This window comes from Cryobacterium sp. Y57, from assembly GCF_002929505.1.
Lineage (GTDB): Bacteria > Actinomycetota > Actinomycetes > Actinomycetales > Microbacteriaceae > Cryobacterium.
The window spans coordinates 230,685-288,355 of sequence record NZ_PJJL01000071.1 but is presented as its reverse complement, the minus strand read 5'-3'; the positions used below and the strand labels follow the sequence as shown (position 1 = coordinate 288,355).

The 57,671-nt window shown below is 64.3% G+C and carries 47 protein-coding genes (2 of these 47 cut by a window edge); 23 read left to right on the top strand and 24 right to left on the bottom strand.

Annotation, left to right across the window (positions count from 1 at the left end; genetic code table 11):
* A protein-coding gene (locus CXY72_RS15440; RefSeq protein ID WP_104128541.1) for an LLM class flavin-dependent oxidoreductase crosses the window boundary here: on the top strand, nt 1-288 show its final stretch. It extends 711 nt beyond the left edge of the window; only the last 288 of its 999 coding nucleotides appear in the window; its start codon lies off the left edge, out of view; the stop codon is at nt 286-288.
* A 20-nt stretch (nt 289-308) separates the two neighbouring features.
* On the top strand, nt 309-659 hold the full coding sequence (locus tag CXY72_RS15435) for an MmcQ/YjbR family DNA-binding protein (protein ID WP_104128540.1): 351 nt from the start codon (nt 309-311) through the stop codon (nt 657-659).
* Between the two features lie 67 nt (nt 660-726).
* Here the strand turns inward: CXY72_RS15435 and CXY72_RS15430 are convergent, their stop codons facing one another.
* The gene (locus CXY72_RS15430; protein WP_104128539.1) at nt 727-1,389 is read right to left on the bottom strand and encodes a histidine phosphatase family protein; all 663 of its coding nucleotides are present in this window, start codon (nt 1,387-1,389) and stop codon (nt 727-729) included.
* A gap of 97 nt (nt 1,390-1,486) precedes the next feature.
* Nucleotides 1,487-1,780 (bottom strand): putative quinol monooxygenase, encoded by a 294-nt coding sequence (locus tag CXY72_RS15425; protein WP_104128538.1) that lies wholly within the window; start codon nt 1,778-1,780, stop codon nt 1,487-1,489.
* A 253-nt stretch (nt 1,781-2,033) separates the two neighbouring features.
* Between CXY72_RS15425 and CXY72_RS15420 the strand changes: the two genes are divergently transcribed.
* Nucleotides 2,034-2,360, top strand: a complete 327-nt coding sequence (locus CXY72_RS15420) for an antibiotic biosynthesis monooxygenase (RefSeq protein WP_104128537.1) — start codon at nt 2,034-2,036, stop codon at nt 2,358-2,360.
* Between the two features lie 26 nt (nt 2,361-2,386).
* Here CXY72_RS15420 and CXY72_RS15415 read toward each other — a convergent pair whose 3' ends face one another.
* The 3 genes from CXY72_RS15415 to CXY72_RS15405 all read right to left on the bottom strand — a co-directional run bounded on the left by CXY72_RS15415 (nt 2,387) and on the right by CXY72_RS15405 (nt 4,737).
* Nucleotides 2,387-3,163, bottom strand: a complete 777-nt coding sequence (locus CXY72_RS15415; RefSeq protein WP_158252600.1) for an oxygenase MpaB family protein — start codon at nt 3,161-3,163, stop codon at nt 2,387-2,389.
* A 67-nt stretch (nt 3,164-3,230) separates the two neighbouring features.
* A complete protein-coding gene (locus tag CXY72_RS15410; RefSeq protein ID WP_233197868.1) occupies nt 3,231-3,725 on the bottom strand; it encodes a hypothetical protein in 495 nt (164 codons plus the stop codon).
* Nucleotides 3,718-4,737 carry a DUF6545 domain-containing protein gene (locus CXY72_RS15405; protein ID WP_104128535.1) on the bottom strand — a complete coding sequence of 340 codons (1,020 nt, stop codon included), beginning with the start codon at nt 4,735-4,737 and terminating at the stop codon, nt 3,718-3,720. Before CXY72_RS15405 ends, CXY72_RS15410 begins: the two co-directional genes overlap by 8 nt.
* A gap of 84 nt (nt 4,738-4,821) precedes the next feature.
* Here CXY72_RS15405 and CXY72_RS19635 point away from each other — a divergent pair, with 84 nt between their 5' ends.
* The 3 genes from CXY72_RS19635 (at nt 4,822) to metH (ending at nt 9,711) form a co-directional block, all read left to right on the top strand.
* Nucleotides 4,822-5,223, top strand: a complete 402-nt coding sequence (locus CXY72_RS19635) for a hypothetical protein (RefSeq protein ID WP_158252599.1) — start codon at nt 4,822-4,824, stop codon at nt 5,221-5,223.
* A gap of 402 nt (nt 5,224-5,625) precedes the next feature.
* Complete coding sequence (locus tag CXY72_RS19325; RefSeq protein ID WP_146071201.1) at nt 5,626-6,003, top strand: hypothetical protein; 378 nt, start codon at nt 5,626-5,628, stop codon at nt 6,001-6,003.
* A 90-nt stretch (nt 6,004-6,093) separates the two neighbouring features.
* Nucleotides 6,094-9,711 (top strand): methionine synthase, encoded by a 3,618-nt coding sequence (metH, locus tag CXY72_RS15390; RefSeq protein ID WP_233197867.1) that lies wholly within the window; start codon nt 6,094-6,096, stop codon nt 9,709-9,711.
* A gap of 235 nt (nt 9,712-9,946) precedes the next feature.
* Here the strand turns inward: metH and CXY72_RS15380 are convergent, their stop codons facing one another.
* Nucleotides 9,947-10,576 carry a PadR family transcriptional regulator gene (locus CXY72_RS15380; RefSeq protein ID WP_104128531.1) on the bottom strand — a complete coding sequence of 210 codons (630 nt, stop codon included), beginning with the start codon at nt 10,574-10,576 and terminating at the stop codon, nt 9,947-9,949.
* Between the two features lie 303 nt (nt 10,577-10,879).
* Between CXY72_RS15380 and CXY72_RS15375 the strand changes: the two genes are divergently transcribed.
* On the top strand, nt 10,880-11,428 hold the full coding sequence (locus CXY72_RS15375; RefSeq protein ID WP_104128530.1) for a helix-turn-helix domain-containing protein: 549 nt from the start codon (nt 10,880-10,882) through the stop codon (nt 11,426-11,428).
* Complete coding sequence (locus tag CXY72_RS15370; RefSeq protein WP_104128529.1) at nt 11,421-12,659, top strand: MFS transporter; 1,239 nt, start codon at nt 11,421-11,423, stop codon at nt 12,657-12,659. The genes CXY72_RS15375 and CXY72_RS15370 overlap by 8 nt, the downstream gene beginning before the upstream one ends.
* A gap of 17 nt (nt 12,660-12,676) precedes the next feature.
* Here CXY72_RS15370 and CXY72_RS15365 read toward each other — a convergent pair whose 3' ends face one another.
* Genes CXY72_RS15365 through CXY72_RS15345 form a run of 5 tightly spaced genes read right to left on the bottom strand, consistent with a single transcriptional unit; the run spans nt 12,677 to nt 19,017 of the window.
* Nucleotides 12,677-13,702, bottom strand: coding sequence for an ECF transporter S component (locus tag CXY72_RS15365; protein WP_104128528.1), 1,026 nt, complete (start codon nt 13,700-13,702; stop codon nt 12,677-12,679).
* Complete coding sequence (locus tag CXY72_RS15360; RefSeq protein WP_104128527.1) at nt 13,699-15,798, bottom strand: ATP-binding cassette domain-containing protein; 2,100 nt, start codon at nt 15,796-15,798, stop codon at nt 13,699-13,701. Before CXY72_RS15360 ends, CXY72_RS15365 begins: the two co-directional genes overlap by 4 nt.
* Entirely contained in the window at nt 15,798-16,385 is a 588-nt protein-coding gene (locus CXY72_RS15355; protein ID WP_104128526.1) for a hypothetical protein, read from the bottom strand. The genes CXY72_RS15360 and CXY72_RS15355 overlap by 1 nt, the downstream gene beginning before the upstream one ends.
* A gap of 20 nt (nt 16,386-16,405) precedes the next feature.
* Nucleotides 16,406-17,824, bottom strand: coding sequence for an O-acetylhomoserine aminocarboxypropyltransferase/cysteine synthase family protein (locus CXY72_RS15350; RefSeq protein ID WP_370446269.1), 1,419 nt, complete (start codon nt 17,822-17,824; stop codon nt 16,406-16,408).
* Nucleotides 17,821-19,017: a MalY/PatB family protein gene (locus tag CXY72_RS15345; RefSeq protein ID WP_104128610.1), complete on the bottom strand. Its 1,197-nt coding sequence runs from the start codon at nt 19,015-19,017 to the stop codon at nt 17,821-17,823. Before CXY72_RS15345 ends, CXY72_RS15350 begins: the two co-directional genes overlap by 4 nt.
* A 188-nt stretch (nt 19,018-19,205) precedes the next feature.
* Here CXY72_RS15345 and CXY72_RS15340 point away from each other — a divergent pair, with 188 nt between their 5' ends.
* The 7 genes from CXY72_RS15340 (at nt 19,206) to CXY72_RS15310 (ending at nt 31,856) form a co-directional block, all read left to right on the top strand.
* On the top strand, nt 19,206-21,431 hold the full coding sequence (locus CXY72_RS15340; RefSeq protein WP_104128525.1) for a UvrD-helicase domain-containing protein: 2,226 nt from the start codon (nt 19,206-19,208) through the stop codon (nt 21,429-21,431).
* A gap of 206 nt (nt 21,432-21,637) precedes the next feature.
* Nucleotides 21,638-23,176: an HNH endonuclease signature motif containing protein gene (locus CXY72_RS15335; protein WP_104128524.1), complete on the top strand. Its 1,539-nt coding sequence runs from the start codon at nt 21,638-21,640 to the stop codon at nt 23,174-23,176.
* 62 nt (nt 23,177-23,238) lie between these two features.
* Nucleotides 23,239-25,371, top strand: coding sequence for a prolyl oligopeptidase family serine peptidase (locus CXY72_RS15330; protein ID WP_104128523.1), 2,133 nt, complete (start codon nt 23,239-23,241; stop codon nt 25,369-25,371).
* A 59-nt stretch (nt 25,372-25,430) separates the two neighbouring features.
* A complete protein-coding gene (locus CXY72_RS15325; RefSeq protein WP_158252598.1) occupies nt 25,431-26,978 on the top strand; it encodes a DUF3375 family protein in 1,548 nt (515 codons plus the stop codon).
* Nucleotides 26,971-27,654, top strand: coding sequence for a DUF4194 domain-containing protein (locus tag CXY72_RS15320; RefSeq protein WP_104128521.1), 684 nt, complete (start codon nt 26,971-26,973; stop codon nt 27,652-27,654). The genes CXY72_RS15325 and CXY72_RS15320 overlap by 8 nt, the downstream gene beginning before the upstream one ends.
* Nucleotides 27,651-31,037 (top strand): ATP-binding protein, encoded by a 3,387-nt coding sequence (locus CXY72_RS15315; RefSeq protein WP_104128520.1) that lies wholly within the window; start codon nt 27,651-27,653, stop codon nt 31,035-31,037. The genes CXY72_RS15320 and CXY72_RS15315 overlap by 4 nt, the downstream gene beginning before the upstream one ends.
* Nucleotides 31,038-31,238: 201 nt before the next feature.
* Nucleotides 31,239-31,856 carry a hypothetical protein gene (locus CXY72_RS15310; RefSeq protein WP_146071200.1) on the top strand — a complete coding sequence of 206 codons (618 nt, stop codon included), beginning with the start codon at nt 31,239-31,241 and terminating at the stop codon, nt 31,854-31,856.
* An 83-nt stretch (nt 31,857-31,939) separates the two neighbouring features.
* Here CXY72_RS15310 and CXY72_RS15305 read toward each other — a convergent pair whose 3' ends face one another.
* The 3 genes from CXY72_RS15305 to CXY72_RS19850 all read right to left on the bottom strand — a co-directional run bounded on the left by CXY72_RS15305 (nt 31,940) and on the right by CXY72_RS19850 (nt 33,272).
* Nucleotides 31,940-32,473 (bottom strand): GNAT family N-acetyltransferase, encoded by a 534-nt coding sequence (locus CXY72_RS15305; protein ID WP_104128518.1) that lies wholly within the window; start codon nt 32,471-32,473, stop codon nt 31,940-31,942.
* 34 nt (nt 32,474-32,507) lie between these two features.
* The gene (locus CXY72_RS15300) at nt 32,508-32,975 is read right to left on the bottom strand and encodes a DoxX family membrane protein (RefSeq protein ID WP_104128517.1); all 468 of its coding nucleotides are present in this window, start codon (nt 32,973-32,975) and stop codon (nt 32,508-32,510) included.
* Between the two features lie 132 nt (nt 32,976-33,107).
* Entirely contained in the window at nt 33,108-33,272 is a 165-nt protein-coding gene (locus tag CXY72_RS19850) for a hypothetical protein (protein WP_199184058.1), read from the bottom strand.
* Between the two features lie 158 nt (nt 33,273-33,430).
* Between CXY72_RS19850 and CXY72_RS15295 the strand changes: the two genes are divergently transcribed.
* Entirely contained in the window at nt 33,431-35,722 is a 2,292-nt protein-coding gene (locus CXY72_RS15295; protein ID WP_104128516.1) for an FdhF/YdeP family oxidoreductase, read from the top strand.
* Between the two features lie 9 nt (nt 35,723-35,731).
* On the opposite strand, the gene CXY72_RS15290 is transcribed toward CXY72_RS15295, so the two are convergent.
* Together CXY72_RS15290 and CXY72_RS15285 are read right to left on the bottom strand one after the other, a co-directional pair.
* Nucleotides 35,732-36,049, bottom strand: a complete 318-nt coding sequence (locus tag CXY72_RS15290; RefSeq protein WP_104128515.1) for a DUF6457 domain-containing protein — start codon at nt 36,047-36,049, stop codon at nt 35,732-35,734.
* A 98-nt stretch (nt 36,050-36,147) separates the two neighbouring features.
* A complete protein-coding gene (locus CXY72_RS15285; protein WP_104128514.1) occupies nt 36,148-36,636 on the bottom strand; it encodes a DUF427 domain-containing protein in 489 nt (162 codons plus the stop codon).
* Nucleotides 36,637-37,035: 399 nt separating this feature from the next.
* Between CXY72_RS15285 and CXY72_RS15280 the strand changes: the two genes are divergently transcribed.
* Nucleotides 37,036-37,869 carry an aldo/keto reductase gene (locus CXY72_RS15280; RefSeq protein ID WP_104128513.1) on the top strand — a complete coding sequence of 278 codons (834 nt, stop codon included), beginning with the start codon at nt 37,036-37,038 and terminating at the stop codon, nt 37,867-37,869.
* 213 nt (nt 37,870-38,082) lie between these two features.
* Here the strand turns inward: CXY72_RS15280 and CXY72_RS15270 are convergent, their stop codons facing one another.
* Nucleotides 38,083-39,084: a glutathione S-transferase family protein gene (locus tag CXY72_RS15270; RefSeq protein WP_104128512.1), complete on the bottom strand. Its 1,002-nt coding sequence runs from the start codon at nt 39,082-39,084 to the stop codon at nt 38,083-38,085.
* A 42-nt stretch (nt 39,085-39,126) separates the two neighbouring features.
* Nucleotides 39,127-39,441 carry a hypothetical protein gene (locus CXY72_RS15265; protein ID WP_146071199.1) on the bottom strand — a complete coding sequence of 105 codons (315 nt, stop codon included), beginning with the start codon at nt 39,439-39,441 and terminating at the stop codon, nt 39,127-39,129.
* A gap of 170 nt (nt 39,442-39,611) precedes the next feature.
* On the opposite strand from CXY72_RS15265, the gene CXY72_RS15260 reads away from it, so the two are divergent.
* The gene (locus CXY72_RS15260) at nt 39,612-40,028 is read left to right on the top strand and encodes a VOC family protein (RefSeq protein WP_104128510.1); all 417 of its coding nucleotides are present in this window, start codon (nt 39,612-39,614) and stop codon (nt 40,026-40,028) included.
* Nucleotides 40,029-40,043: 15 nt separating this feature from the next.
* Here the strand turns inward: CXY72_RS15260 and CXY72_RS15255 are convergent, their stop codons facing one another.
* Nucleotides 40,044-42,566, bottom strand: a complete 2,523-nt coding sequence (locus CXY72_RS15255) for an ATP-dependent DNA ligase (protein ID WP_104128509.1) — start codon at nt 42,564-42,566, stop codon at nt 40,044-40,046.
* 71 nt (nt 42,567-42,637) lie between these two features.
* Here CXY72_RS15255 and CXY72_RS15250 point away from each other — a divergent pair, with 71 nt between their 5' ends.
* Nucleotides 42,638-43,477, top strand: coding sequence for a Ku protein (locus CXY72_RS15250; protein ID WP_104128508.1), 840 nt, complete (start codon nt 42,638-42,640; stop codon nt 43,475-43,477).
* Between the two features lie 85 nt (nt 43,478-43,562).
* Here the strand turns inward: CXY72_RS15250 and CXY72_RS15245 are convergent, their stop codons facing one another.
* Entirely contained in the window at nt 43,563-45,104 is a 1,542-nt protein-coding gene (locus CXY72_RS15245) for a phosphotransferase (protein WP_104128507.1), read from the bottom strand.
* Nucleotides 45,105-45,805: 701 nt separating this feature from the next.
* On the opposite strand from CXY72_RS15245, the gene CXY72_RS15240 reads away from it, so the two are divergent.
* Nucleotides 45,806-46,342 carry a DUF1003 domain-containing protein gene (locus tag CXY72_RS15240; RefSeq protein WP_370446268.1) on the top strand — a complete coding sequence of 179 codons (537 nt, stop codon included), beginning with the start codon at nt 45,806-45,808 and terminating at the stop codon, nt 46,340-46,342.
* A 25-nt stretch (nt 46,343-46,367) separates the two neighbouring features.
* On the opposite strand, the gene CXY72_RS15235 is transcribed toward CXY72_RS15240, so the two are convergent.
* A complete protein-coding gene (locus tag CXY72_RS15235) occupies nt 46,368-46,868 on the bottom strand; it encodes a GNAT family N-acetyltransferase (RefSeq protein WP_104128506.1) in 501 nt (166 codons plus the stop codon).
* 234 nt (nt 46,869-47,102) lie between these two features.
* Here CXY72_RS15235 and CXY72_RS15230 point away from each other — a divergent pair, with 234 nt between their 5' ends.
* The gene (locus CXY72_RS15230; protein WP_104128505.1) at nt 47,103-48,806 is read left to right on the top strand and encodes an AMP-binding protein; all 1,704 of its coding nucleotides are present in this window, start codon (nt 47,103-47,105) and stop codon (nt 48,804-48,806) included.
* Nucleotides 48,807-48,973: 167 nt separating this feature from the next.
* On the opposite strand, the gene CXY72_RS15225 is transcribed toward CXY72_RS15230, so the two are convergent.
* On the bottom strand, nt 48,974-49,828 hold the full coding sequence (locus CXY72_RS15225; protein WP_233197866.1) for a TIGR00645 family protein: 855 nt from the start codon (nt 49,826-49,828) through the stop codon (nt 48,974-48,976).
* Nucleotides 49,829-50,034: 206 nt separating this feature from the next.
* On the opposite strand from CXY72_RS15225, the gene CXY72_RS15220 reads away from it, so the two are divergent.
* The gene (locus CXY72_RS15220; RefSeq protein ID WP_104128503.1) at nt 50,035-51,570 is read left to right on the top strand and encodes a flotillin family protein; all 1,536 of its coding nucleotides are present in this window, start codon (nt 50,035-50,037) and stop codon (nt 51,568-51,570) included.
* A gap of 114 nt (nt 51,571-51,684) precedes the next feature.
* Nucleotides 51,685-53,961: a transglycosylase domain-containing protein gene (locus CXY72_RS15215; RefSeq protein WP_104128502.1), complete on the top strand. Its 2,277-nt coding sequence runs from the start codon at nt 51,685-51,687 to the stop codon at nt 53,959-53,961.
* Between the two features lie 64 nt (nt 53,962-54,025).
* On the opposite strand, the gene dnaE is transcribed toward CXY72_RS15215, so the two are convergent.
* Together dnaE and CXY72_RS15205 are read right to left on the bottom strand one after the other, a co-directional pair.
* Nucleotides 54,026-57,460 carry a DNA polymerase III subunit alpha gene (dnaE, locus tag CXY72_RS15210; RefSeq protein WP_104128501.1) on the bottom strand — a complete coding sequence of 1,145 codons (3,435 nt, stop codon included), beginning with the start codon at nt 57,458-57,460 and terminating at the stop codon, nt 54,026-54,028.
* Nucleotides 57,457-57,671: the 3' portion of a hypothetical protein gene (locus CXY72_RS15205; RefSeq protein ID WP_104128500.1), read on the bottom strand. The gene runs 58 nt beyond the window's last position; only the last 215 of its 273 coding nucleotides appear in the window; its start codon lies off the right edge, out of view — the gene reads right to left on this strand; its stop codon occupies nt 57,457-57,459. Before CXY72_RS15205 ends, dnaE begins: the two co-directional genes overlap by 4 nt.

The window sequence follows — 57,671 nt, the reverse complement described above, 5'->3', positions numbered from 1 at the left end:
ACCCGCCGCACCCGGGTGCGCGGCATGCTCTCTCGCGGGCCGGCAACCCCCGAATACGACGACGACCAGATCGAAATGTTTTTGACCACGCCGGAGGGCCGCAATATCGCCGACATGATGCGTTATTCGGCGGTGGGTACCGCCGATGAGGTGCGCGCCTACCTCGAGGAGTTCGCCGAGGGAACCGGGGCCGATGAGCTCATCCTCGCTCACCAGTCTCCGTTGGTCGAGGATCGCCTGCGCTCGGTCGAGCTCACGGCCGATGCGATGAACCTCGTCGCTGTCTAGCTCAGGGCTAGGTTGGCAGAGTGACCCCGGACGCGCTCGTCGACCTCTGTCTGGGCCTGCCCCAGGCGGTAGAGACATTTCCATTCGGCGACGAGACGAGCGTGTTCAAGACCAGTGTCAACGGCAAAATCTTTGCCCTCGCAGCCCTGGCGGGCGAGCCGTTCACGGTGTCGCTCAAGTGTGATCCGGAAGAAAGTCGTGCCCTACGCGCAGAATTTTCGCTGTGGATCACGCCGGGCTATCACCTGAATAAAAAGCACTGGATCACGATCCTGCTCGACGGCCATGTGCCTGTCGAGCTGGTTGAACAGCTGTTGCGCGACAGCCATGCTCTGGTGCGGCCCCGGGTTCCCCGCGCCCGGCCGAAGTAGCGGGGCTGGAGCTTCAGATCGGAGAACGGATACCCCAACCCGCACATCCCGGCTCACCCCCGCTGGCTCACACCCCGGGGAGCGGATCACCCAGGGGGTCGGCAGCACCCAGGTCGGCAAGGGCCATCCCGCCCACCGGCAGGCCGGCCCAAGACAGCAGGGTCCAGCCCTCCTCGGGCGAGCCAATGAATTCCACGACACCGGTGTTGTCGAGCTCGTGCTCTCCCGCAAAGCTCGCCGGTACGTTTTGCGCGCGGGCAGCGGTCCAGACACGAATAGCTGCGCCATGGCTGAAGACCGCAGCGACCTCAGAGTCGGCGGCTGCAAGCGCGATGTCGGCATCGAAGCGCCGGAAGAAGCCGTGGCCGTCGTCAGCTCCCGGCATCCTCTTATTCAGGTTGCCGGTGCCCCACGCCATCACGGTCTCCAGGTACGTGCGAACGGAGGCTCGATCGCGTAACCCCTCGATCGAGCCGGCCTCGATCTCGTGCAACCCGGTCCCGACCCGTAACTCCAGGCCGCGATCGGCCGCGAGCGGCTGCGCGGTCAGGTGGGTGCGAATAAGCGTCGACACGAAGATCGCGTCAATTGGTTCGGAGCGCAGCGCATCGGGAATAGCAGCGGCCTGGCGCAGACCGAGATCGGTCAGGCCAGGCCCGGGATGCGCGGTATCAAGCCGCCCGAGAACGTTGCCGGGAGTCTGGCCATGGCGGATCAGGAGAAGTCGCATATACCCTCCAGCATAGGCAACGTGATCGAGCACGAGAAGACCGGTGCGCCAACGGCCCTAGCGGTGAGGGTTTCGAACGGCATCGGCGGCGGTTGCGTCAGATGTCTGTGGCGGTCTCAAACTTGGTGAGCAGGGGCGTGCCGGACAAGATCGGTCCCAAAGAAGATTTACCCGGCCCAGCACGATACGTGCGGTAGGCGGCATCGTGCTCCAGTGAGACCCACTGTTCCACGAGTACAAAATGCGTGGGGTCTTCGGTGTCGACGAGCACATCGACACCGAGGCATCCATCAAAGGCGCGGGTGGTGAGCAGAGTGTTGCGTAACAGCTCGGGAGCCTCGGCGAGGGACTCGGGCTTGATATGGATATCGAGAAAAGCGGTGATCGGCACAGCAGCTCCAACAGGGTTGAAATTACGGGAAAAATTCGGTTACACACGGTCGATCACGTTTTCAGTCCGGCACGCCCGGACCGATCAGGAGAAAGGTCGCGTAGGTTCAGCATAGGGAACGCGTTGTGCCGGGGGATCCAGATACGCCGATCGCACGGCTGTGGCTGCTCGCAGTGGCGCCGGGGCGGGCTGGCAGCTGAGAGTGGCAGCATGGAGGAAATACCCTTCGAGCGTTCGAACAGAAAGCAGTTTCATGACGATTATCAAAATTAACGCCATCACCGTGCCGAGCGACGGCGGCGACGAGCTTGCCCGCCGATTTGCTGCCCGTGCTGGCGCCGTCGACGACCGGCCCGGCTTCGAGGGCTTCGAGCTGTTGAAGCCGACCGATGACCGCCTCACCTGGCTGGTCCTGACCCGCTGGGCCGACGAAGAATCGTTCCAGGCCTGGTTGACTTCCCCGTCGTTCGCCCACGGACACCGTAGCGAGACGCCGAAAGAGGGCGAACCGGCCGCGCGCCCGGTCGGTGTCAGCAGCGAGTTGTGGTCGTACGCCATCGCTGGCGGTACCGGGCACTGACCCTGGGCGACGGACGTTCCGATGTGCTACCGGCGCGACTCCGGCGGGCCGATTTCGGAAAGCCTGTAACCGCTCGGGTAGATCGTCGTCGCCGCACCAGAAGTAAAGATTGGCAGTTCTAAAGGTGCCGAATGCGCGGTACGCAGGTTCCGCACCTTCAGGAGTGCATGCACTGCTGCGGTCAAACCGCGGCTGGGCGTTGGTAGGCCGAGGGCCGCGCTCACCCGCACGTCGCCAATGAGCGCGCCCAGGATTTCTCGGTCCCAACGGCGCACCAAGTGGGGGAGCCTAGTGGTGAATGCGGGGAGGGCTGAGGTTGTGCGAGCAATTCCTGCAGCGGATGGCGCCACGTGTAACGCTTCGTAATCGTCGAAGAACACCGCTGCTTCGTTAAAACTGGTGGGAATTGTCTCGAGCCCGATGCGCTGGCCGAGCTCAAAGAAGAAGCGGTGTGCCGCTGCGCGTTCTGTTGGCTCCACGGCTCGCCATCCGTGGCTATCAAGCCACCGTAGCGGCGCGATAAGCAGGCTAATCAGCACGTAGAGAAAATCATCATCGGTACCGGGAACGCCCGCATGCACGCGGCGCAGCAGGCTCACCAGGGTGCGCCCCCGCTCGCTGTCAAAACCGTGCGTAATGATTTCATACACAACAATTCCGATGTCCGTCGACCGTTTGCCCGGGCTGTGCGTGATTTCGCCGGACGCGAGAAGCGCGTTCGATATTTGCGGAACGGCGAAGCTCCTAAAATACGCCAGGACGAAACCAATGTTGACGTCGTTACCGAAGTCGTACAGTGCCATTTGACGGAAGGTGGCCTCCCAATCATCGGCAGCCACGCGACGGGCGGCGTTCGTTTGAGCTTGTCGTTTAGACCTCATGACGACGCTGGGTCTCCGACCCTGGAGCATCGAGGTGAGGTGATTCTGCTTCGAGGAGCTCTGTTATGGAACGCAAGGTCTCGGGAGACACATCCCCGAGCATTCGCGCTGCGAAACTGACGACCCTCCGCACGCGGAGGCTCTTCACAAACGTGAGTTGGGCGTCTACGCGGTCAGGCAGTTCGCCATCGGAGTGGATCAGATATTCCGGAGGAATGCGGAAGAATTCACCGATTCCGGTGAGGAGAGCGGCGTCAGTGACGAGCGGGCCCTCGCCCGTGATCATGTACGCCCAGCGTGCCCGGGACAAGGCGACACCCTTGTTCTTGAGCCCGTACTCGATCTGCTTGTAGGTATATGGAGTGTTGCCTTCGGCCACAACCACATCAAGTAGCAGATTGAGTTTTCGGGCCAGCTCCACCTGAGGGCTGACGGTCGGATGAAGGCTTGGAGTGGGGGACTCATGGTCCGGCAGATTAGACAACAGTATTGATCCCATCGTGTCGGATCGGTTCGGGCGGCACCTGGGTTTGCCGTTCGACCCGATCGATGATCGATTGTTCGGCCGACGACACGGCCTGCGTCGGGTCAAGAAGCAGGGTGTCGCGAATTTCAACGTACCGACGGTATAAGTGCAGACCGGGCTGCCGAACGACGAGCAGGCCAGGACGAGTGAGCTGTCGGTCAATGCTGAGGTCCGGCGCGGTCAAGAGCAGGCGGTGCCACATAGGTGTAATGCGCCACAACAACACCCGATCGAGAAAAGTCTTTCGACTGGAGATGAGCCCGTCGACGGTAGCGGTAAGTCCAAGGCCGACTGCCAAGCTGAGAGGCGCGATGAGGAGGGCGAGAACATACGCCAGACGCGGCCAGCCTTGGAAGACGAATCCCGGAACCACGTTGGATTGCACGGCACTGATCAGGCTGATGAGTGCATAAATCAGAACGCTCAGGCAGCCAAGGGTCATAAATCCCAAGGACAACCGGATGACCATTCTGGGCTGCTTACGAATGTCCGACACACATGCGTACGCCACGGAGACGGCAAAAATTGCCATAGCGATCCACGTTGTCGAGGCATACGCGGTGTAATCCCACCGGGCAACGAAAGACTGGGAAATATTGTCCGAAATACGCCAGTCACTGGAGAAGAACAGAATTGCCTGCGCCACGATGATCAGGGCGGCGACGAGAGCCGTCACCCGTCGACGCCTCCGCGTGCTTCCACCGACGGACACCGCTTCTTGAACGAGCACGTCGAGTAGGCCGATAGCTACGATCGTGAGGGCATGGAAGAGAAAATACGTGGCATTGATTCCGCCCAGAATCGGATCAACAAATCGATAAACCGGTTGTGCCTGCAAGCTCATGCTCATCGCGAGCATGATCAGGAACCAGAGAAGCGGGCGGCGTGTTCCCCGAATAGCCGAGGGTACGCATAAGAGTACGGCGATCCAGAGGACAACGGGCACGAAGGTCTGCACGGTGGTTTGCATTACAACACCTGACCGAACCCGGTCCGGAGACCCAGCGCAATTTTGGGCTTATCGCTCAACATGATCAAGGCCAGCTGATCGCCGATGGCCTCTGCCAGTGCTTCCTGCTCGTCGGTGAACCGGCTTCGCGCCAGTGCATGGACGATAGCGTCGAGCGAGAGGGATGAGCGGTGCGAGCAGTGCGATACGTTCCGCCGAGAGCAGTTCTTTCTCCTGGCTGAGAATCATGTGGCCGTATTCGTGATTGATGAACTGCTGGCGGTGCACCCTGGACGTAGTCGGTGCATGGTAGATCCGTTCGAAATCTTCGCCGGACACAGCGATCCAGAGACCGCAGAGCCCGGCCGCAAGCATTCGCGGCGGCGCACTGCGAATCACGATCTTCTTGCCCCGCATCGTTTCCATGTGTCGGTGCAGCAGTTCGGCCGTGAGCGGCCGGGGCAGACCGAGTTCGGCCACCATCGTGTACGCCCGTTTCTGGCGTGACTCGTAGCTCAATCCCGTACCCCCGTGTTGGTACTCGGAGTCTACCCCCCTTGCCGGGACGGGTAGACAGGCTGTCGGTACTCGGCCCGTGGAAGCCTTACGATAGACATGTCTAACGTTGGCCTAGGGGGAGGAACAGCTATGGCTTGGCTCGTAACTGGCGGTAATGCGGGGGCTCTGATGCCGGTGTCTGACACCGGTTATGGCCGTCCAGCACCCGGGCACAGGCTGCGCTTTTCGTGGGATTTACGTTCTTGGCGCCTCCGAGTCGGGGGCGCCAAGCGGCAGAACGGTCGATGGGTCTTTCGTGGCGCGATCGACGGCGTTACGGTGCCTCATGACACGGCTTCTCAGAGTGGTACGAGCGTTGACGTTCTCGCGCTGAGGTGGTTGCGGGGGCTCGTGCCCGCCGAAATCGATCAGCAGGTCACCCTGAGCTTTGATAGCTGGTACAACGCGCAAACGAAGACGGAGGTCGTCACTGGCGTGGATGGTGCCACGACCGTGTCGAATCTGCAGGCCGTTCGTGCAGCCTGGCGCATCGTTCAGTCCGGTCACAGTGTCGTAGTTCAAGTCTGGTCTATGCCGAAACGTCCAAGTGCATCCGGCGCCACAATCAGGGTGTGGGTGTGCAATGGAGACAGCGCTCGTGCGATCGAGGCTAAGATTTTGGAGCACAATCTGCAGCTCGATGGGGGCGAGTCGGAGCAGACGACGAAGACTCGCTTTGCGACCGGCTGGATTGTGACTGGGGAACCTGGTGGCGCTCGCCACTCGTAGTGACGCTCGCCGCGCCACTCATAATCCCGAACGCTAAGAAACGTTACTTCGGGGCCGCAGTCGATTCGGACCCGCCGTTAAGCTGTGCCAATGAGCACTATGCAAACTCCTGAGGCCAAGACACCCGTCGATGCGGCGCGTCCGGCCCGATCCCAGGCATTGCTGGATGCCGTCACCAACTCTGTCGTTATCGCTGACGGCGCCATGGGTACCATGCTGCAGGACCACAACCCCACCCTCGACGACTACCAACAGCTCGAGGGCTGCAACGAGATTCTCAACGTGAGCCGCCCCGACATCATCGCGGCCATTCACGACGTCTACCTTGAAACCGGCATCGACGCCATCGAGACCAACACCTTCGGTGCGAACTGGTCGAACCTCTCGGACTACGGGATCGAAGATCGCATCGAGGAACTCGCTCGACTCGGCGCCGAGATCGCCCGCGCCAGCGCCGAAAAATTCGAAGTCCGCGACGGCCGCGTGCGCTGGGTGCTCGGCTCGATGGGCCCCGGCACCAAGCTGCCGAGCCTAGGCCACACCACGTACGCCAACCTCAAGGCTACGTTTGCCGAGCAGGCGATCGGCCTCATCCGCGGCGGCGCTGACGCGTTCCTCATCGAGACCTCGCAAGATCTGCTGCAGACCAAGAGCGCGGTGAACGGATGCAAGCAGGCCATTAGTGAGACCGGCATCCGCTTGCCCATTTTTGTCGAGGTGACGGTGGAGACCACCGGAACCATGCTGATGGGCAGCGAGATCGGCGCCGCGCTGACCGCGCTGGAGCCACTGGGCATCGATGCGATCGGCTTGAACTGTGCGACCGGGCCGACCGAGATGAGCGAGCACCTGCGTCACCTCTCCAAGTTCTCCCGCGTGCCCGTCATCTGTATGCCCAACGCCGGCCTGCCGCAGCTGACCAAGACCGGCGCGAGCTACCCGCTGACGCCCGACCAGCTGGCCACGGCGCACGAACAGTTCGTGAAGGAATTCGGGCTGGGGCTGGTCGGCGGATGCTGCGGCACGACTCCCGCACACATGACCGCCGTGGTCGAACGGTTGCGTGGCGTCACGGTGAAACCCCGCACCCTCGAAGCGGACCCCGGCGTCGCGAGTCTGTACCAGCATGTCAGTTTCGACCAGGACAGCGCCTTTCTGGCCATCGGGGAGCGCACCAACGCCAACGGCTCGCGCGCATTTCGGGACGCGATGCTCGCTGAGAACTGGGACGACTGCGTCGACATCGCCCGCAGCCAGGTGCGCGACGGCGCCCACCTGCTCGACGTCTGCATCGACTACGTCGGTCGCGATGGCGTTGCCGACATGAAGCAGGTCGTCTCCCGACTGGCCAGCGCCTCGACCCTGCCACTCGTCGTTGACTCCACCGAGCCGACCGTCCTGCAGGCCGGTATGGAACTCATCGGTGGCCGTCCGGTGGTGAACTCGGTCAACTTCGAAGACGGCGAGGGGTCCACGTCGAGGTTCGGCCGGATCATGCCACTCGTCAAGGAGCACGGCGCGGCCGTGATCGCCCTGACCATCGACGAGGAGGGCCAGGCCCGCACCGCCGAACACAAGGTGCGCATCGCCACCCGTCTGGTGGACACCCTCGTGAACACGTGGGGCATGCGGGTCGAGGACATCATCGTCGACGCGTTGACCTTTCCCATCGCGACCGGCCAGGAAGAAACCCGCCGGGACGGCATCGAGACCATCGAGGCGATTCGCCAGATCAAGGCGAAGTACCCCGGAATCCACACCACCCTCGGCGTCTCGAATGTGTCGTTCGGGCTCAACCCCGCTGCGCGCTCGGTGCTCAACTCGGTCTTTCTGCACGAGGCGACGGAGGCCGGCCTCGACTCGGCCATCGTGAACTCGGCCAAGATCGTGCCGCTCGCCTCGGTGCCCGATGACCGCCGCAAGGTGGCGCTCGACCTGGTCTGGGACCGCCGTGAATACGACGCCGAAGGCACCCTCACCTACGATCCGCTGGTGGCCCTGCTCGACCTGTTCGCCGGCGTCGACTCCGCCGCCCTGAAAGACGAGCGCGCTGCCGAACTTGCCGCCCTTCCGGTGGGTGAACGCCTGGAACGCCGCATCATCGACGGCGAGGCCAAGGGCCTCGAGGCTGACCTCGACCTTGCCCGAGCCGGGGGGTTGAGCGCTCTCGATATCGTCAACGTGCACCTGCTCGTCGGCATGCAGGTCGTCGGCGCCCGCTTCGGCAGCGGCGAGATGCAGCTGCCGTTCGTGCTGCAATCAGCCGAGGTGATGAAAGCCGCCGTGGCCCTGCTCGAGCCGCACATGGAGAAATCCGAAGCGGCCGGCAAGGGCACGATCGTGCTCGGCACCGTGCGCGGTGACGTGCACGACATCGGCAAGAACCTCGTTGACATCATCCTCACCAACAACGGCTACGACGTGATCAACATCGGCATCAAACAATCGATAGCCGAATTCATCCGGGTCGCCGAAGAGAGCAACGCCGACGTCATCGGCATGAGCGGTCTGCTCGTCAAATCCACCGTGGTGATGAAGGAGAACCTGCTCGAGCTTCAGTCGCGCGGCTTCGCCGACAAATGGCCGATTCTGCTCGGCGGCGCGGCCCTCACACGTTCCTACGTCGAAGACGACCTCGACAGCGTCTTCGCTGGGCAGGTGCGGTACGCCCGCGATGCCTTCGAAGGCCTCGCCCTGATGGAACCGCTTGTGGCTATCGCCCGCGGCGCCGACCCGGCCTCGGTGGGACTGCCGCCGCTGAAGAAACGTATTCACAAGAAGAGCCTGCTCACCTTGACCGAACCCGAAGAGATGCCCGGGCGTTCCGAGGTCGCGAGCGACAACCCGATTCCGGTACCGCCGTTCTGGGGTACCCGCATCGTCAAGGGTGTGGCCCTCGCCGATTTTTCGGCGTTTCTCGACGAACGCGCCACCTTCATGGGGCAGTGGGGGCTCAAGCCCAGCCGGGCCGAAGACGGCGCGAGCTACCAGGAACTGGTCGACACTGTTGGTCGGCCGCGCCTGCGCTACTGGCTTGACCGCATCCTGGGCGAAGGCATGCTGGACGCTTCCGTCGCCTACGGCTACTTTCCCGTCGTCGCCGACGGCGACGACATGGTCGTGCTGCACCACGGTGATGACCCCACCGGGCACCTCGGCCAGGCCGGACTGCTCGCGCCCGACGGCGGCTCCGGCGGCGAGCTCGGCACCGATCGACTGCGGTTCAACTTTCCCCGGCAGCGCCGTGACAAACACCTGTGCCTGGCCGACTTCGTGCGCGGGCAGGAAACAGGCCAAACGGATGTCGTCGCCCTCCAGCTGGTCACTGCTGGCTCGCACGTTGACGAGGTCACGGCCAAAATGTTCGCCGCGAACCAGTACCGCGACTACATGGAACTCAACGGGCTCACCATGCAGCTCACGGAGGCCCTCGCCGAGTATTGGCACTCGCGTATCCGCTCGGAATTCGGTGTCGGCGACGAGGACCCGAGTGACGTGGCCGGCATGTTCAAGCTGGAGTATCGCGGAGCCCGGTTCTCCCTGGGCTACCCGGCCTGCCCCGAGATGGAGGACCGTCGCAAGGTGGTTGAGCTGCTCAAGCCTGAGCGGATGGGCGTGGTCTTGTCGGAGGAGCTGCAGCTGCACCCCGAGCAGTCGACCGACGCGTTCGTGTTTCACCACCCGGAGGCGAAGTACTTCTCGGTGTAATTGAACGGCGCGAGTGGAACGGTCGGGAGTCGAGCGTCCGGTGGCGCAGTTAGCGATTTGCCCGAACCAGACGCCCCCATGATCGCGACGAGCTCGCCGCGGCATACCGCGAGGTCAATGCCGGAACGGGCCGAGACAGAGGTCTCGCCCGTGCCCTAGTGCATGGCGACCCCGTCGAGGCGTAGAAGTTCATCGGTCATTGTGGGGCGCATCGAACCAGCGGCGAGTTGCGTGCTCATCGCGAACGAGCGGCCGGTGCGTCGATGTCCGCGACCGCCTTGACTGGCCGGCCGCGCTTCGGCGGTTCCAGCTTGAGCTGCATCGGCGTCATCAGTCCGGCGGCGGAGGCCCGTGCCAGCGCGGCCTCCGAATGGTCCAGCCAGCGCACCTCGGCTTCTGCGGCGAAGATGAGCGAGTCGACGACGAGCTGCCAGGCAAGGTCGCCAGCGGATTTCGGCTCGCCGCTCGCGTTCTTGGTCTTCGTCAGATCCTGCAAGGTGCGCAGGCTCCCGTGTCGCTGTACCTGGATCACCGCGGCGATGTCGACACCGGGCAGGGTGACCGCGACGGCCAGCTTGATCGCGAGTTCGTCACGCGCTGCAGCTGAGCGCACCACGGGAGAGCTGAGCCAGCTCGCGACTTCGTCGTGACCGGCATCCGTGATCTGGTAATAGACGTGGCCCTGCTCGTCGGTGTCGCCCTTGGCGACGAGGCCGTCGCGTTCGAGCCGGTCGAGAGTGTTGTAGATCTGGCCGACATTCAGCGGCCAGATCGACCCGGTACGGCGGTCGAACTCTGTTCGCAGCTGGTAGCCGTAGCACGGGCCTTGATTGAGGATGGCGAGAAGGCTTTGACGAACGGACATGGGTGTTCCCTGTAGTGGCGTGTTGTGGTCGCATAAGAATCGTGAAGCTTGAGGAATGCGCACTAAGTATCTAGTTACATCGTATTGATATACCGAGAATGCACAGAATCGGCCAGGACACGCGGGGAGGCGACACAGACGAGGCCGTATTCACAAGGTGCAATGTATAAGCCGTGATCGACGCACGAGGGGCCATGACGTCCGCACTGCACGTCCCGGTAGCGAGCGGTGAGAATTCTCGTTGGGCGTTGACCGCAAAAGAACAATTTGGAGGTTGCGGGTTGTTGGGCATATCGTGTGGGCATGCCGGATGCCACCAATCCCTATGATCTCGATGGCCTCCGGGCCGTAGCTCACCCGTTGCGCCTGCGTTTGCTTTCACTTCTGACTGCAGAAGCTCTCAGCGCTACGGAGGCGGCGCGTGTCTTGGGCGAGAGCCAAGCGAATGTGAGTTACCACCTGCGTCGTTTGGCTCAGGCGGGATTCGTGCAGCTGGTCGAGGAGATGAATATTCGCGGCGGGACCGCCAAACGCTACCGACATGACCCCGCGAGCGGCGAAGCGCTCGGTTCGGGACGCGTCGACGAGCACCAAGCTTTGATGGGTTCCCTCGCCGCAGAGCTGATCGCCCGCAGCGCGCGTTACCTGTCAGAATCCGAATTCGTATTCACCGAGGCGGAGGTCACCGTCTCCCGCGAGGCATGGGAACGTATCCGCGACAAGTCACGCGAGATCGGAAAAATCATCCACGATGAGGCTGTGCCCCCCGCTACACCAGAAGGGATCCGCATGAGTGCCACCCTCGCAGTGTTCGAAGTCGTAAACCACGACACCGCCCGCGAACATGAGTAGCGGCTACCTCGAGGTACTGCGCACGACCGGCGCGTTCAGGGTCTTTGTCCCCGCACTCGTCGGACGACTCTCATTCGCCATGGTGACCCTGGTGCTGCTCTTCGCGGTGCAAGCGAGCACGGATTCCTTCGCCGCCGCCGGCGCGGCCATTGGGGCTTTCGGGCTCGCGAACGTGATCGCTTCCCCGTACCGCGCACGATTCGTCGACCGGTGCGGACAGCGGTTCGCACTCAACTCGCTAGCCATCGCCTTCGCTGCCGGTCTCGGCGGCATTGCTGCGCTGACAGCCCAGCCCGACCCTTCGTCAATGGCGCTCATTGGACTGGCGGCCATTGTCGGGTTGTTCCCGCCACCGCTCGGCGCCTCAATGCGTGTGCTCTGGGGTTCACTGACCGCGCCAGGAGCGCTGCGAACGAAGGCGTACAGCATCGACGCGGTCTGTGAGGAATTACTGTTCACGACGGGGCCATTGATCGCGGCCGCCATTCTCAGTGCGGCATCGCCGCCGGTCGGACTGCTCGCTACCGCCACGGTGGCGCTAACCGGAACCCTCGGCATGACCAGCAGCTCGCTATCGCGAGAGCACGTTGCCGTCACCGCTTCCCCCCGGAAGAGTTCACGGCCGTTACGACAGAGCGGGTTCGTTGCAGTGTTGATCGCGCTACTCGGCGTGGGAGTCATACTCGGGACAGTGGAGGTAGTCGCACCCGCAGTCGCCGACAGACACGGATCGGTCGGCCTGGCCGGAATCCTTCTCGCTTCTTTTGCCGCCGGAAGCGCAGTCGGAGGCCTGCTCTACGGCCAGCGAAGTTGGAGGAGCTCGCTCGTAAAACGACTCCTCATCTTGGTCACAGTCATGACCGCGCTGTGCGCACTTCTCACGACAATTGAGTTTGTCGTGGTCCTCGGCTTCGGACTCGCTGCTGTGGGCTTCTTCCTCGCCCCGTCGCTCGTGACCGGCTACCTACTCGCTGACGACCTCACCGCTGCAGAGGTGCGCACCGAGGCATCGAGCTGGATCAACACGGCAGTCAACGCCGGCGCCGCCGTTGCCGCCGTAGTGATGGGGTTCGCCATGGACGCCATAGAGCCCCGTCTGGGATTCATCATCGGCGCAGCAGTGGCCCTCGTCCTCCTGATAGCCGCAACCGTGCCCATACTCAGAAACTCCAAAGTCGCCCCCGTCGTGGATCAATTGCAATCGGTGAAGATGAGGGGAGTGTCCCGGTAACGGTGTTGCCGGTGTTCTTACTGAATGTCTGAGGCAAAGAGGTGACCGTCGATGACGAACGTGCGGTGATCTTTTGGCGACGACCCATTGAATTCGCCTTCCCCATACTGACAGCGGCCACCTGGTCGACGGCGGGGAGATATCTTCGTTCGCCGCAGGGCTGCGAGGACGGCTGGGCCGACCAAGGTGATGCCGACCACGGTCGTGATGGCGCGCACCGTATCCCAGGTGAGCGTCGACGTGACGAGTGAGTAAAGCACGAACGAGGCGAGGTTCGAGCCGGGGTCGGCAGTGGCTTCGTAGGAGATGCCGGTGCCGCTGCCCACCGCAAAAGGCCAGAACCAGAGATTCATCAGCAAGCCGAACAGGTAGGACGCGACCACGCCATAGGCGGCGAGCAGGGCTATTTCGACGGTGGCGCGCATTCGCTGGCCGGAAGAATTTCGCCGAGTCGCGTTCTGCCAGCGGGGGAGCAGCCCGGCACCGGCGCCGACCCAGCCGCAGGCGAACATCTGAAACGGGGTCCACGGACCAAAGCCGCCCCAGAGCAGCGACGACACCGCGATGGTGAGCAGACCGAGCAGAAAACCAAACCGGGCCCCGTAAACCCGCCCGGCCAGGATAAGCAGCACGAACACCGCCTCGACTCCACCGACGCCGGCGCCGGCGATGCGAACCGCGGCGCCGACGGCCGAGAGTACTCCCAGCAGCGCGACGGTTTTCGCCGTATACATCTCGCGGTCGAGGGTGAGCGCGAGGGCCACGATGAGTGCCGGGATGAGCGCGAACGCCACGATCGGAACCGCGACCTGCGCGTCGGCCGGCACGGCGCCGACGAAGATCGGCCAGGCGAACGCGGCGACGGCAAGCAGGCTGCCGCCACCGAGAATCCCCTCCGTCCAGCGGATGCTGCGGCGCGGCCGCGCCTGATCCGTGCGCTCGCGGGGGCGGTCGCTGCGGGCGATCTTGGCGGCGGCTGCGTTCTCCCGGGCGGCGTTTTCCCGAACGGCGTTCTCCCGGGCGGTGGTCGATTCGCCGGTCATGAAAGCACCTCGATCGGCGCGGCGAGCCGCCCGGCCTGCATATGCAGGGTGCGCGTGGCCAGGTCCTGCGCGAAGTCGTCGTCGTGGGTGGCGAAGATGACCGCTGAGGCCGCACCGGCGGCCGTGAGCAACGCCGCGCTCACGAGCGCACGTGCCGTCTGGTCGAGGCCGCGGGTGGGTTCGTCGACGAGGAGCAGGGCCGGCCGGGTGGCGAGTTGAATGGCCATGACGAGGCAGAGGCGTTCGCCGGCCGAGAGGTCGCGCGGGTGGCGCTGCAACAAGGGCGCGGCATCCGTTGGGGTAGGGAAGCCGAGTAAATGGGCAAAAAGGGCTGCTGTGCTGCGTTCGGTATGCGTGGCGGCTCGAAGACCGCGCCTCAAATTCGGTTCGCGCAGCGTTCGATCAGCGCGGCGACATTCCTCGGCCACGGTGATCGCAAACAGCAGGTCGTCGAAATTCTCGGGTACGAGCGCCACGGACTGCCGGCGCGTTCGCCGCTTGCGGGATCGAACATCTCGCCCAGCGACGATGACGGTGTCGGCAGCGGTCGGCAGCGCGATCGCCCGCAGCAGACTGGTCTTGCCGGCGCCGTTACTACCGTGCAGGGCTACGAGTTCGCCCGCCTGCACGTCGAAAGATACGTCGTTGACGACCAGGTCGGTTTTGTGCCAAACACTCAGTCGACGGATGCTCGCAAGCGGCATCACAGGCGCGGGGCCGATGTCCAGTGTCGGGCTCTGTGCCGCCGCTGCCATGCCCGCGCCGCTTCCGAATGATAGCCGTGCTGTGTCCCACGAAACGGTGGGGGAAACGGCGGGCGAATCGGCGGGGCGCCGGCCGTTCGCGTCTGCGTCACGGCCTGTTGTCATCGTCGCGCCGATTTCGGGGGAGAGGTGGTGTACTCGGCTACCTCGAATCTGGAGCCAGGCATCCGCTGTCGATGCGAACTCGCTCGTGTTGTGTTCGGCGATGACGACGCAGACACCGGCTTCGTGGGCGAGCTGGTCGAGCACGGTGCAGACCCGGTCGCGGGCGGCTGTATCGAGGTCGGCGAGCGGTTCGTCGACCAGCAACAGGATGGGGTTATTCACGAGGGCCGCTGCGATGGCGACGAGGCTGGCTTCGCCGGCCGAGAGCTGCTCGATGGGCCGGTCGACCAGGTGCTCGATTTTGAGCCGGGCGGCCACCTCGAGAACGCGGGCGTGCACGATGGATGCTGCGACGTCCCGCACGGCCAAGGCGAAGCCGATCTCGTCGTGGACCGTTTCGGACGCGAAGCCGAGCCGCACATTCTGTGCGACGAGCCCGACGAAACCGGCGGTGTCGCGTGGGGGAGTCGACGACCGGTCGGCGCCGGCAATGTCGATGCGACCGTGCTGGGTGCCATCGTAGAAGTGCTGGAACAGGCCGCTCATGCTGTGGAGGAGGCTGGTCTTGCCCGACCCGGTCGCGCCGACGATGACCGTCAGGGTGCCGGATCGCAGCGTGATGTTGAGCTCGTCAAGGTGCCAGTCTGCGCCGAAATCTAAACCGGCATCCGTTAGCACCACGGGTGCCTCGCAGACGCCTGGGACGACGCGGGTGGCTGCAAATCCGCGGGTCTCCATCGATGCGGCGAGCGCGAGAGCGCGCTCGATCGTCTGCTCGAAGACGGGCACGAGCAGCGACGCGATCGACCGTTCTCCGCGCAGGGAGCGGGCGACCCGCACGCGGCGCACGGATTCGAGCAACGCCGGAAATGTGGCCCAGGCGATCACGAGCGAACGGGAGATTGCGCGTAGCGGCCCACGACCGGCACCGCGTGCGAACAGGGCCTGCACGTTGATGACAGCGTTGAGCACGCCGAAGAAGACGATGACGGCGGCGACCGGGAGTGCGCTGAGCGCGGCGTTGCCGAGCCCGATCAGGGTGATCGGGCCCAGCAGCGTGATGTGGCTGAACGGTCCGTCGAGCCGCAGCCGGGGAAATTCCAGGAGTACGGGACCCAGGCCTGTCCCTGCGCCGCCGAAGAACACCCGGTAGACGACCCGCAACAGCACGAAGCCGACCGCGAGTACGACTGCCGCGCGTAGCGGGGCTAGGCGCAGGCGAAACATTAGCTGCCGGGCGTGGCAGTTTCCATGCCGGTGGTGGTGAAGAGAAGTCCTACTGACTGTCCGGGCTCGATTTCGAGCTCACCGAGTCCGACCGGTGCGTACTCCCAGTCGGCCTCGGCGGACGGCTGCACCCAGATGCCCCAGTAGGCGTGCATCGGCGCCATGGTCGCGCAGCTTTCGGTGAATGGCGCCTGCCCCTCGACCTCGATGGTCTCGTCGGCGGCCGGGCGGTCATTGACTCGGCAGGCGACCATGTCGCCGTATTCGACGGTGCCCTCAGTCGTGACGTTGGCAGCTTCCAGGGCGTCGCTCGCGGAGATGGTCGTTGTCGCGTCGACGCATTTGGTGATCGTATCGGCGTCGAGCAGGCCAAAGTCGACGACGACGGCGACGCCGGCGCAGTCCGCGGGCGCGGCATCCGTTGCAGCCGAGTCAGTACCTGGGGCGGCAGTCGCGGATGCGCTCGAGCCGGCGGAGGCTCCCGAGTCAGTTCCGGCGCATCCGCTCAGAACGGCGAGCAGAACGAGCGCTCCCAGGGTGGCAAACGTGCGAGTGGGCGCAGAAGAAAATGGCGCGATGAAGTTCATGAACTCAGAATACCTAGCGTTTAGAGGATGCCGGCGACTCGGTCGAGCCCCCCGCGGAGGTCGAGCAGAAGGTCATCAAGCGATTCGATGCCCACCGACAGGCGCAGCATGCCGGCGGTGATGCCGAGGCGTGCGTTCAGATCGGGGGCAAAGGACGCGTGGGTGGTGGTGAGCGGATGCAGCACCATCGAGCGGGTGTCGCCGATACCGGTCATGCGGCTGAACACCCGCAGACCGTTCGTGAACGCTCGGGCACCCTCGGTTCCGCCCTTGACAGTGACGGCGAATACCGAGCCGGTACGGCCGTTGTAGTACTGTTGCGCGATCTCGTGCAGCGGGCTGCTCGGCAGGCCGGCGTAGTCGACGACCTCGACCTCGGGCTGTTCTTCGAGCCAGTGCGCGATCGCAATGGAGTTGTCGACGTGACGTTCCATGCGCAGCGACAGGGTTTCGATACCCTGGTGCAGCAAGAACCCATTGAATGGCGACAGCGACGGGCCGACATCGTTCACGACAGCTTCGCGCACGTACTGGGCATAAGCGGCGGGGCCGAACCGGTCGAGCAGCGACGGCAGGCCGGGGCGCAACGAGTCGGTCAGCAGCGGGTAGCGGCGGGAGCTCGCCGCCCAATCGAAGGTGCCGCCGTCGACGATGGCGCCCGACACCCCCGCGCCGTGGCCGCTGAGAAACTTGGTGGTGGAGTGCACGACGATGTCGGCGCCGTGCTCGAACGGGCGAATCAGGTACGGCGTGGCGACGGTGTTGTCGACGACGAGCGGAATGCCATGGCGGCGGGCGACGGCGGCGACGCGGGCAATGTCGACGACGTCGTTGCGCGGGTTCGGAATGGTTTCAGTGAAGATCGCTTTGGTCTCCGGCCGAATCACCGCGTCCCAGGCGGCATCGGAGTTGGTGTCCCAGACGTAGTCCACCTCGATGCCCATGCGACGAAAACTCCGGCCGAGCAGAATGCGGGTGCCGCCGTAGATGCTCGCGGTCGAAACGATGTGCTCACCCGATTCGGCCAAGGCAAACAGTGCGGCGCTGATCGCGGCCTGTCCACTAGACACGGCAACGCAGGCCGTGCCGCCCTCCAGAGAGGCGAGCCGCTGTTCGGCGACCGCGTTGGTGGGGTTGCCCTGCCGGGAGTAGATGGGTTCGCGGGAACCTCCGTTGAACCGAGCGGCCCCGTCGTCGAAGGAGTCGAAGACATACCCGGCGCTCAGGGTGAGCGGCGGAATGCGCGCGCCACGGTTCTCGTCGGCATACTCGCCCACGTGAACCTGGCGGGTGTCGAAGCTGAAGGCGTCCCAATCAGTGATCGGCGCGACCACTTCGGCGGCGTCAGAATTGCGTGAAGTTGCTGTTGGTGCTGGCGTGGCCATGAAACTTCCTGTTGCGTCGGTGTCGGGCTGGAGCGGGGCATCCGTGATCGTCATGAGACGGCTGCCGCCGTCGGCAAAGCGGCAGTTGTGGCTTGAACTCGTGCGACGAGCGCCGCGATACGGGCGACGGCTTCGCGCAGGGTGTCGGGCGAGCAGGCCAGGTTGAGGCGGGCGAACCCCTGGCCGCCGAGGCCGAAGCACTCACCGTTGTTGAGGGCGACGCGGGCGTCGTCGAGAATGCGCTGGTACGGGCTGTCGCCGAGGCCGAGGTGGCGCAGGTCGAGCCAGGCGAGGTAGCTGGCGCGCGGCCGGTGGTAGATCACAGTGGGCAGGTGTTCACGCAGGAGTTCAGCAAGCAGGCGATCGTTGTCGACAATCTGATCGATGGCATTGTCGAGCCAGTCGGTACAGGAGAAGGCGGTGATGTTGGCGTGCAGGCCGAGGATGCTGGTGCGACAGGCCACCTCTTCGGGCAGCCGGTTCAGCAGGTCATTGGTGGCATCATCGGCGGCGATGACGAGCGCGCACTTGAGCCCGGCCACATTCCAGCCTTTGCTCGCCGAGGTCACGGTGACCGCGCGGGCGCCGGCGGCCAGGGCCAGCGGGGCGAACGGCGTGAAGGTGACGCCCGGGTAGGTGAGCGGCGCGTGGATCTCATCGGAGATGACGAACACGTCGTACTGCGCCGCCAGCCGGGCCAGTGTTTCGAGCGTCTCACGCTGCCACACAATGCCGTGCGGATTGTGCGGGTTGCAGAGCAGAAAAGCGTCGATGCCGCCGGCGAAGCTGGTTTCGAGTGCCGTGAGGTCGAGCACCCAACTGTCGCCCTGCTCGAGCAGGGGTGTTTCGATAACGGATGCCGCGGCCTCTTCGACGAGTTCGTAGAACGGCGGGTAGACCGGCGGGGTGATCGCAACTCGTCCGCCGGCCGGGACGGCCAGGCGGAGGGCTTCGACGATGCCGACGCTCACGTCGGTTGCCAGGTGCACGTGGCTGGGGTCAACGGTCCAGCCCCAGCGGTTCAAAGCAAATGCGGCGAAGGCCGGAGCGAGCGGCCCGGGGCCGTCGAGGTAACCGGTGTCCGAAGCCTGAACCCGCTCCACGAGGGTGGCGACAATGGCCGGAGCGAGGGGGTAGTCCATCTCGGCAACGAACAAGGGAAGTACGTCGGCGGGAAACCGAGTCCACTTGATGCTGCTGCGCTCGCGCCGGATGTGCTCCAGCGGTGCGACCTTGATGACTGACATGACCACAGCTTGTTCCAGCCGTCGACAATAAGCGAACAGGCACGTAAACATTCGACACATGAGCGGATGCCGACGCCGTGCTGGCGAGCTGGGTGACCGTTCGCGGGCAGCTCAATCTGACGCGCAGGCGTGCAGCGTGGCCCACGCTGACCGCGACTAAACTAGAGGCTTGGGTTTAAGGGGTATTCGTGGTTGACCAGGAGCTTGTTCGAGAGCAGGACTATGTTCGGGCGCTGTATGAGCGGCTCGACGCGCTGCAGGAAGAGGCTGAAGGCCAGCTCAAAGCGGTGCGCCGCCAAGACGTCGGCGGTAACCACCAATCCCGCAGCGAACGCGACACCTTCGCTCGCCTTTACGAGGACCGTATCGTGCAACTGCGCGAGGTCGATGACCGACTGGCCTTTGGCCGACTCGAAACCATGCCAGACGACTCCGGCGACTCGGTCTACCGCTATATCGGCCGGGTAGGCCTGCGTGATGAAGATCACAAGCCGTTGCTGCTCGACTGGCGTGTGCCGCAGGCAAGCGCTTTCTACCAGGCCACCGCCGCCACGCCGCTCGGCGCCAGGGCCCGCCGTCACCTGCTCTCCAAGGGGCGCACCATCATCCGCATCGAAGACGAAATTCTCGATGCCGCCCTGCTCGCCGACCCTGATGCCAGCACACACCAGGGCGAGGGCGCCCTGCTCGCGGCGCTCACCGCGCAGCGCACCGGACACATGTCCGATATCGTCTCGACCATTCAGGCGGAGCAGGACCGCATCATCCGCTCGGAACTGGCCGGTGTTCTGGTCGTGCAGGGCGGCCCCGGCACCGGGAAGACCGCCGTGGCGCTGCACCGCGCCGCCTACCTGCTGTACACCCACCGAGATCGGCTGCGGGACAGCGGCGTACTCATCATCGGCCCGTCGCGTTCATTTCTGCAGTACATCGAGGCTGTGCTGCCCTCTCTCGGTGAAACGGGTGTCGTACTGGCTTCGGTCGGCCAACTCTTTCCCGGAGTCGAAGCGACCAGAGAGGATGCCCCGGCCGTCGCAACCCTCAAAGGCCAGGCGTTCATGGCCGACCTCATCGCGCGAGCCGTGCTCTCCAGGCAGCGCACCCCGTCCGCCCCGCAGCAGCTCGTCGTGAACGGCGACCGCATCGTGCTGCAGCCCGAGCTCGTCGCCAATGCGATCGCGCGCGCTCGCGGCACCGGCAAGAATCACAACGAGGCACGAGTGACCTTTGTGAAGACCGCTATCAACGCTCTCTCCCGGGTCTGGCTCGAGCAACTGCAGAAGCAGGGCCGATCGATGGACGACACCGATCTGCCCATGCTGCGCGAAGACCTACGCTTGGCCGACGATGTGCGGATCGCGCTCAACACCGCGTGGCTGCCGCTCACGCCGCAAAAACTCGTGCAAGATCTCTATGCGCGGCCGCAGTGGCTGGAGGAGCTCACTCCGCGCTGGCGTTTCGCCCAGCGCAAGCTGCTGGCCCGCCCGCGCACGGCCGAGTTCACGATCGCCGACATTCCACTGCTCGATGAGGCGGCGGAGCTGCTCGGTGAATACAACGCGGTCGACCAGGCGAAGAAGCGTGCGCTCAAGGAACAGCGTAAGCGCGACGTGGAGAATGCCGAAACGGCCATTGAGAACATGCAGGTGAAGGGCCTGGTCAATGCCAAAGACCTCGCCGCCAGTTTCGCCGAACTCGATGAACGCGCAACCACCAGCGAGCGTGCCGCCCGGGATCGCAGTTGGACCTACGGCCACGTTGTCATTGACGAAGCCCAGGAACTCTCCCCGATGCAGTGGCGGCTGGTGTTGCGGCGTGGTCCGCGCCGGTCGTTCACGATCGTCGGTGACATCGCGCAGGCAGCCAGTGCTGCGGCATCGGCCAGTTGGAAAGAGGCGTTGCAGCCGGTGCTCGACGGCTCGCCCGAAGCTGACCGCTGGCGGCTCGAAGAATTGACCGTGAATTATCGAACGCCGAGCCAGATCGCTACGGCGGCCGAGACGGTAGCGATGTCACATCAATTGCCGATCACGCGCTCCCGCACGGTGCGGTCGAGCGAGTGGCCGGTCGAAACGGTAGCGGATGCCGCGGTCGCGGTACGCCGCGACCTGGCGCTGGGAACCGGTGGCACCCTCGCCGTGATCGTCAACGACTCCGCTCTCGACGACCTTGAATTTACCCTGCGCGCTGAATTCGGCGATCTGCTCGGCGTTGGTGCGCTCGGCCTTAGCCGCGAGATCGCGCTGCTCACGCCGCAGGATGCCAAGGGGCTGGAATTCGACGCGGTCATCGTCGTCGACCCGGCTGCCATTCTCGCCGCCTCCGAGCGTGGCGCCGGCGCGCTCTATGTGGCGATGACTCGGGCCACGCAGCGGCTCTACCTGGTCGGGGAAGCGCCGCTCGGTCACGAATGATTTTGACGACCCTGACCTGATCACGCGGTCAGGGAAACGACATCGAAGACGAAGCCGGGCACCGGATCTTTGAGTCGTCGTGCCGGGCAGGCTTCGGTGATCGCCCTTAGTATTCAACTCGCAAAAAACCTTCGCTATTTACTGAGATTTCCTCGTCGTCAGGAGCGATTCGGGCTATAATTGTGGGTGAAGGAGGCATTGACGCCATGACCCTCACCGCCCCGCCCGCTGCACCCGGCTCCGCGCCGGAACCTGAGGGTTCTCGGGTTTTCGTCATCGGTCAGGCTGGTGCATTGCTGGGCTCTGTTCTGGAGGAAACACGGTTTGGTCACCTGGATGATGCTGAAGCCATCGCGGTACTGGCGGCGTTGGAAGAACTCGGCCGCAAGGTTGATGGTGCCAGGCTACGAGCCACCACCGACATCGGCGTGCGCGCTGAGGCCGACCGGGGCAACGGGTCCCTCGCCTACCAGAATGGATGCCGTAACCGGGTTGAATTCATCACCCAACTCGCCGGTATCTCCAGCCGCGAAGCTCAACGCCGTCTGAAGCTGGGCGAGACCGTCGTGGAACGTACGCCGATGGGCCTGCCCGTACCAGCGCGGTACCCCGTCATCGCCGAAGCACTGGTCAGCGGCGAGCTCGGCCTGGAAGCGGCAGAGATCATCGCCAGCACGTTGACCGCGCTGCACGGGAAAGTGCTGCAGGATGACCTGGACCGGGTGGAACGTGCCCTGGTCGCCTCCGCGACTGGCGCGATCACCCCGGAAACGGCCGGACTACCCGGCGCCGGCATCCGTTTCACCCCCGACCTGCTGCGGGCGCAAGCCCTGGAATGGCAGGGCCGGCTCGATCCCGACGGCGCCGCCCCCAACGACGACACCGTCGAAGCGAAAAGCACGCTGACGTTCGGGCTGCTGCGCCACGGCCTCTACCCACTGCGCGCCGATGTCACCCCCGAGCTGCGCGGCATCATGGACACCCTCTTCGACACCTACCTGTCAGCCCGGTCTCGCACGCCCCGGTTCGAACCCACCACACCCGGCACTGACAGCGGCAGCGAGTTAGACGGTCTCAACATCGACGACCCGTTCAGCGCCGATCCGTTCAGCGGCGATTCTCGCTACGACGGCGACTCCCGCACCTCCGGAGAGAAACGCGCCGACATCCTCCGCTGTGTGTTCGAAGCAGCCGCGCGCGATCCGAAAACCCCGACCATGGGCGGCGCTGCCCCGACCGTCCTGATCCACATCAACGCCACCGACCTTGACAACGAACGCGGTGTCGGCTGGATCGACGGCGTCGAAGCCCCCATCAGCATGCGCCGGGTGAAGGAAGCCATCTGCGCCGGCGGCGCCCAACACATCATCTTCGGCACCACCGGCACCACCGGCACCATCCTCTACCTCGGCGACACCGTCCGCTGCTTCACCACCACACAACGCACTGCGATCAGTGCCCGCGACGAAGGCTGCATCATCCCCGGCTGCATCATCCCCGCCCGCTGGTGTGAAGTCCACCACGTCATCCCCTGGCACAAACACGGCCCCACCAACATCGACAACGGCGTCCTCTTCTGCTGGTTCCACCACCACACCATCGACACCAGCGGATGGAACATGCGCATGATCGATGGCAGACCCCAGGTACGCGGGCCCCTGCTCTGGGACCCCACCCAAACCTGGCGCCCCGCCCGAAGTCACCGCGCCAACACCCCCAGCCCCGAACCGTACTGGCGCACCTAAGACGAACCTTGCCACTCATGGTGTGCACGAGACTGCGCTTCCGCATCGGCTAGCCTGCAACCATGACATCGGAGTCCCAGAGCACGCCATTTTCCAGCCTCGACGACTACATCGCGTTGCCCCGCGTGGAAGGTCTCACCCTCTCGCCCGACGGGGTGCGCGTCGTGCTGACCGTCGCCACACTCACCCGTGATCGCACGACCTACGAGCGGGCACTCTGGTCGGTTTGCTCCGACGGTACCGGTGTTCCGACCCGCCTGACCCGGTCGGCCAAGGGAGAATCCGGGGCGGCTTTCACCGCCGCGGGCGATGTACTGTTCGTCTCCAGCCGGCCCGATGCCGCTGCAGAAAAAGACACCGAGGCTGCCCAGCTCTGGCTGCTGCCCGCCGCCGGCGGCGAGGCCCGCGCTATCACTCGCCTCGCAGGGGGAGTATCCGGCATCGCTGCGGTCGCCACGGCCGCCAATTCGTTCGTGATCGCCGCCGACCTGCTGCCAAGTGCCACCGACCTCGAATCCGATGGCGTCGCACGCAAGGAGCGCGCCGACAAGAAGGTCGTGGCCATTCTGCACGAGAGCTACCCGGTGCGTTACTGGGACCACGACCTCGGCCCGGCCGAGCCGCACCTGCTCGCCCTCAACCTCACCGACTTGCATGACACCGTCACCACTCCCGACAGCGACAGCGACCGTGCCAGAAACAGCGACAGCGAAACGGATGCCCCCGCTCCCTACCCGGCCGATCTGCCACGTCCCCGAGACCTCACCCCTACCCCCGGCCGCACCATGGACACCGCCGGCCAGGCCCTGACCCCCGACGGATCAACGCTCATCGTGGCCCGGCGGGTGGCCGAGCAGCGCTCCGGCCGGTACATTCTGGTCTCGATCGACGTTTCGACCGGCACCCAGACCACGCTGTTCAACGAACCGAAGGTCGACTTCGAGTCACCGGCCGTCAGTCTCGACGGTCGACTGATCGCCTTCGTGCGGTCCGCTGTCAGTACCCCGCAGGGTCCGGCTGACCAGGAAATCTGGGTCGCCGACCTCGACGGCGGCCACCCCCGCCGCCTCGCCGCCGAGTGGGATCGCTGGCCGACCAGCCTGGTCTTCGACGCGCCGCACGGCGGCGTTCCGGGCGAATCCAGCCCAGCCCTCATCGTCACCGCCGACCACAACGGTCGCGGACCCATCTTCCGGGTACCGCTCGACGGCGGGGCCCCCGAACAGCTCACCACCGATGACTTCACCTACACCGACGTGTGCGTCGACGCCCAGTCCGGTGACCTCGTGGCGTTGCGCTCCTCCTGGATCGCACCGGCGCATCCGGTGCGCATCAGCCGTTCCGGCACCGTCACCACGCTGGCCACACCGGCCGCGCTGCCCGACGTTCCCAGCACGATCACCGAGGTCGAGACTCTTGCCGAGGACGGAGCGCGGGTGCGGGCCTGGCTGCTGCTGCCTGCGCAGGCCTCGGCGCAGCATCCGGCCCCGCTGTTGCTCTGGATCCACGGCGGCCCGCTGAACAGCTGGAACGCCTGGAGCTGGCGCTGGAGCCCGCTGCTCGCCGTGGCCCGCGGCTACGCGGTGCTCCTGCCCGATCCCGCGCTGTCGACCGGGTACGGCCTCGAGTTCATCGCGCGCGGCTGGAACGCCTGGGGCGCCAAGCCGTACACCGACCTGCTCGCGATCACCGACGCCGCCGAGGCCCGCCCCGATATTGACGCGACCCTGACGGCGGCAATGGGCGGATCGTTCGGCGGCTACATGGCTAACTGGGTCGCCGGGCACACCGACCGGTTTCGAGCCATCGTCAGCCACGCGAGTCTGTGGTCGCTCGACCAGTTCAGTGGCACGACCGACAACTCCGAGTATTGGCAGAGCATCTTTTCCGCGCAAGGCATGGTCGACAATTCGCCGCACCAGGCCGTGCGCGACATCGTCACGCCCATGCTCGTGATTCACGGCGACCACGACTACCGGGTGCCGATCGGCGAAAGCCTGCGACTGTGGTCGGAGCTCGCCGAACACCACGCCACTGCCGACGGCAGTACCCAGCACAAGTTCCTCTTCTTTCCCGATGAGAACCACTGGGTGTTGAAGCCGCAGCACGCCGTTCTCTGGTACCAGACCGTGTTCGCCTTTCTCGACCAGCACGTGCACGGCGGCGATTGGAAGAGGCCGAGCCTGCTCGGCTGAGCGGGTCAGGGGCAACCCATCCAGTCGGTTAAAGTGGAGAGCTGGAGAGGAACCAGCTATTGAGTGATATTGCGAGCGAATTGGCGCGGGTACGCGAAGCCTTCGACAAACCGACTTTGCGCCTACTCGACCGCAAATGGGCGCCGTTCGTGCTCGCGGTGTTCAAGAGCTCGTTCAGCCGGGACCGCCGCAGCGTGGCCTGCGAGCTGCTGCATACCCAAGTGGATGCCTACCTCGCTGACCTTCGCAGCACCGGTGTCGACGCCCCCGAGAAGACCGGCCGTGCCCTGTGCGTGCAGTGGATGAACGACCTGTGGCTGTACCGCGAAGTGCGCGATCTGGGCGATGGAAATGGTGGCGGAAATGGCGGCGGCAGCGCTGACGAGAATGTGGAGCACTACTCACTCACCAGCCACGCCCTTGAAGCCCTGCTTCTCGTCGACGGCCTCGCCCGCGATCGGGCGCTGATCAGCGAGTCCAGACTCTCGACAATCGTCGACACCGTGCGCCACCGGGCCACGGAGGCCAACCCCGATCGCGAAGAGCGGGTTCGCCGCCTCGACCAGCAGATCGATGAACTGACCAGCGAGCGCGATCGTCTCGCTGGCGGCGGCGCTGTCGAAGCGGCCTCGAACGAGCAGATGCACGAGGGCTACGCAAACCTCATCGACCTCATCCAGCAACTCCCGAGCGACTTCAAACGGGTCGAGGAATCGGTCGCGGCCATGCACCGGCAGATCGTCAACGACTTTCGCGGCGAGGAACGACCCATCAGCGAGGTTCTCGACGACTACCTGGCCAAAACGGATGCCCTCATGTCGTCGACGGCTGAGGGTCGCGCCTTCGAGGGTGCGTTCACCCTGCTGCGCAACGACACGCTCATGCAGGGGCTCAAGGCAGATCTGGAGTCGATCCTGCTGCATCCGTTCGCCCTCGAACTGAGCCTGAACGAACGTCGCAGCTTCATGAGCACGGTGACGCTGCTGCGCAAGGGTATCGATGACGTTCTGACCCAGCGCACCGGGCTCTCGACCACCCTGCGCGAGCACATCGTCAACCACGACGTGGTGAAAGACCGCGAGCTTGAGCTCGTGCTGCGGGGTGTCAACCGCGAACTCGCCGTCTGGATGCAGACCGCCGGCCCACGCTCCACTGTCACCACCGAGCTCATGCCCGGCACTCTCGAGGTGGAACACCTGCGCGAACGGTTCTACGATCCGGTTGCCCACCTGGGGCCGCCCGCGCTGGCCGATGTGTCGGACGCTGCGCCGGCAGCACCGAGCCTGGGCGACCTGCGCCTGCAGGGCGGGCCACTGCTCGAAGATCTGCGCGACGCCCTCGTGGCTGCTGTTGCGGCGGGGGAGGCGGCATCCGTTGGCAGCGCATTCAACAGCTTCGGCGCGAGCCTGCGCCGCCCGGTCGAGATTCTCGGCCTGCTCCAACTGGCCGCGCAGCTGAGCACGTCGGCCGGCCCGGTAAGCCTGGAGAGTTTTGAAGCGATACGACCGGATGGCTCGATGCGGGTCTTCGACGTGCCGCGACGCATCTTGACCGACGACGACACGGCGGCCCTGGCCGCCCAGAATTTGGGTTCCCAGCATGATTGACGACTTTTCGGCTGAGGGCACCGCCATCGACAGCGACCCCCAGACCCTGTCCCTGTTCGAGGGCGACGAGGGCGGGCTGAGCGTAGAGCAGCGTCGCACCCTCGTGCTGCTGCTGAAACACCGCTATATCTCGGCGGCCCTGCAACCCGCCGAATGGCAGACCCTGTTGGAGTCGCAGAGCCTGCTCAAGTCCCGCCTCAACGACGTCTTCCTCGACCTGCATGTCGACCACCACTACGAGGTCGCCTTCAAGCGGCAGGCCCTCGCGGAGGGCGGCGAGCGGTTTCCCACGCTGCTGCACGACGTGGCCTACACCCGCGAGGAGACAATTCTGCTCGTGCTGCTGCGCCAGCGCTTTCGCAGTGAACGGGCCAGTGGCCAGGAGATCGTACTCGTCGACCGGGACAACCTGGTCGAGAACGTTGCGCACTTTCGCCCGGAATACGCCACCGACCTGTCCGGTGACGCCCGAAAGGCCGCTGCTGCGGTCGACAGTCTCGCCAAGGCGAGGGTGCTGCTGAAGACCAGCGACCCAGACCGGTTTCGCATCTCGGCCGTGATCGAAGTGCTGTTGTCGGTGGAACGTCTCGGCGAACTGCTCGACTGGCTGCGTCAGGAAAACCGTGCTGACGACCCCGAACCACTCGCCGCCTCGCCCCTGGAGCCCCTCGCATGAACGATTCCCCGCTGTTCTACATCGACGGCGCCACCGAGGGCACTACCCAGTGGCGAGCCGAATCCATGCAACTGGTCAACTGGGGCGGATTTCACGGTCACCACACGATCGACTTCAGTGCCGCGGCCACGCTCGTCTCCGGTGCCTCCGGCACCGGCAAGAGCAGCCTGCTCGACGCCTACCTGGCGCTGATGATGCCCTCGGACACCCCGTTCAACGGTGCCTCGAACGATGCCGGGTCGGGCCGTGCCCGCAGCCACGACCAGCGCAACCTGATGACCTACCTGCGCGGCAAGACCGACGCCAACCGGGAAGCGGCAACCGGCGAGCTGACCGACCAGGTGCTGCGAGGCGCACACGAGGCAACCTGGGGCGCCATCGGCCTGACCTTCATCGACGACAACCAGCGCCGATTCACCGTGCTGCGGGCCTACTACGTACCGCGTGGCGCCCATAAATTCGCCGACGTCGCCATGAAAATGGCCACGGCCGACGGATGCCTAGACCTACGCGACCTGGCCTCCTGCGCCGAGAACCGGTTCGACAAGCGCGCCCTCAAGGCCCGCTTCGAGGGCCTCGACGTGTTCGATACCTACGCGGCGTTCGCCCAAACCCTGTACACCCGGCTCGGTATCGGTGCCAACGGCGAGGGCGGCAAGGCCCTGCGGCTGCTCGCCCGCATCCAGGCCGGCCAGCAGGTGAAAACGGTCGACGGACTCTACAAGTCGATGGTGCTCGAAGAGCCTGCGACCTTCGCTGCCGCCGACAAAGCGGTCGACCACTTCGAAGACCTGGAACGTTCCTACGGCGCCATGGTCACCGAAGCGCAGAAGGCCCAGGTGCTCGAACGCCTGCCCGAACTGCAGCAGGCTTACCAGGTCGCAACCGCCAAGGCCGAACTGGTCGACACCTTCGGGGTGCACCGGGCTGGGGACACCCCGTTTGTGCTGTGGCAGCTGCTCACCGAGCACACCCTGCTCGAGAATGCCGCCGATACCAACCGAGCAGCCCGCCGCGACAACCAGACCGCCCTCGTAGAGGCGCGCGACGCCGAGACCGCGCTGAAAGTCCGGGTTGTCGAGTTGCAACAGCAGGAGCGCGACAACGGCGGCGACGTGCTCGAACGGCTGCAGACCGAGCTTGTACACCTCAGCGACCAACGCGACACTGTGGCTCGGGACCACGAAAGTTTCGCTCAAAGGGTGCACGTTCTGGCGGCATCGATCGATTCCGCTGCGAGCTTCGCAGCCGCCCAGCGGGAGGCCACCCGCTCCACCGCCGGGTTCGCCGCCGCCGAATCTGCCCTGGAGGCGACGCGCGCGGCACTGCAGCGTGAGGCGTACCCCGTGGAGGAGGGCATCCGTTCCCTCAAAAAAGAGCGCGTATTTTTGACCGGGCGGGAAAGCCTGGTGCCACAGCCCCTGCACCAGGCCCGGCTACTGATCGCCGAAGCGGCGGGAATTCCGGCCCAGGAACTGCCGTTCGTGGCCGAACTCATCGACATCACCGCCGGTGAGGAACAGTGGCGGCAGGCCGCCGAGGTGACCCTGTCGTCGGTCGTTCGGGTTCTGCTCGTTGATGAGACGCGCCTTGCACACCTGAGCGCGGCGATCGATCCACTGCAGCTGCCTCTGCGCATCCACTTCGAGGGTGTGGCCCTGAAGCAGCATCAGGCCGTGACCGGCGACGCCCGCTATGTGTCCGGCAAGCTCGACCTGAAGGACTCGCCGTTCAGCAGCTGGGTGCAGGCGCGCCTTCAGTCGTCGAGCCTCGACGCGCTCTGCGTGGCCAACCCGTCCGAGCTGGTTGGTGAGGGTGCACGGGTGACGCCGAGCGGGCAGACGCGCAACGGTTCCCGCGGCGCCCATGGCTGGAACACCGGCCAGAAGTCGATCATCGGTTTTTCCAGCCGGGCCCGGCTCGATGACATCGCCGTAGAGCTGGCCGCGCAGGGGCTGGCCGCTGACACGATAGCGGGGCGGGCATCCGCTGTCACCGAGCAACTCGGTGCACTGCGCGACCGACAGGTCGCTCACCAATACATTCTCGACACCGACTGGCTGACCGTTGACGTCGCGGCAGCAGCCGAACGCATCCAGGGCAAGAAATCGGAACAAGAGCGGATGCTGGCCAGCAGTGATATTCTGCGCGCTCTGAGTAACGAAGGGGCCCGGCTCGCCCTCGAGTTGGATGCTGCCCAGAAACTCAAGCACAGCACCGAGCAGGCCGGGGCCGTGCTCAATGACGAGCAGGGTAACATCGTCGACGCACAGGACGCGGTGAATGATCGACTCGAACAGATCGAACACAGCGGCGCGCTGACCCTGTCGCCGGAACATTCTCTGCACCTCGATGAGCAGTTCGCGCGCGTCACCGACCAGAACGACCTCGCCGGTTTCCCCGGCGGCCTGAAACGCCTGCGTGAGCGGCTGATCAACCAGTCGGCGCAGGATCGTGACGGTGCCGCCCGCGACCGCGCCACCATGATCGGTATCTTCGAGACGTACCAGGCTCGCTGGCCCGACCCGAATATCGGTGTCGCGCTCGAATCGGTCACGAGTTACACCGATATTCTCGACGCCATCCGCACCCTCGGTCTTTCCGAGCGTCGCCAGGAATGGAAACGCCGGCTCTCCGCGTGGAGCGGGCAGGACCTCGTGCCGCTCACCGGTGCGTTCAACACGGCCATCGAAGAGATCGAAGACCGGTTGCGGCCCATCAATGAGATCCTCGCGACCCTGCCGTTCGGCGCGACCCGGGACCGCTTACAGATTTCGCTGCGCCGACTGCACCGAGACGACGCGACCTCGTTCCGCAAGGAGCTCAAAGCGCTCTCCTCCGGTGCGACGGAGCAATTCACCGACGATCAAACCGAGGATCGGTTCACCCGGCTGCAGCAGTTCATGGCTGTGATTCGGCGTTCTGACAGCACCAGCACCTCCCAGCGCGATGTGTTGCTCGATGTGCGCCAGCACGTCGAGATCACGGCTGTTCGTGTGACGCAAGACGGTACCCGCGTCAGCACCTACTCGTCCCTCGGCGGAAAGAGCGGTGGTGAGTCGCAGGAGCTTGTGGCCTTCGTGGTCGGCGCAGCCCTGCGCTTTCAGCTTGGCGATGAAAGCCGCACCCGGCCGCGCTTCGCGCCGGTGTTTCTCGACGAGGGTTTCGTCAAATCCGACGCTGAATTCGCTGGTCGAGCCGTCGCCGCGTGGAAGGGCCTCGGCTTTCAACTCATCGTCGGAGCTCCGCTCGACAAGGTCACCGCCCTCGAACCATCCATGCAACTCGTGCTGTCGGTCACCAAGAACACGACCACCGGTTACTCCTATATCACGCCGTTGGCATCGCCGGAGGCAGTTGTGGCCGAAGCGTCGGCCGCCTAGTCCGGGCGGCGCTGCGTGCAAAAAACGCCCGCACCGTCGCCCAAGCGGCGTTCGCCGATGAGGTGCCTCGATGTTTGGGTATCCCCGCACGCTGTCGGGCCGCACTGGCTTGGGCGTAGCATGTTTGCAGGCCGGTCCGAGGTTCATTCTCACTGACTTGGGCTGCACTCACCGACCAGTACCTTGGACTGGAGTAGTAACGTGACCACAATGCGGCGACTCCATCGCAATCCCAGCTTCCGAAACCCCACATTCTTCTCGACCTGGCTGCTGTGGAGCGTGGGATTTCTTGCGTTCCCGATCGCGGGTTTCGCCGGCACGGCCGTCGGGGGGCGCGTGAGTAACCCCGTATCGGCCCTTATCGGTGGCGCGGTTTGTGGGGTCGTAATCGGCTTCGGCCAGGTGCTGGTCAGTCGGCGTCGTCTCAATCCGCTGAACTGGGTTCCGCTGACCGGGATTGGTTTGGGTTTGGGTCTGCTCCTGGGCTCGACGGTGGTCGACTATCGCACGACGCTTCCGGAGTTGGCCCTGATGGGAGCGATCACCGGGATCGTGCTCGGTGCCGCGCAGGCTGTGGGGTTACCGCCGCGCACGCGCCGACGCTGGCTGTGGGCCCTGGGCATGGCCACGCTGTGGGCGCTCGGATGGACCGTGACGACATTGGCCGGGGTCAACGTTGAGGCACAGTTCACGAATTTCGGCGCCATCGGAGCGGTAGCTGTCACGGCGCTGTCCGGACTCCTCCTACATTTCCTGCTGCCGTTTCATCCCCCGTCAGGCATGTGGTTGCGCTCACGCCCGATCAGTACCTTGCATTGATGCGCAAAGCAGCCTGCCATTCGTCACAACCCGAACGGGGCGCGATCACCGGCTGATGTACGCGCCTCCAAGAGGCGGGATGTTTAGCCGTGCTGCAGAACTTTTTCGAGCACCTCGAGCTGTAGGTCGTTACGCCGGGGTATTCCAAAGCGTGTGTCGAAGTGAAAGGGTTTCTGCACGCCGGTTCGCTGGTAGCCCCGCCGCTCATAGAACGCGATGAGGGAGTCACGCACATCGATGACCGTCATCGTCATCACGGTTGAAGCCCATTCCGAGACAGCCAGGCGTTCAGCTTCGGCCAGGATACGTGTGCCGTCGCCCTGGCTCTGCCCGGTCGGTCGCACGGCGAACATACCGAAATAGGCCCTATCGCCCACATCCTTCGCGATATGCGCGCACCCCACCAGATCGCCTTCGCGTTCACCGAGAAGAACGACGCTGTCGGCGCGACTGAGGTCTCCATGAAGAATGTCGGCGTCGAGGCGCTGCCCGTCGATAAGGTCGGCCTCATAGGTCCAGCCCTTTCGGCTCGCGTCGCCCCGATAGGCGCTTGTCACCAAGACCAGTAAGGCTGGAATGTCTTGGGTCGTCGCGCGACGAAAGGTTAGCGGGTCCATTTGATCCACACTATCGATGGCGGGCATACTCCCGCTATCGCTGTGACGGAGGCCGGGCCGCAACGCGGCTGCGCCAGGCTCGCCATGCATCGGTAGCCCAGAGCGCCCACAGCACGAGCAGTGGCTGAAAGGCGAGGCGGATGCCCCGCGACACATCCGAATTCAGTCCGAAGGAGTCAGTTGCCGTGACGAACTGGGAGATGTTGCCAGGAAAAATTGCCACGAAGAACAAGGCGACGACCCAGCCGACGGGTACCCGCCACCGGTGCAAAGTGAGCAACGCGGTTCCCAGTACTATTTCGGCTATTCCGGAGAGTACGACGACCAGGTCGGCGTCTAGCGGAACCCACGCCGGAACCTGAGCCTGGAATGCCTCCCGGTTGAACGTGAGGTGGCTGATTCCAGCCAAAAGCAGCACGGCACCGAGGGCCAGCCGGCCGAGCAGCCGTGGCAGCGAACGGCGCGTGGGCGCTGCGGCCCCGCCAGTTTCCGGAAAAGTCATGTGCCTTGAGTGTAAGTGTTCAGTCGAGCGTTTGACCAGGACGCCACCAATTATGGTGCGCGCATCGAATCGGGGGTGAAACGACCGAGTTACTGGGCGCCACTGTGAACCCGGGCCTCCTGGGCGCGGCTGCTACCGGCCGAGCAGGCGTGCGAAGAAACCGCCGGTCGATTTCTCCTGCGCATGGCCCTCGCACCGCTGGGCGCGTGGAACACCCTTCATGACCTGGTCGACGTGCTGGCCGCACCCGGCCCAGGTGGTCTTCTGACAGGTCTTGCAGGTGACGGCTCTGCACATGGTGGGTGCCTTTCGTTCGGAATTTCCTCCATTATATACCCATGGGGGTATTAATGACATAATCACAGCACTACCGGATGCTTCCAACCCCGTGGGTGTATCGTGCAAGCGTCGACCGTATGGGCGGCGAAGCGATAACGCAACGAGAGCGGTGCAGCATGAGCAGTGAACCCCCGATCAACGACGTCACCGACATCGACATCGAGGTCACCCACGCCAAAGCCTGGGCCGCCGGCGTACCGGGCGTGCTGCACTCCATGCAGCCGGCAATCACACAGATGGGCGCTGCGCGGGGAATGCGCGCCCTGCTGGCGATGAACCAGAAAGACGGATTCGACTGCATGAGCTGCGCCTGGCCCGACCCCGGGCACCGCAAGGCCTTTGAGTTCTGCGAGAACGGCGCCAAGGCTGTCACCTGGGAGGCCACCCCGATCACCATCTCGACAAGTTTCTGGGCCGAGCATTCCTTGCACGACCTGCGAGAGAAGAGTGAGTACTGGCTCGGCATGCAGGGCCGGCTGGTCGAACCCGTCTACAAGCCAGCCGGCAGCGACCACTACCGCCCGGTCAGCTGGCCCGAGGCGTTTCGCATGATCGCCGCCAAACTCAACGGTCTTGACTCGCCCGACCAAGCCGCCTTCTACACGAGTGGTCGCGCCTCCAACGAGGCCGCATTCGCCTACCAACTGTTCGCGCGCGCATACGGCACCAACAACCTGCCGGACTGCTCCAACATGTGCCATGAATCCACCGGCTGGGCCATGGGCATGACCGTCGGCATTGGCAAGAGCACGGTCAGCTACGACGACTTTGCGAAATCCGACCTCATCATCATCATCGGCCAAAACCCCGGAACCAACCATCCACGCATGCTCACCGCGCTCGAAGAAGCCAAAGATGCCGGCGCGCAAATCGTTGCGATCAACCCGCTGCCCGAGGCCGGCCTGCGCCGCTACAAGAACCCGCAGCGGGTGCGCGGGGTAATTGGCCATGGCACCGAGATAGCAGACCAGTTTCTGCAAATTCGCCTCGGCGGCGACATGGCATTGCTGCAGGCCGTCTCGAAGCGGGTGCTCGACGCCGAGGACGCTGCCCCCGGAACCGTCCTCGATCAAGCGTTTCTTGACGAACACTGCCACGGGCTGACCGAGCTGCGGCAGCATCTCTCCCAACTTGACGAGCGGATGGTGTTGGCCGCAACGGGCTTGCGCGCGGCACAAATCGACGAATTAGCCAAACGCTATCTGGCCGCTGATCGAGTGATCATCACTTGGGCGATGGGGGTGACGCAACAGAAAAAAGGCATCGATACCGTCAAGGAAATCATCAACCTGCTGCTGCTGCGCGGCAACATCGGCAAGCCCGGTGCCGGTGCCTCGCCGATTCGCGGCCACAGCAACGTGCAGGGTGACCGCACCATGGGCATCTGGGAGCAGATGCCGCCGGCTTTCCTCAACGCCCTGCAAGCCGAATTCGGTTTCGACCCGCCACGCAAGCACGGCGTTGATGCCGTCTACGGAGTGCGTGCGATGCGCGATGGAAAGGTGAAGGTCTGGGTGGGGCTTGGCGGTAACTTCGTTGCCGCCATGTCCGACACCGGCATTGCCGAGGCCGCCATGCAACGCACCGAGATGAGCGTGCAGATCTCCACCAAACTGAATCGCTCGCACGCTGTAACCGGCGAGGAGGCGCTGATACTACCGACTTTGGGGCGCACCGAAATCGACGAGCAGGCTGGCGGGGTGCAGTTTGTTTCCGTGGAAGACACGGTCTGCGCGGTGCATCCGTCGTGGGGAAAACTCAAGCCGGTCGCACCAAACTTGCTCTCGGAGGTCGCGATTATTTCGCGACTCGCCAGCGCCGTGCTCGCCGACTCGGTCGCGGTCGACTGGGCCGGATTCGAGGCCGACTACGACCATATCCGCGAGCACATCGCCCACGTGGTCGAGGGATTTGAGAACTATAACGAACGCATCCGGCAGGAGGGCGGATTCATGTTGCCCAACGGGCCGCGGGACTCGCGCACCTTCAACACCCCGATCGGCAAGGCCATGCTGACCACGAACACTCTGGAGTATCTTGAAGTACCGCCCGGGCGTCTGGTGCTGCAGACGCTGCGCAGTCACGACCAGTTCAACACCACCATCTACGGCCTCGATGACCGCTATCGCGGTATTAAGAAGGGTCGCCATGTTGTCTTCATCAACAAGAAAGATCTGCTCACCCTAGGTTTCGTCGATGGAGATCTGGTCGACGTGCACAGCGAGTTCAGCGACAACGTCGACCGGGTGTTACGCGGCTATCGGCTGGTTGCGTACCCGACACCACGCGGTTGCGCCGCCGCCTACTATCCGGAGGCAAACGTGCTCGTGCCGCTCGATAGTGTCGCCGACGGCAGCAACACACCAGTGTCGAAGGCTGTCATCATTCGACTGGAGCGTGCTGTGTGAATCGTGACGCTACTGCGCGGTGTTCACCCAGCCGGTGGCGTCGGGGTGTTCCTTTTCGGGCTGCCGGCAGACGGCGGTGACCACATCCACAGCCCGGGCAACGGCTGTGCGTGAGGGCATCGCCGGGTCGGCTGCGGCGAGACCGGCGGCGTAGCCGACCATGAACGTCGTGATCGGGGCGGCCATCGGATTCACCGCGTGGGCGGCTTCATCGGCGACGGTGAGCACGAGGTCGTTGTCTACCTCGAGGTCCACAATCTGCAGTGCTTGACTGAGGCGACGGATCCACTGCTTGAGAATCTCTTCGTCTACGGCGTTGTGGGTCACAGCAACTCCTTCAGTTTCGAGTACGTCGGATGCCTGGCTGGTCCAAGGCTACCCCAAGCGGAGAAATTCCGTGCAATGAAATTGTGTCGAACCGTGGGCTACCAGCCCAGGGTGCCCGCCGCGCCCTTGAACGGCCCGACGATTTTTTCGGTTATCCAGCCACCGTAAAAGTCGCCGTCTTGTGCGCGCACCGTTTCACCGTCGACCGTGCATCGGTTCATCGCCCCCGGGTAGACAGCGACGCGGTCGGTGAGAGACTCGAAACCAGCATTTGGTGTGGGATAAAACCAGGCGGACCGGGCGCGGGAGCCGACCGAGAGGTACCCGGCAGCGCCCTTGAACTCGCAATAAGAATGACCGGCAGCCGGTTGAAGCACGCCCGGCGTGAAGGCACCCCGCGGTAGGTAATACACCGGTGGATGGCTGGTCTCGAGCACCCGCACGACGTCCCTCGTGTCGGCGATGGTCACACCGTCGAGTTCGATAGTGATGTGTTCCCCAGTATGTTCGACGCGGGGTGGGCGTGGGTAGTCCCAGACGGATTCCTGGCCGGGGCGGATGGGTTCGCGTTGCACTCGCTCAATCATGATCCGATGCTAGGACGGCAACCTGCGAAGAAAGCTGCCGTGCGCATGCCCGTTCCAGCCGGCGTATGTGCGCTGCGCGGACCGGGCGGGCGAACGCCATCCGTTCGATGCGTTGGAGCTGACCGTCGACGAGGTGTCGCATGAGATTCACGACGGCAACGCGCGCCCGTACTCCAACCCTGTGTGCGCGCTGGGAGTGTGCCTGGCCATTAGGCGTGCGGAATATCTCCGTCGGTAGGCTGGTTTTGATGAACGTGCACGCTGTCAGGCACGTTCACCGTGACACCGCTGACGTTCCTAGTGCAACCGAGCAAGTTCTTTACCTGGGCAACACCAGCGGCAAAGTGATCGGCAAGACAGCTAGCGGCGCACTCAAATATCGAACGAGGAGATACATCCATGACCGCAGTCCCCACTGTCACCCTCAATAACGGCACAACGATTCCGCAGCTCGGATTCGGCACCTTTCAGGTCACGCCGGAGACGACCAAGGCGGCGACTCTTGCCGCTCTTGAGGCCGGCTACCGACACATTGACACGGCCGAGATGTACGGCAACGAGAAAGAGGTCGGTGAAGCCGTCGCTGAGTCGGGGCTGAACCGGTCGGAAATCTACGTCACGAGCAAGCTCAACAACGGGTTCCATGACCGTGCCGACGCTTTGGCCGCCTTCGATCGCACCATGGACGCCCTCGGCTTCGATTACCTTGACCTGTTTCTCATCCACTGGCCGCTCCCGGCCGTCGGAGACTTCGTCGAGACCTGGAAGGCAATGGAGGAAATGCAGCTCTCGGGTCGCGTACGCACCATTGGAGTGAGCAACTTTCAGCAGGAGCACCTGCAGCGTCTCTTCGATGAGACCGATACCGTGCCGGCTGTCAATCAGATCGAGGTGCACCCGTACCTCACGCAGGATGCGCTGCGGGCGTTCAACACCGAGCACGGCATCCTAACCGAGGCCTGGTCGCCGCTCGCACAGGGCGCAGTTCTCTCTGACCCGGTGATTACAGAGATCGCCGAGCGTCTCGGTAAGTCTGCCGCTCAGGTCACCCTGCGCTGGCACCTGCAGCGCGGCGACATCGTCTTTCCGAAGTCGGTTACCCGCAGCCGAGTCGAGGAGAACTTCGCCCTGTTCGACTTCGTTCTCACCGAAGCGGATATCGCCGCAATCACTGCCCTGAACCGCAACGAGCGCACGGGCCCGAACCCCGACGAGTTCAACTACATTCCGTAGTCCCTGGTGAACGACAGCGGACACTGACGCTGCCAGCTGTGAATCACCGCACTCGACCTCGCCCACCACGTCATCGTGGTGGGCGAGGCGTTTATCCGGGCCAACGGTGACCGTGCGCTGTCACTGCAACGGTTCAGCGCGCACCATGGCCGGGTGAGCAATCCCAACGAACCAGGGCGCTACGGTCCCGCGATCATTCAGCGCACGATTCGTTCAGCGCACGATTCGTTCAGCGGCCGGTGGCGCCTCGGGCGGGGTGCCGGCGCCGAACGGGCGGCCGCCGAGATCAGCGCGAGAATGCGGAGCCAGCCAGGCAGCAGCATCCGGTCCCTTTGGCACGATGCCACTGGGATTGATATCGACGTGGGTCACGTAATAGTGCCTCTTGATCTGCTCGAAATCGATCGTGTCCCCAAAACCAGGCGTCTGAAACAGGTCGCGGGCGTAGGCCCACAGCACGGGCATCTCGCTGAGCTTGTTGCGATTGCATTTGAAATGCCCGTGATATACCGCGTCGAAGCGGGCCAGGGTGGTAAACAAGCGGATGTCCGCCTCGGTGATCGTGTCGCCCACAAGATACCGCTGCCCTGTCAGGCGCTGTTCGAGCCAATCCAGCCGGGCGAAGAGGGCGTCGTAAGCCCGCTCGTACGATTCTTGGCTGCCAGCGAAGCCGCACTTGTAGACACCGTTGTTCACGTCGTGAAAGATCAAGTTGGCAACCTCGTCGATTTCGGCCCGTAACGTTTCCGGGTAGAGGTCCGGGGCGCCGGCCCGGTGATGGTCTGTCCATTCGAGCTCAAAATCAAGGGTGATCTGGGGATAATTATTGGTGACGACCTTTCCGCTTGGCACATCGACGATCGCCGGCACGGTGATGCCGCGCGGGTACTCGGCAAAACGGGTGAAGAACGCCTGCTGCAGGCGTTCAATGCCGAGCACCGGGTCGACCCCACCCTGGTCGAGGTCGAAGGTCCAGCTGTTTTTGTCATGGGTGGGACCGGGTAGGCCGAGAGAAATGACGCCTTCGAGGCCCAGGAGGCGGCGCACGATCGTAGTGCGGTTCGCCCACGGGCAGGCGCGGGCCGCAACGAGTCGGTAGCGGCCCGGTTCAACCGGCCAGCCGTCGCGGCCATCCCGGGTGATGCGGTCCTCGATGTAATTGGTGTCGCGATTGAAGTCCAGGCCGGGCTTGATGTAGCTGGGGTTGAGGCTCATACATCCACGCTACGCGACTGGCGTCGAACTGTCCGGGTCAATTTAAACTTCCCCGCGCAACTCCGCCGTGATCTCGGCGTCGGTGCGCGCATCGATGATGCCCCACATCATGTGGGTGGGACCGCTGCCGTCGCTTGGCTCGACCCGTGGTCGGCTGGCCCAGCCGTGCGCGACGGAAGCGGCGCCGAGTTGCGCAAGCGAGGCGCTGACCAGCATCTTGCGAATCTTGCCAGCCAACACGGTGCCATCGGGTGCCTGACGCCAGCCGCGCTTGTGGGCGAGTACCCGCCCGATTTCTTCGTCGGTCAGCCAGCGCGAAAAGCTGCGGGTGGGCGGGTCGATGGCGATCAGCTTCATGCCCATACTGTACCCGCCCGCGTCTTCCTGCCGTCCACTCCGCGCTGCTCAACGGCTGCGCCCCCGGCTCACGGCCTGTGGTGATCAGGGCTCGTGCGAATGCCTGATTTAGGTAATAATCACAGAACCATATAGACAAGCACGCACCGGACGAGCGAGGAGAATCAACCATGAGCAGTCGTCTCAACCCATACCTCGGATTTCGCGACAACGCCCGCGAGGCGATGGACTTTTACCAGAGCGTGTTCGGGGGCGATATCGTTCGCACCACTTACGGGGAATACGACGCGAGCGAAGATCCGGCTGAGAAGGACAAAATCATGCACTCGGAGCTGACGACCACGAGCGGGTTCTCCCTGATGGCCTCCGACACCCCCAAGAGCATGGAGGTCCCAACGAGCAGCAGCGTCAGCGTCTCCCTCAGCGGCGAGGACGAGGCCGAACTCACCGGGTACTGGGACAAGCTGATCGATGGCGGCTCCGTCATGATGCCACTCAATAAGGCACCCTGGGGCGACAGCTTCGGCATGGTGACCGATAAGTTCGGCACAGCCTGGATGGTCAATATCAGTGGGACGCCCGCCTGAAGAAAATTCTGGGCACTACTCGATCGTGATGTCACCGGGTGTCTTGTCGGGGCGCCACCCCCGCCAGGATGGCTGGCGCAGCCGAGCGGTCGCGGTCCACTCGGCGAATTCCACCTCAGCGACGAGTGTGGGGCGCACCCAGACCGCGCCGTGAGTATCCGTTGGCAAAATGTCGCTGAACGGTGTGGTCTTCTGAACGAGTCCGGTCAGTCGGGAACGGATGTCGGTCAGGTCGCGTTCCCCGAACCCCGTGCCGACCCGGCCCACGTAGCGCAGCCCGGTGTCGGTTGGTACCCCGAGTAGCAGCGAGCCGATCGCGCCGGACCGGTTGCCGCGACCGGGTCGCCAGCCGCCCACCACCACTTCCTGGTTGCGATAATGCTTGATTTTCACCCAGTCGTGGGACCGGCGACCCATCGCGTAGCGCCCGTCGAGCCGTTTGGCCATGACCCCCTCCAGTCCCAGTTGGCGGCTGGTGTGGAACGCCTCGGAAAAGTCACCCTCAAACCGCGGCGGCACCTGGGTCGAGCCGGTTGCCGTGACCGCGGACTCGAGCCGGTCGCGTCTCGTGCTGTAGGTCAGGTCGGTGAGTGGGTGTCCGTTCTCTTCGAGCAGATCAAACAGCAGGAACTGCACGGGCGCTGTCGTGGCCGCCGACGCGATTTCCCGAGCTTCGGTAAGTTTCATCCGCGTCTGCAGGAGGCCGAAATCGGGCCGCCCGCGTTTATTGACGGCCACGATCTCGCCGTCAAGCACCGCGGAATCCGTTTCTGACCGCGCTGCTACCGCGGCAAGGAGGTCGGCCACGAGATCTGGATACGACGCGGTCACATCGTGCCCGTTGCGGGTGACCAGGCGAACAGCCTGATCACGCAGCGACACGTAGGCGAGGGCCCGCATCCCATCCCACTTCATTTCAAAGGCCCACCCCTCGTCGCCGAGGCTCGCTTCGGAACCAGCAGCGGCGAGCATGGGGGAGTAGGCGTGCTTCGGTGGTGCGGGCGTCATGGGAGCCGCGGGGATGCTGTGCGGCCGGGCATTCGTGCGCGAGCCGCCCGAGGTCGAAATGTTCGGCTTCATGCGGTGAATCAGCCAGTTGTTCGTTACTTTGCTGCTGTGGCTGTGGCTGTGGCTGTGGCTGTGGCTGTGGCTGTCGCTCGTGCGAAGGAGGGCAAACCGGGCGGTGCCGCCGAGTCCGGCGTCTGGTTCGCCGTGCAGGGTCACGATGACCTCGTCATCGCGCCACTTTTCGAGTTCGTACTCGCCGTGGTCCCAGATCGACACGTCGCCGGCGCCGTATTCTCCGATCGGAATACTTCCCTCGAAGTCGCCGTACTCAAGGGGATGGTCCTCGACGTGTACCGCCAGCCGGTTCTGTGCGGAGGTTACCGGCACACCGCGGGGCAGCGCCCACGACACCAGTACCCCGTCGTGTTCGAGCCTCAAGTCCCAGTGCAGGCTGCGGGCGTGGTGTTCCTGAATGACGAACGACGAGCCAGCGGATGCCGCAACTGACACGGCCGGAACCGGTTCGGGTGTCTTCGCGCCGTCCCGCTTGCCGCGGTACACCGTCAGCCGGTCCGGCGTGACGTGCGCCGGGGCCGAGCCTGTGCTCGCTGGGCCGGCGTCACCGACCGGGTGCTCAAAAAACCCGGCCGTGAGCTGCGCGAGCGGATCTTCCCGTCGTTTCAGGCGCGCGAGTACCTGCTTGTAGTCGAGCTGCTCGAGGTCGGTCGAGGCGAGCTCCTTCCAGGTACGCGGGGTTGCGACCATGGGGTGGCTGAGCCCTCGCAGTGAGTACGGCGTGATGGTGGTCTTCGCGGCGTTGTTTTGACTCCAGTCCACCAGGACTTTGCCGAGTCGGAGACTTTTCTTCGTGTCACTGACCACGAGGTCGCGGTGGTCGGCCTCAAGGGCGCGCGCCAATTCATGCGCCACGGCCGAGACCTGGTCGGAGCTGTATGACAGGTCGAGCGCCGCATAGAGGTGGATGCCCTTGCTCCCGCTGGTCACCGGCATCGGTTCCAGCCCCATGTCGTGCAAAATCGCCCGGGCCAGCCGCGCAACCTCGGCGCACTCGAGCAGTCCAACCCCCGGCCCCGGGTCGAGGTCGAGCACGAGCCGGTCCGGATTGCGCGGGGTACCGGTGCGGCCGAACTGCCACTGCGGCACGTGGATTTCGAGGGTGCTCATCTGCCCGAGCCAGGTCAGGGTGGCGAGGTCGTTCACCAGTGGATAGATGTTGACATGGTCTTTGTGCTGGAGCTCGCGCCGTTTCACCCAGCTCGGCGTCGATGGCTCCAGATTCTTCTGAAAGAACATCGCGCCCGGGTTCTCGCTCGTGCCGACGCCGTGCACCCAGCGTTTGCGGGTAGCCGGGCGGTTCGCGGCATGACCGATGAGCACATCGGCGCTCGCCGCGTAATAAGCCAGAACGTCGGCCTTTGTGGTTCCGGTCTTTGGATATAGGACCTTATCGAGATGGGTGAGCGTAATGCGGTGCCCCTCGATGGAGACCACCTGGCTGCTGGCGTTCATGCGTCAACTGTGCCGCGGAAACTCTGGGTCTACTAGGCGACGAATGTCTCATTCGGGTGTGTACTGGGCGTATGAGAAGCATCTGGACCGGTGCGATCACCTTCGGGCTCGTCAATGTGCCCGTCAAGGTGTACAGCGCCACCGAAGATCACGACGTCGCACTTCACCAGGTTCACGATGCGGATGGGGGGCGTATCCGCTATCAACGTCGCTGCGAGATCTGCGCCAAGGTTGTTCCCTACGACCACATAGACAAGGCCTATGACGACGGCGAGCAGACGGTTGTGCTCAGTTCCGGGGACTTCGCCTCACTTTCGTCCGAGCACAGCAAAGAGATCGACGTGGTCGAATTCGTACCGAGCGACCAGATCGACCCGATCATGCTCGACAAAAGTTACTTTCTCGAACCCGACGGTACATCGCCGAAGGCTTACGTGTTGCTGCGGCGCACGCTGGAAGCGACCGATCGCACGGCTATCGTGCACTTTGCGCTGCGGCAGAAGACGCGTCTCGGCGCGCTGCGCGTGCACGGTGATATGCTGATGCTGCAATCCCTGCTCTGGGACGACGAGGTGCGAGAGGCCAAATTTGCATCCCTCGATGAGCGGGTGAAAATCAGCGCCAAGGAACTGGATATGTCAGCGGCGCTGGTCGAGTCCTTCGCGGCTGATTTCGCACCGGATGCCTTCAGCGACGATTATCAGGATGAGCTACGGGCGCTGATCGAGGCCAGGCTGAAAAGTGGTGATGCCGTGTCGACTGAGGCGACGTTCGGCGAAGCCGCCGAAGAGGGAGAGGGCGGCGAGGTCCTCGATTTGATGGAGGCCCTGCGGCGCAGCGTCGAGGCTAGCCGTGAACGAGCCAAGCCGACACCCAAACGCACGGCGAAGCAGTCGCGGTCGGCCTCCTGAATCGGTCTGTTCATCGACCGTGACCAGGTCTGGTTCCAGGCCAACGGATGGTGTCACCGCACCTCGGCATTGTCCATTCCGGCGGTTAGTTCGACACATCGACCAGCCGCTTGATCGCGGCGAGAGGGATCGGCAGCCAGGTCGGGCGGTTGCGTATCTCGTAGACGGCTTCATAGAGTGCCTTGTCGAGTTCGAACGCATCAAGCAAAGTTCTTTGATCGGCAAGTTTCACGCCGGAGCGCTCAGCATAACCGTTGAGGAAGGCAGCGCGGCAGGCCATGGCCCACTGGAAAATAGTGGATCCGGCATCCGTTGCTTCACCGGCGACTGGTTCGCCCGGCGCCTCCGCCCGAGTCGAATCGTCCGTCGCTGCCGTCATAGCACCCGCGACGTAGGAGAACGATCGCAGCATTCCGGCGACATCGCGCAGCGGGATATCGGGCCGAGTCCGTTCCCGCAGGGTGCGCAGAGGTTCCCCCTCAAAGTCCAGCAATACCCAGCCACGACCCCGCACGTCGAGCACCTGGCCGAGGTGGAAATCACCATGAATGCGCTGCAATCGCGGCCAGGTCGCTGTCTCCGCGCGAGCGAAGACCGCCTCGATGGCAGCGCCATACTGGGCCAGAATCGGTACTTCGTGCAGGGCCTGGCGGCAACGCTGCCGCATCTTGGCCATTTCGTCGGCGATGACCGCGGGGGTCACATCCAGCGTTGGCAAAGTGCGGGCAAGGTCCTGGTGCACATCGGCGGTAGCCTGTCCCAGTCGAAAAGCCGGACCCGTGAAGTCGCTGCCGGAAGCCGCAGCGACCAGGGCTGTACGCCACGCATCGGGGGCATCGGGCAGAAATTCCTGGGCAAAGGCCAGATGGCCGACGGCCCGACTGTCAGGTTCGGCGGGGTCATCCCATTGGCCAAGAATGTCGCCGAAAGGGAGCGGGATCCGCTCTGATCCGGCGCTGGACAGTGCGGCCTGCACCACTACATCAGGATTTTCACCGGCATGAATGATGCGAAAAATCTTGCAGATGATCGGCGTTGTGGGCGCACCGGTTGCGTCTGTGCGCTGCACGACGATCGAGGTGTTGGATTGCTCACCGTCGAGGACGCGGCTGGAGACCACAGCAGCCTCCCGAGGGGAGGTGGAATCCGCTCTCAAATCTTCGCCGTGCGCGCTGGCGGCGGTACGGTCACGTGCCGGAGCCCCACTCGAACTCGTCTCGCCCTGCAGTTCCATGAAACTGAGCACTGCAGAGGCGAAGATCGGGTCATAGGCGGCGTCATAAATGAAGCGTGCTCGGTCGGAGCCGGTTTGGCGCTCGGTGATCAGGGCATTGGCTGAGCCGGCAAGTTCATAGGCCCGCTCCGTGGTCGGCAGTTGGTAGAGGGTGAGGCCCAAGCTCGCCGTGTCCAACATGAGGTCGATGCGAATGGTGACGTCCGGGTCGGTCGAGTCCAGAGAGAAATGGCCGATACTGCGAAGAACCGGCAGCTGTCCCTTGTTGCCGAACCACCGCTGTGTTGATACCCACACGTTGACATAATCGGGCATCGGAATGCCCCGATGGGCGGGGGCGAGGTCGGGATTAGCGGCGGGGTCTTTATTCGGGGCGCTGTCTCCATCGATCATGCCGCCAGCGTATCCTTCCCGTCCGGGTTAAGCCGCGTGTTCGGGCGTGCCGTCGATCATGTTTCGCGTTGCGGGTGCCAGCGACAGCGCCGCTGGGAGCGATGCCGAGATTGGCTCTCACAAATACCTCGAGGCGCAAAGCCCAAGTCACCGACTCGCGCGACTCGCCCCAGGCGCACCGCTGACCGGTCGAACTAATGGGTCAACAGCCCTCATGGGGGCAGCGCAGGGGGCAGCGCCGGGGCAGGACGTCGCGGTCGAGGGGTTAAGCGGAGGCGAGGGCGTGCGGTAGCCGCAAGGGTTCAACGCGGATGCTGGTGCGCTCGCAACCCGTGCATTTGAGAACGTAGCGGGGGAGCGAGAGCCGGAGGGCTTGCGCGGGGTTCGGTTTCAGGTCGGCCTGTGACTTGCAAAACGGGCAGGTAATTCGCATCGAGGGTGGTCCCTTGGCTTGGTTCTGCGCAAGCGGTAACTCGCGTCCACTAGAACATAGGGGGCGAGTGCCTGATGCCGCACCCCCTTGAACTTTCAGCTGATCTATGTATACAGACCAGTATGTCTGCCCCTGTTTCCGCGGACGCAAGGCCATATCTTCTGCAACTGGTCACATGAACGGATTCAGCGGCTTTTCACTGTGTATTCAGAGAATCATCCCGGAGTGCACCACGAGACTCCGGATCCATCAGACATACGCTGTGCCAATGAATACTGTGCCAACCAACGCGGGGCCCATAAAACCTGAGCATGGCATGTTCGAGTCCTCACGCGCAGCCGAGTCCTCGGCCGCGCCGAAGACAGCGAGTGCCCGCCGTGGGCTCACCGTTACCTGGCACCAGCAGCACAAGAAAACCCTGACCACGGAGGAGCGGGCTGCCGATACCATGCGCAACTTCATGGGGAGTTGGCGATTCGTCGGTGGTTTTGTGCTTTTCATGATTCTGTGGGCCGTGGCAAACTCCTTCGCCTCTGGCTGGGATCCCTACCCGTTCATTCTGCTCAACCTGTTTTTGAGCATGCTCGCCGGCCTGCAGGGCGCTATTTTGCTTATTTCGGCCAAGAGACAGGATGCGATCGCCGCAGCCCTAGCCCAGCATGACTTCGACACGAACATCGCCGCGAAGACCGACATCGAGGCCCTGCTCGAAATCAACAACCGGCAGCTCGCTATGATCAGCGACCTGCACGCCATCCTCGAACGCCTCGACTGGCCGCGGTCGGCGACCGTGACGAACGACTAGCCACTATCAGTGACAGCGGTCTTCCCTAAACGGTCGCCGCGAGCAGGCTCACGACGACGGTGTCGCCCTTGGTTGACAGCTGGCCAACCGGGGCGAAGCCGAGGCGGCCGTGAAAGGCGAGCGAGCCCGGGTTCGGCGGCTCCAGGTTGACCTCGCAGAACACCTCGCTGAGCTTCAGGCGGCGGGCAGCTCCGAAGATGGCGTCGTAGAGCACCTGGCCGAGGCCCTGCCCGCGATACCCGTCGGCCACGACGATGCGGTCGACGTAGAGAAAATCGGTGGACCGGCTGGAGAACCAGCGGTAGTTCTCACTCGCGTATTCGGCCCCGGCGATGAACAGAATTGCGAAGCCGATGGCGGTGTCGGACGTATCGTCGTCAACGACAGCAACGGCAAGATTGCTGTGCTCGATGAGCGCGGCCAGCGCCTCGGCATCCAACTCGTTGACCGCGGGAACCGCAGCATTGTTGAGCGCGAGTACGAGTGGCAGATCGGCGGGAATCAGGGAACGAATCGAGTAGGTCACCCGTCAACGATAGGCCAGTGCACGATAAGTCGGCTGTTCACGGCTTCGATCGCTACATTCCGTAGTGGCACGTGGTCATCACGCTGCGCCCCTTCCTCGGCTCGGGCAAGCTCGCGGGCATCCGATTCGGGCGAGCTGCTATCGGCCAGGCTCGGTGCGGGCCGAGCCAGAGCCCTGAGAGAATGGAATGTCGCCGTTTCGCTCGTGGCGGCTCGTTCAAGGAGACAACGGCGTATGACTCACCAGGTGAGCACTAGTAATTACCGTGCCGCACGCGACCAGCTTCTGGCACTGCGCGACGATCACGCTCGCGCCGCGCAGGAATTTCGTTGGCCAGATGTGGGAGAACACTTCAACTGGGCCACCGACTGGTTCGACGTGCTCGCCCGCGGCAACGACAAAATCGCGCTCTGGATCGTCGAAGAAGACGGCAGCGAGCAAAAGCTCACCTTTGACGAGATGGCTCATCGGTCTGACCAGGTCGCCACCTGGCTCAGCCATCAAGGCGTCGGGCGTGGTGACCACGTCATGCTCATGCTCGGCAACCAGCGGGAGATCTGGGAGGCGATGCTCGCCATCATGAAGGTCGGCGCCGTCATCATGCCCACGAGCGCCGTACTCGCCTCGCACGACCTGACCGACCGCGTGCAGCGCGGCGGCGTCGCCCACGTGATCGCCAACTCGGCCGATGCGGTCAAATTCGACGACGTTCCCGGCGACTACACCCGCATCGCTGTCGGCGCTGCCCTTCCTGGGTGGGCCGACTTCGCGGACGCCTATCAGGTGAACCCGGAACCCATCACCACGGTCGTGGAATCCGTCGACCCCTCGTTGATCTACTTCACCTCTGGTACGACAAGCAAGCCGAAGATGGTGCTGCACTCGCAGACTTCCTACCCGGTCGGCCACCTCTCCACCATGTATTGGCTGGGGCTGCGCCCCGGCGACGTGCACCTGGCCATCAGCTCGCCCGGCTGGGGCAAACACGCCTGGAGCTGTTTCTTCGCCCCGTGGATCGCCGAGGCCACCGTGTTCGTCTACAACTACTCCAAGTTCGACCCGGCCGCCCTCATCGCGCAACTGCACCGCGCCCAGGTGAGCACGTTCTGTGCACCGCCCACGGTCTGGCGCATGCTTATCCAAGCGGATGTCGGCGCGCGCCCGGCCAGCCTGCGCGAGCTGCTCTCCGCGGGCGAACCGCTCAACCCCGAGGTGATCCGGCAGATCGACAACGGCTGGAAACTGACCATTCGCGACGGATTCGGCCAAACCGAGACCACCGCAATCGTCGGAAACGGTCCCGGCTCCGTGCTGAAAGCCGGGTCGATGGGCCTGCCGTTGCCGGGCGTCGCGATCAAGCTGCTCGACCCGATCACCGAGTTGCCCGCCGACGAGGGCGAAATTTGCCTCGACCTCTCGCAGAGCCCGGTCAACCTCATGAGCGGCTACCACGGCGAACCTGACCTCACCGCGCACGCCATTCGCGGCGGATTTTTTCACACCGGCGATGTCGCCACGGTGGATTCCGATGGCTACCTCACCTTCATCGGCCGCACCGACGACGTCTTCAAGTCAAGCGACTACAAGGTGTCGCCGTTCGAGGTAGAGAGCGTGCTGCTCGAACACCCCGCGGTTGCCGAGGCCGCCGTCGTTCCCGCTCCCGACGCAACCAGGCTGAACATTCCCAAGGCCTATATTCATCTCGCACCGGGCTGGGAACCGACGGCGGAGACCGCAGAAGCCGTGCTGCGACATGCCCGCACCGGGCTGCCGGCCTATATGAGGGTGCGGCGGGTGGAGTTTTTCGACCTGCCCAAGACCATCTCGGGCAAGATTCGCCGGGTCGAGCTGCGCGAGCGTGAAGACGACGCGGCCGGTTCGGGCACCCGTTTCCCGGACGAGTGGCGCGACGACCAGTTTCCGGGACTCAAGCGCTAACAGCATCCGCTGGGAAGACGGGGGCTCACGGCCCGTGACACGGTTTGGCGGCGTCGATACCGTGCAGGCATGACCCTTCTCGAAGAACCGCGTCGCGCTCGATGAGCAACGAAGCGCTGGAGGCGTGATTCGTTCCCGCGAGGAGAACTCATGCAGAGGGCCGCGTTTTAGTAGCGGGCGAGCAGCTCCGTCTTTTTCGCGACGAACTCGGCGTCCGTGACGACGCCGGCGTCACGCAATTGCCCCAGTTGGGTCAAGTGCAGGGCGATACCGGTGGATGCCGCTGGCGCGAGTTCGCGACGGATGGGCGCGGCATTCAGGGCCGAAACTGGCTCCGGGGCGATGGCCGGCCCGTGCGCGACCGCGGGTGATGCTGTGGGCGGCGCTGTGTGCCCGGCCTGGGACATGCGGTCGATCCAAGCCAGCGCGATCGCCGAGAGAATGAACACCATGTGGATGATGACCTGCCAGAGCACGCCGTCCCAGGTGTAGACGTTGCCGGTGATGGTCTCGCTCGGGCTGGAGCCGATCGGGGTGCCGCGCGCGGCCAGATCGCCGACCTCGATGAAGGTTTTGAGCAGGTGAATTGACGAGATTCCCACGATGGCCATGGCGAGTTTGACCTTGAGTACGTTCGCGTTGACGTGGCTGAGCCACTCTGGCTGGTCAGGGTGGCCATCTAAAGGGATACGCGAGACGAACGTCTCATAGCCGCCGATGATGACCATGATCAGCAGGTTCGCGATCATCACGACGTCGATCAAGCCGAGCACGGAGAGCATGATCGCTGCTTCTTCAACATGGATGCCACCGTCGTCCCCGGGCACGGTCAATGAAGTCCAGACGTCGCCGCCGAGGTTGATGAGCTCCACCATGAACACGATCACATAGATGATCTGCGCGATGATGAGCCCGATATAGAGGGGGGCCTGCAGCCAACGGCTGAAGAAGATCATGAGCCCGACGCTGCGTACCCAGCGAGACTGAGGGCGAAAGGGGCGGGGGAGGGCTGTTTCAGTCACCGATCGATCATAAATGTAGACCGACCGTGAACCCCCTGTGAGCGGAGGGCTCAGTTGCCCGAGGTGGCAGCGCCCGAGCCGGTGCTGTGGCGACACCTTTCGTATCCGGCGCAGTGGCCTGCCAGACTGGTCTCACAGCTCGGCGAAACGGGAGACAGACCGGATCGCCGAAACGACGTACGCGCCATGCGCCTCGGAAGGACTCCATGCTCGATTTTCTGTTCAGCCCGATCCCCGGGATCATTGTCACAATCGTTGTGGTTCTGCTCATCGGCCTGATTTACGCCAAGACGATCTACAAGAACGCGGGGCCTGACGAGGCCCTCATCATCACCGGCAAGAAGAGCCGCAAAACCATCGTCGATGGTGCGACGCTCGAGGAATCCGGCCAGCGCGTCGTGCACGGACAGGGCGTCTTCATCACTCCCTTCTTTCAGAAGGCGTTCAAGATCAGCCTGCGCAGCCGGGCGATCGAGATCACGGCAGTCGCGCAGGACCGCAACGGCATCACGCTCTCCGTCGACGCCGTGGCCATCGTCAAGGTCGGGGACTCGCCGCAGTCGATTCGTGCCGCAGCCCAGCGGTTTCTCGGCCAGGACAAGAACATCGACGGCTTCGCACAGGAAGTACTGAGCGGCTCGTTGCGCTCGTCGATCGGCGCGACCGACGTGATGACCGTCATTCAAAAGCGAGATGAGCTCGGCACCTCGGTGCTCGCCACCGCCCGGGAGTCGCTCGCCAACCAGGGCCTCGACGTTGACTCTTTCGAAATCAAGGGCATCACCGACGAGAACGACTACATCCGCGACATCGGCCGTGCCGAGCAGGCCAAGGTTCGTCGTCAGGCGGAGGTGGCCGAGCATGTGGCGAACCGCGAGTCACAGGAAGCTTTGATCACCGCCGAGCAGGCCATTGCCGAAGCGCAGAACACGCTCGCCCTGCGTAAAGCTGCGTTGCAGCTCGACACCGACAAGGCCTCTGCTGAGGCCGCCGCGTCACGGCCCCTCGCCGAGGCGAAGGCGCAGCAGGCCATCGTGCAGGAGCAGGAACTCACCGCCCAGCGCCGCGCCAGCCTGCGCAAGGCCGAGCTGGAATCCGAAGTCAACGCGATCGCCGACGCCGACGCCTACCGCATCCGGGTGACCGCCAGTGCTGCCGCCGAGGCATCCGTCGCCAAGGCCACCGCTGATCGCGACAGTCGTGTCGCCAACGCCGACGCCACCCGCGCCGAGGGTCAGGCCGAGGCCGATGCCATTCTCGCCCGTGGTACCGCCGAGGCCACGGCAACGCGCCTTTCCGCCGAGGCCGTCGCCCAGCAGTCCGAGGCGCTCATTCAGCTGCGCCTGGTGGAAATGCTTCCGCAGATTGCGCACGAGCTCGCCGCTCCGATGGGCAACATCGACCAGCTCACCGTCATTTCAACGGATGGCGCCAGCCAACTCTCCAAGAACGTCGCGTCGGGCTTCAGCGAGGTTGACGCCGTGCTCGGGTCCACCATGGGAATCGGCATCAAGGACCTTCTCGGCGGGTTGCTCGGCGGAACAGCCGGAGCCGCCCTGCGGAACGCCGCGCCCACCCACGCCGATGCGTCCGTTTCACCCACTATCGCGTCGACGCGTCCGACTGCGGCCGGCGCTACCGCTGATGACACGACGCTAGCCCCGACATCGACCGCCGCCGCACCGGCCCGTGCTGCTGCGGCCCGGCTCCCCAGAAAGGAAGGCGACGACCTGCTGTCGTAGCGAATACGGCCAGCCGGCCCCATGAGCACCCACATATGACTACCATGACGATTAGTCACGTACTGATGCGCAGGCGTGGGCTTTCGTATCGGGTGGATTCGGTGGGGGGTAAACGTGGTTCAGGTGACCGAGGTTCCGGCTGGCGCGGCCCAATCATGGCGGCGTTCTCTTCATGGCGTTCTGGGCGGCCTGCTCGGGTTCGTCGCCATGAGCGCGGCAGCGGGCATTCTGGTCGCCGTGTCGGTGACCCCGGTCGTGGCGCTCTCGGGCATAGCTGCGACCAACACGATCTCGGTGTTCGAGAATCTGCCGGGTTACGTCAACATTGAGCCGCTGTCGCAGAAGAGTGATATCTTCGCCACCCGCAGTGACGGAACGGTCGAACTACTCGCCTCGTTCTACGATCAAAACCGCATCGAGGTGAGTTGGGATGCGATCAGCCAGTTTGCGAAGGATGCCGCGGTGTCGGGAGAAGACCCTCGATTCTACGAGCATGGTGGGGTGGATCTGCAGGGCACGTTGCGGGCCACGGCCACGACAGTTGCCGGGGGAAACACGCAGGGTGGGTCGTCTATCACGCAGCAGTATGTGAAGAATGTGCTCGTGCAGAAGTGCGAGCTACTGACTGAGAAGCGGGCGCACGTCGCGTGCTACAGCGCGGCGACCAAGACCACGCCTGATCGCAAGCTCAAGGAAATGCGGCTCGCCATCGGAGTCGAGAAAGAATACAGCAAGCACGACATACTGCAGCAATACTTCAATATCACCGGCTTCGGGGGCACGGTCTACGGCATCGAGGCCGCAGCCAATTACTACTTCAACACCACCGCGGCCAACCTCACCCTGACGCAGGCGGCGAGCCTGGTCGCGATCGTGAACAACCCGGTGAAGTTTCAGCTCGACAAACCCGCGAGCGAGACCAATGGGTTCGCAAACGGTTACGCGGCCAACAAACAACGCCGCGACTACATTCTGCGCGAGATGCTGCGTTATAAGAAGATCACGAATTCCGACTATGACGCCGCCGTGGCGTTACCGGTCGATCCTGTTATCACCGAACCGAGCACGGGCTGCCAGACCGCCGCGGGCAACGCGTTCTTCTGCGACTATGTGACCAAGATTCTGCAGAACGATCCCACCTTCGGCACGGATGCTGCCACTCGTATGCTCAACTTTCGCCGGGGCGGCTACGACGTGTACACAACCCTTGATCTCGACGTGCAGAACGCGGCCGTCACCACCATGAACCAGCAGGTTCCCAAGGTCTACGCCGGCGGCGACGTCGGCGCGGTGATCACGAGTGTGCAGGTCGGCACTGGTCGAGTACTCGCCATGACCCAGAACAAGGACTACAGTCAGGACCCCACAGTGCAGGCGACCGGCGCCAACTACACCGGCATCAATTACGCCACCGACTTCGCCGAGGGTGGCTCGCTCGGATTCCAACCCGGATCGACCTACAAGGTTTTCACCCTGGCCGAGTGGCTCAAGGAGGGCCATTCCCTCAACGAGCGCGTCGACTCGAGGCGCAAAGCGAACTGGGGTAATTTTCAGGACAGCTGCCTCGGGCCCCAGAACTACAACAAGGAGGGCTTCGACCCGCGCAACGATGCCAACGAATCCGGTCCCAACTACAGTGCACTGGAAGCCACCGTCGGTTCAATCAACACCGGCTTCATCGGAATGGCCAAGCGGCTCGACCTGTGCGGCATCCGCAAGACGGCTGAGGCATTCGGTGCGCACCGGGCCGATGGCAACCCGCTCTCGCAGTCCGCGGCATCCGTTATCGGCACCAACGAGATCGCCCCGCTGACCATGGCTGTTGCCTTTGCCGGCATCGCGAACAAGGGAGTGACCTGCTTGCCGATTGCCATTGATCGCATCGTCGGTCCGGGTGGGGTGGAGATTACGGTGCCGCCGTCGGTCTGTACGCAGTCGGTCGATTCGACGGTCGCGGCCGGCATGGCCTACGCGATGCATCGGGTGATGACGGGCGGCACCGGGCGGCAGTCCAACGCCAACACACTGCCTTTGGTGCCGATGATCGGCAAGACCGGAACGACGGATGGTGCCAAAGACACCTGGATGAGCGGCGCCAGTACCAAGGTGGCCACGGTGGTCGCCGTGGTGAGCGTGACCGGAGCGCTCAGCCAGCGGCGGCAGTTCTTTGGACGTGACCAGATCGCGACGGCCCGGCACCGGATGTGGCCGGTCGTGATGTCGGTCGTCAACGCCAAGTACGGCGGAGATGCCTTCGATGAACTCGCCCCCAAGTACATTCCACCGCCCGTGGTCGTGGCGCCACCGATCGTGGCGCCGGTCGCTCCACCGGTCGCTCCACCGGCAGCGCCCGCGCCGCCGGATGTCGTTCCCACCACGCCTGACCAGTAGCGCCGCTCAGGAGTGGCGTGCCAGTGAGCACCGCCCCGGTAGTGGGTGGGCCGTTAGCGCCGCCTCACGCGCTCTGCGCCGCATTGAGATGGTGCAGGGTGCCGCCGGGACGCGATGACAGAAGAGCCGCCGGCTGCGCGGCGAGTTCAGCCGCGTAGGCCGCTGCGCTGGCCGCTTCCTCGGCAGCCACCCGTTCAACGGTGTGCCGCTCCTTCACCTGGCGGGCCACATCGAACAGGTCCCACAGATTCTCCCCGGTCACCGAGACGCCGCGCGCACCGGAGCGCCGGGTGCGACCGCGCACCAGCATGTAATTGGTCTGGAACACGTGCCCGCCGACCCGCTCCTGCGCGTCGTGAAAGAACACGACGTTGGAGACCGGGCCGGTGCCATCGTCGAGGCTGATGAACACCACGCGGCGTCCGCCGCGCATCGGAGGCGTGTTCGTGGCTCGCCGAACTCCGGCAAGCAGCACCTCGGTGCCGCCGGGCAGGTTACCGAGCTCGCTCGCCGGGGTTACCCCCAACTCTTTGAACAGGGCGTGAAAGCGTTTCATCTGGTGTGATCCGACGGCCAGGTTCAGGTCCTGCAGCTCCAGATCGGTCTGGGTGCGGCCGCGCAGTTCGAGTGAGGTGATGGCGCCGGCGCGATCGCCCGAATACTGCGGCACCGGCAGCTCCACCTCGAACGCTAGCTGGTCAGCGCGAATGACCACGGCGGTGCCGCGCAGCGATTGAATGTGCGCGAGCAGTTCGTGCCGCCGGGCCCGGTCGTAGCCGATGAACGTGTCGAGGGCGCCCACTCGGGCGAGTGCTTCGAAGGTGCGCCGCCGAGGGTGCACCCGGTCACGAAAGTCCTGCAGCGAGCTAAACGGCTGGTGCTGCGCAATGCGCGCCCGCTCCATCTCCGTGCTACCGGCCAGTTCGGGCAGCGCCAGACGGATGCCCTGGCTGCCGTCGGCGAGATCCTCCACCCGGTAGTCCAGCGCACTCGACTGCACGTCGAGGGGGAGTACCGGCACCCCGAGCACCCGGGCCTCGGCGACGATGAGGTCTTTGGGCCACATGCCGGGGTCGTGGGTGAGTAGCCCGGCCAGGAAAGCGGCCGGGTGATGGGTTTTCAGCCAGGCGGACTGGTAGGTAGGCAAGGCGAAGGCTGCGCCGTGCGCTTTAGCAAAGCCGAAGCTGCCAAACCCGGCCAACACCGTCCAGACCTGGTCGATGACGGCAACGCTGAACCCGCGCGCCAGCGCCCGTTCGCGCACGTACTCTTCGATCTCGGGGAGTTGCTCGGGTTTACCCAGGTGCCGGCGAAAGACATCCGCTTTGCCCAGGCCGCAACCGGTGAGTTCGTCGAACAGCCGCATCACCTGTTCGTGAAAGATGACAACGCCGTTGGTTTCGCGCAAAATCAGCTCGAACCGGGGGTGAATGTAGTCGGGGGCGACTTCGCCGTGTCGGGCCTGCAGGTATTTGAGCGGCATGTTGTTTTTCATCGGGCCGGGCCGAAACAGCGAGATCTCCACGGTGAGGTCGTTGAACACCTCCGGTTGCAGCTTGCCGACCAGCTCCATCTGGCCGGGCGATTCGATCTGAAAAATGCCGAGCGTGCGCGTGGAACGAATGAGTTCGAAGGTTTTCGGGTCGTCGAGCGGCACCCGGTCAAGGTCGATACTCTCGCCGGTGAGTCGGTGATGCTCTTCAACGGCATGCGCCATCGCCGACTGCATGCGCACGCCGAGAATGTCGAGTTTGATCAGCCCCATCGGGTCCATGTCGTGTTTGTCGTACTGCGACATCGGCAGGCCCATGCCGCTCGCCTGCACCGGGGTGCGGTCGAGCAGGCTCGCGTCGGAGAGGATCACGCCGCAGGGGTGCACCGAGATGTGTCGGGGGAGCCGGTCGAGTTTGGCGGTGAGGTCGACGAGCAGGTCGAGCTGTTGCGACTCACGTACCTCGGCGGCGAGGGCTTCGAGTTCGGGCTTCTCTTCGAGGGCGCGGCGAAAGTCGCGGGCGTTGAATCGCCACATCTGCTTGGCGATCACGTTGATCTGGGCATCGGGCAGGCCGAGGGCGAGACCGGCGTCGCGCACGGCGCCACGGCCGCGGTAGGCGTTGGTCATCGACATGAGCGAGACCCGGTCGCTGCCGAAGGCACGAAACACTTCACGGTAGATGTCGTGGCGCCTGGCCGACTCGACGTCGATGTCGATATCGGGCAGCGTCTGGCGTTCGGGGGAGAGAAAACGCTCCCAGAGCAGCCCGTTGCCGATGGGCTCGACCGAGGAGGTGCGCAGCGCGTAGTTGAGCACCGAGCCGACCCCCGAGCCGCGCGCCTGAATGCGGATACCCATCCCGCGAATAATGTCGGCCACCCGTGACACGGTCAGAAAGTAGCTGGCAAAGCCTAAGTGTTCGACCGTTTTCATCTCGTGGGCGAGCTGGGCGTGGGCCGCTTCGACCGCGCGGGAGCCGCTCATTGAGTACAGGTCGGCGATGCCGCTTGTGGCGCGCCGCCAGAGTTCGGTGACCGGGTCGCCGGTGACGCCGATGATGCGCGCCTCTGGCATGCGCGGGCGCCCCAGCCCGATATCGAGAACCGGGTCGAGGCTGCACCGGTCGGCGAGCTGCTCGGTGTCACGCAGCAGCCGTTCGAGCGCCCCGTCATCGTGCAGACCGGCGTCGACGACCATGCGGGCCACCTGACGCATCGCTCCGGCCGGTTTAAGCCAGGCCTGGCCGTTGGTTTGGGGGGTTTCGAGTTCGGCAAGCGGCAGCAGAAAGCGGGCGGCATCGGCGAGATCGGCGGTGACTGCCTCGTCGGGCGTGCCGTACCGCACGGCATTGCTGAGCACGGCGGGGAGCCCGGCGTTTTCGGCGAGGGCGAGCATGCGCGTGGCCGGCGTCACACTGCCGACGGTGCCGCTTTCGGCCAGGTGACAGACGATTTCGAGTACGACGGCCTGGGCGGGCAGGGCGCGCCGCCAGTGGATGAGCCGCGCTGCGGCATCCGCATTGTCGCGGCGGGCGATGGCGAGACCGACGTCGGAGTCGGGGCCGAGCAGCACGGTGAGCGAGGCGAGGCCGGCCAGGTCAGCCAGGCGATCGCGCGAAATGCTCGGTCCGGTGCTGCCGGGCGTGAGCGCGGAGCGTTGACCGGCACTACCGTCGTGGGCGGAGCTGACCGCCCGGCAGAGCGCGGCGTACCCGCGACCGTTGGTGTGGCCGTGGGCGAGCACGACCACTCGACCGAGCGGGCGATACTCCTCGTCGTGCACGGCGAGTTCGGCGCCGAGCCCGGGGCGGATACCCACGATCTCGCAGGCGCGCACGTGTTTGACGGCGCCGTAGAGTCCGTCACGGTCGGTGACGGCCAGAAAATTCGCGCCCTGCGCGGCCGCCTGCTCGGCCAGGGCTTCGGGAAGCGTAACCCCGTAATGGGTCGAATAGGCGCTCGCGACGTGTAGGTGCGCGAAGCTCGTCGCCAGTGCGTTGCTCATCCCCAGTCCAATGCTAAAGTCCAGGACCCGTCAATGCCGCGGCGCAGGTCGTAGCGGTGCTGTTCTTCACCGCCGCGACTGGCGTCGAGCCGCCACAGTTCGGTGTCGATGCGGGTAGGGGTTCCCTCGTCTTCCCACCACCGGGTACGTTTGAACACCGCCTGCGGTTGTCCGATGACGGTGTGTTCGAACCGATTCCAGATGAATGCGC

Coding starts and splice junctions, on each gene's coding strand:
- CXY72_RS15430 (WP_104128539.1), bottom strand. CDS start 1,389: ATGCGACTTCTCCTGATCCGCCATGGCCAGACTCCCGGCAACGTTCTC.
- CXY72_RS15420 (WP_104128537.1), top strand. CDS start 2,034: ATGACGATTATCAAAATTAACGCCATCACCGTGCCGAGCGACGGCGGC.
- CXY72_RS15415 (WP_158252600.1), bottom strand. CDS start 3,163: ATGGCACTGTACGACTTCGGTAACGACGTCAACATTGGTTTCGTCCTG.
- CXY72_RS15405 (WP_104128535.1), bottom strand. CDS start 4,737: ATGCAAACCACCGTGCAGACCTTCGTGCCCGTTGTCCTCTGGATCGCC.
- CXY72_RS19635 (WP_158252599.1), top strand. CDS start 4,822: ATGGCCTCTGCCAGTGCTTCCTGCTCGTCGGTGAACCGGCTTCGCGCC.
- metH (WP_233197867.1), top strand. CDS start 6,094: ATGAGCACTATGCAAACTCCTGAGGCCAAGACACCCGTCGATGCGGCG.
- CXY72_RS15380 (WP_104128531.1), bottom strand. CDS start 10,576: ATGTCCGTTCGTCAAAGCCTTCTCGCCATCCTCAATCAAGGCCCGTGC.
- CXY72_RS15375 (WP_104128530.1), top strand. CDS start 10,880: ATGCCGGATGCCACCAATCCCTATGATCTCGATGGCCTCCGGGCCGTA.
- CXY72_RS15370 (WP_104128529.1), top strand. CDS start 11,421: ATGAGTAGCGGCTACCTCGAGGTACTGCGCACGACCGGCGCGTTCAGG.
- CXY72_RS15365 (WP_104128528.1), bottom strand. CDS start 13,702: ATGACCGGCGAATCGACCACCGCCCGGGAGAACGCCGTTCGGGAAAAC.
- CXY72_RS15360 (WP_104128527.1), bottom strand. CDS start 15,798: ATGTTTCGCCTGCGCCTAGCCCCGCTACGCGCGGCAGTCGTACTCGCG.
- CXY72_RS15355 (WP_104128526.1), bottom strand. CDS start 16,385: ATGAACTTCATCGCGCCATTTTCTTCTGCGCCCACTCGCACGTTTGCC.
- CXY72_RS15350 (WP_370446269.1), bottom strand. CDS start 17,824: ATGACGATCACGGATGCCCCGCTCCAGCCCGACACCGACGCAACAGGA.
- CXY72_RS15345 (WP_104128610.1), bottom strand. CDS start 19,017: ATGTCAGTCATCAAGGTCGCACCGCTGGAGCACATCCGGCGCGAGCGC.
- CXY72_RS15335 (WP_104128524.1), top strand. CDS start 21,638: ATGACCCTCACCGCCCCGCCCGCTGCACCCGGCTCCGCGCCGGAACCT.
- CXY72_RS15330 (WP_104128523.1), top strand. CDS start 23,239: ATGACATCGGAGTCCCAGAGCACGCCATTTTCCAGCCTCGACGACTAC.
- CXY72_RS15320 (WP_104128521.1), top strand. CDS start 26,971: ATGATTGACGACTTTTCGGCTGAGGGCACCGCCATCGACAGCGACCCC.
- CXY72_RS15315 (WP_104128520.1), top strand. CDS start 27,651: ATGAACGATTCCCCGCTGTTCTACATCGACGGCGCCACCGAGGGCACT.
- CXY72_RS15305 (WP_104128518.1), bottom strand. CDS start 32,473: ATGGACCCGCTAACCTTTCGTCGCGCGACGACCCAAGACATTCCAGCC.
- CXY72_RS15300 (WP_104128517.1), bottom strand. CDS start 32,975: ATGACTTTTCCGGAAACTGGCGGGGCCGCAGCGCCCACGCGCCGTTCG.
- CXY72_RS19850 (WP_199184058.1), bottom strand. CDS start 33,272: ATGTGCAGAGCCGTCACCTGCAAGACCTGTCAGAAGACCACCTGGGCC.
- CXY72_RS15295 (WP_104128516.1), top strand. CDS start 33,431: ATGAGCAGTGAACCCCCGATCAACGACGTCACCGACATCGACATCGAG.
- CXY72_RS15285 (WP_104128514.1), bottom strand. CDS start 36,636: ATGATTGAGCGAGTGCAACGCGAACCCATCCGCCCCGGCCAGGAATCC.
- CXY72_RS15280 (WP_104128513.1), top strand. CDS start 37,036: ATGACCGCAGTCCCCACTGTCACCCTCAATAACGGCACAACGATTCCG.
- CXY72_RS15270 (WP_104128512.1), bottom strand. CDS start 39,084: ATGAGCCTCAACCCCAGCTACATCAAGCCCGGCCTGGACTTCAATCGC.
- CXY72_RS15265 (WP_146071199.1), bottom strand. CDS start 39,441: ATGAAGCTGATCGCCATCGACCCGCCCACCCGCAGCTTTTCGCGCTGG.
- CXY72_RS15260 (WP_104128510.1), top strand. CDS start 39,612: ATGAGCAGTCGTCTCAACCCATACCTCGGATTTCGCGACAACGCCCGC.
- CXY72_RS15255 (WP_104128509.1), bottom strand. CDS start 42,566: ATGAACGCCAGCAGCCAGGTGGTCTCCATCGAGGGGCACCGCATTACG.
- CXY72_RS15250 (WP_104128508.1), top strand. CDS start 42,638: ATGAGAAGCATCTGGACCGGTGCGATCACCTTCGGGCTCGTCAATGTG.
- CXY72_RS15245 (WP_104128507.1), bottom strand. CDS start 45,104: ATGATCGATGGAGACAGCGCCCCGAATAAAGACCCCGCCGCTAATCCC.
- CXY72_RS15240 (WP_370446268.1), top strand. CDS start 45,806: ATGAATACTGTGCCAACCAACGCGGGGCCCATAAAACCTGAGCATGGC.
- CXY72_RS15230 (WP_104128505.1), top strand. CDS start 47,103: ATGACTCACCAGGTGAGCACTAGTAATTACCGTGCCGCACGCGACCAG.
- CXY72_RS15220 (WP_104128503.1), top strand. CDS start 50,035: ATGCTCGATTTTCTGTTCAGCCCGATCCCCGGGATCATTGTCACAATC.
- dnaE (WP_104128501.1), bottom strand. CDS start 57,460: ATGAGCAACGCACTGGCGACGAGCTTCGCGCACCTACACGTCGCGAGC.